Consider the following 57,163-nt stretch of genomic DNA (forward strand, 5'->3'; position numbering starts at 1 on the left):
AAGGATCGCGCCGTCCATTTGAGCAGCACCAGTAATCATGTTTTTAACATAATCGGCGTGGCCCGGGCAGTCTACGTGTGCGTAGTGACGAATAACTGAGTCATATTCTACGTGTGAAGTATTAATTGTAATACCACGTGCTTTTTCTTCAGGTGCAGAGTCGATTGCAGCGTAATCTTTCGCTTCGCCACCGAATTGTTTTGCACATACAGTTGCAATTGCAGCTGTTAAAGTTGTTTTACCATGGTCAACGTGACCGATTGTGCCCACGTTTACGTGTGGCTTATTACGTTCAAACTTAGCCTTAGCCATGTTTATTTTCCTCGTTTACGTCGAACACAGTTACAAACAACTCAGTATCGACACATCGTGTAAAAAAATCAGACACCAAATACTTGAAAAGCAGACTAATAAGCCTGCTTTTTAAAAACTTTGTAGATAATCTACTAAACTGTAATCTGGAGCTCTTATCGAGATTTGAACTCGAGACCTCTCCCTTACCAAGGGAGTGCTCTACCACTGAGCTATAAGAGCAAATATAAGAACTTAGAATGGAGCGGGAGACGAGGGTCGAACTCGCGACATGCAGCTTGGAAGGCTGCCGCTCTACCAACTGAGCTACTCCCGCACGATGTTGGCACAATCCACTTCTAGAAGTCTTAAAATTGGTGGTGAGGGAAGGATTCGAACCTTCGAAACTTTCGTAGCGGAGTTACAGTCCGCCCCCTTTGACCGCTCGGGAACCTCACCATTTTACACTTACTTCAGTGCTGTCCTTTACTTTAACGACTCAAACTTCTAAGATGGTGCCGGCACACGGATTCGAACTGTGGACCTACTGATTACAAGTCAGTTGCTCTACCAACTGAGCTATGCCGGCGTTTCTTAGTGTTTCGTACGTTTCGTATCGGAACGGTGTGCAGTTTAGCAAAACTCAGAATCCTTGCAAGTGTTTTTTTTTAAAAAACCGTCAAAAACTCATAAAATCAATCCGTTTGATGATAATTCAACCGCTTTGATCACTGCGCGAGCTTTTATTTGGGTTTCATTCCACTCTGATTCAGGGTTTGAGTCATAAACAACCCCTGCTCCCGCCTGAACATAGACTTTATTTTCGCGGATTACGCAGGTTCTGATGGCAATAGACATATCCATTTCACCATGCCAGCCTAAATAACCGACAGCGCCGCCAAAAATTCCGCGTTTTACAGGTTCAACCTCGTCAATAATTTCCATGGCGCGGATTTTTGGCGCCCCAGAAAGCGTGCCTGCAGGGAATGTTGCTCTAAAAACATCCAAGGCATCCACATCATCACGCACTTCACCCTGCACATTCGACACAATATGCATGACATGTGAATAGCGCTCGATCACCATTTGATCAGTCACTTGAACTTTACCGATTTTAGAAACACGCCCCACATCGTTTCGGCCCAAATCAATCAGCATTAAATGCTCTGCAATTTCCTTTTCATCAGACAGCAAGTCTTTTTCTAATGCCAAATCTTCTTCTTTGGTTTTACCGCGTGGGCGTGTGCCTGCCAGCGGACGCACCGTAGCAACACCATTTTCCAAACGCGATAAAATTTCTGGCGAAGAGCCGACTATATGAAAGGGCTGATCGTTCTCTAAAGTCTGTCCTTGCACAAGGAATAAGTATGGAGAAGGATTCAAATGGCGCAGCGCGCGGTAAACCTGCAGCGGATCTCCATCGAAATCAGAGACCATGCGGTGTCCTGGCACCACCTGCATCACATCACCCGCTTTTATGTATTCTTTGACTTTCGCAATAGATGCAATAAATTCGTCATGCCCTGTCAGCGATTCAAAATGCGGCGCGGTATGCTTCTGCGCTTTCAGGCTCACGGGTGTAGCCAGCAGCTCTTCCAGTACATCCAGCTGCTGCTGCGCCTTGGCATAGGCATCACCATCCTGAACATCCGCATGCACAATTAAAAACAGCGTATCCTTTAAGTTATCAAAAACAATCACTGTTTTAGACAGCATCATCCAGATATCCGGCAAGCCAACTGGATCAGCTTCAGGCACGTTATTTAAGCGCGGTTCGATATAGCGCACAGCGTCATAACCAAAGTAACCCACTAAACCGCCAGTGAAGCTCGGCAATGCAGGCAAATCCTGCTGCGTCGGCACGCGGTACTGCGCTTGAAAATCACGGATATATTGAAAAGGATCTGTACATGGCTGCTGACTGGCGCTGCCGTCTGCATGCTGTACCGTCAGCACACCTGCATTGCATGAAAATACAGTGGACTCACCTAAACCAATAATGGAATAGCGCGCCCAGTTTTCTCCACCCTCTACAGACTCAAATAGATAAGCCTGTTTATGCGCTCTTAAGCGAGCAAAGACTGACAGTGGTGTTTCGGTATCCGCCAAACGCTGACGGTATACAGGAATTAAGTTATAGCCTTGCGCTTTTAAATCATTGAATTGGTTTTGCGTGGTCATACGGTTTCTCTATTTCTGTAGGCTTTATTCAGTTCTGTTCAATTGCTGGACTGAGTTTCGCCATCGAAAAACCATTCTGCTGCTCATGTTTATTCCTTCAATGCACTGTATTACGCAAGCAATTCCCGAAGATCATCAACCACCCATTGCGGCTGGCAATCCAGGATATTTTCACCATGATTATAGCCATAGCTGACCACAATACAATCAATACCCGCACGGCGCGCAGCCTCAACATCATTCGATGAGTCGCCCACCATCAAAATTTGCGCTTTTTCTGACTGATAATGCTCAGCGCAGTGTAGCAACTGGCGCGGATGCGGCTTACGCTCTTCAAAACGGTCTCCGCCAATCACATCTGCAAAATAGCTGCTCAGACCGAGCGCATCGACAATAGTACGTGCGGGCAGTTCGGGTTTATTGGTCACGCAAATCAGCGTCTTGCCTTGCGCCCTACCCCAATCCAAAAACTCCTGAATCCCTGTAAATAGCTGCGTATCCACACAAGGATCTGCATTATAAATTTTCAAGAATGTGTCCAGCAAATGCTGATGCTGCGCTGCATCCACCACACCTGTAATGTGCTGCAATACACTATGGCAAAAAATAGAAGTGCCTTTACCCACCCAAACCCGCACCTGCGCTTCAGTGACCAGCGGAAGCTGCAAAGCATTCAAGCTCATGTTCATTGCGCGGTATAAATCTGCAGCAGAGTCCACCAGTGTGCCGTCCAGATCAAATAATATCAGCTGTTTTTCTGCAAGATTCAGATTTGACATAGATTCCTCTTTTTCACTTATCTTTCATATTTTAATGGCGTTAAAACGGCAAAGGCATGCGATTGCATGCCCTTCATTGCAGTCCGTACAGGGCTTATTTCATCAATAGCCACGCAATAACCGCTAAAACAATAATTACAATCAGACTAATGAGACCAATAGAGGCATTTTTTTGCGTTTCTTTTTCCTGCACAGCGCAATCGGCTGGCACTTCATTGAGGTCTGCCGTGCAGGCAGCAGGCGCATGCACATCCACACCTTCCGGAATTGGCGCCGGCTTCGGCACACTTACATTTTGCGGCATGCCGTCACGGCTCAGCTGCATTCCGGCATGACGCTCCGCCAGCTCAGGTATGCCCTGATCATTCATACGCTGTGCAACGCTTTCCACTGGCGCTTCTGCCTGAGCTGTCTCAGAGACTGCAACGGCTTCTGAAGGCTGTACTACCACTTCTGCTTGTGGTGCAGGTGCGGACGTTTGTTCTTCCGCATATTGTGCAGCCTGCGCTGGCTGCAATACTGAAAATTTAAGACTGGCAAATTGCACAATGTCGCCTTCTTTCAATAAAGCTTCATTTTCAACACGCACATCATTTACAAAAGTGCCGTTTGAAGAGGTCAAATCCTGCACCCACAAAGCCTGCTCTCTTAAATGAAATGCTGCATGCTTGCGCGAAATTTCAGCCTGCGGCAATACGATATCTGCACTCTGATGACGGCCCACCAGCATATCTCGATCGATACTGATTTCCTGTCCAGTGTGTTCACCCGTAATTGCTTGTAATTTCCAAGTCATAGCAGCTAGCCCTATTGCGATTTTTGATTATCATAGCATATTGAATATCCTGAACCATTATCACAGCTGGCAGCTTTTTTACTGCTCGCAGCTGCGCCAAAATAATCCTGAATATTGTCTGGCGTTAAGCGAATAATTTCATAAGGCTTAGAAGGCAAAGCCAGCGCTTGCGCTTTGACCGCTGCAGGCGCTTTAGCCGCAGCTGCTTTTTTCGGTGCTGGCGCAGACGCTTTAACAGTAACAGCAGGCTTTACAGGAGCCGCTTTCGCAGCTGCAGGCTGAACTGGCGCAACTTGTGCAGGTACTGCAGCTGTATTTGCTTCCGCTTTTGGCGCAGCTTGCGATTCTGACCGCACTGGCGCTGTTTGGCGCTGCACCGGCGGTTCTATTGCAGTTGGCGTTGTGACTGCAGGCTGAGGCTGCACACCGCCTGAGGGCACAGACTGGTAAACAGGCTTAGGAGCATCCGCTGGCGTTTTTGATACCGGCACACGCTGCTGATAAATATCTTCTACATTTTCTGGCAGCTTGGCAAAATTACCATCTTCATCTAAAGCCAATTGCAGGCTATACAGCTGGCTGTAGCGCTGCTGTGACAGTTTACGCACATCTTTTGAATCACCGACAATGGTCGGGTGAATAAAGATCAATAAATTGCGTTTCACGTTAGATTTGCCGTCTGAGCGGAATAAGCGGCCAATCCCAGGAATGGCGCCTAGACCCGGCACAGATTGGCGCGTATAGGCCGTATCGTCTGAAATCAAGCCGCCCAGCACAATAATTTGACCATGCTCAGCCAAAATGGAAGTTTTAATGGCGCGCTTGCTGGTCACCAAATCAGATGCTTGACCTTTATTGGCCTTAACATCAGAAACTTCCTGCTCCACCTCTAAACGCACCGAGCCGCCTTCACCAATATGCGGCACTACCTTCAAGGTCACACCCACATCTTTACGCTCAATAGTCGTATAGGGATTGGCTGTGCCTGAAGAGCTGGTCGAAACCGAACCTGTAACAAAAGGCACGTTCTCGCCCACCACAATATAGGCTTCTTCATTATCCATGGTCAGAATAGACGGCGTAGACAACAGATTGGATTTGGTTTTTTCTTTTAAGGCTTGAATCATGGCGCCGTAGAGCTGGCGCGAACCATCGGCATTTTCTTTATAGTCGCCCAATACAATAGATGTACCAGCACCCAGCGCACTACCCGCACCCGCTGCGCCGCCTGTCAAGAACCCAGCCGCAAGGCTTTTTAGACTTGAACCGATATTATCAAAGTTGATCAGGCCAATACCGCTGCTTAAATCACCCAGCGCCCACTGCACGCCAAGCTGATCTGCATCACTGCCTTCGACCTCAATAATTGCCGCTTCAATTAACACTTGCTGGCGGCGTATATCCAGCTGCTGAATTGCCACCTCAATTTCGCGCATCAATTGCGGATCCGCTTTGACCAGCAACGAGTTTTGCGTGGTGTCTGCGATAATGCTGACGCCGTTGCCGCTAAAACTGCTGATGCTGTTTTGATTCGAGTTGTTCGAACCTGAATTTAAATTAATGCCGGAAGATGTCCCAGATGATGATGAGTTATTGGAATTAGAGCCATTCAGCAAATTGCTGATCGCATTATTATTGTTATTGGAATTGGATGAATTGGAATTATTTGAAGACGTGCTGACAGCTTGGCCGGTGACCAAGCCCTGTAAAATTTCTGCCAGATTTTTAGCGCTGGCATACTTTAAGCGAAACACTTTTAAACCGCCTAAACGATTCGCAGATGGCACATCCAGCATTTCGATGGTTTGACGGATACGCTTGCGCGTATGGGTATCACCCTTAATTAAAATTCGATTGGTTCGATTGTCTGCAATAATGCGCACACGCGAGCCTTTTAAATCTTTAGCTGCACCTGTAGAGGTCATGGACTCCAGCAGGCTGATCATTTCTTCTGCTTGACTGGACTGCAGATTGACCGCCTCAATATCATTTTGACCCGTACCATCCAAATTACGGATGATGGTTTCCAGCTGGTAAATATTGCTGGCGCGGTCTGAGACAATCAGCGCATTGGTGCCGCCCACGGCGGACAGATGCGCGAACTGCGGCATCAGCGGACGCAATGCTGGAATTAAATCATTGGCATTGGTATTTTCCAGCCAAATCACCCTTGTGACAATTTGATCGCCGGTTGCGCGGCTGCGCGCATCATAAGGAATGCCCGAGCTCTTTACATTGCTGTCTGGCACCAGCCGAATGGTATTGCCTGAGGGAATCGCCACGACACCGTTGACATTTAAAACCCCTAAAAACAGGTCATAAACTTCGCTTTTATTCAGCGCTTTATTGGAAATGACGGTGACATTGCCGCGAACTCGCGGATCAACAGCAAAATTTTTGCCAGTAATATCGGCTACTTCATTAATAAACGCGGTTAAATCAGCATCCCGCAAATTGATTTTCCAAGTTTGCGCATAGCTTGCAGTACTAACCATTGCAACCAACGGCGCTAAGGCATATGCGGCGAATATAGGACGATTATTATTTAATAAAGCCATGAACTCTTATGCTTCCTAACCTGCTAGGTGATGACTCATCACTTGAAATCCTGTTGTACGGTCATCACTTGATCACCACGTTTTATTTCCAGCTTCACCTGCCCTTCGCGGCGAGCTTGTTCTAATAATTGCACCTCTGTCAAGCCTGCACCGACACTTTGACCATTCATCGATACGATCTTGTCTCCAGGCTGCAAACCCAGCTTATTTCTTAATGCAGCCGGTGTGCGCGCTGTGACCTCAAAACCGCCGCCAGAAGAAGAGCTCACACCCATTTCCTGCATATACTGATCACGGTTTTCCTGCATGCGCTGCACGGCTTGCCCTAAGGCATTCTGTGTTTGATTGCCGCTGGAGTCACTGGGCTGCACAGAGCTGTTCATTGATGGCGCTGAGGGCGCACCTGTGGGAACAATCGGCTGATTCAGCCCATTTTCAATGCCTTTAAAAGCCAGTTCGCGCACCGCGCCATTTGCGCTGCGCAAAAATACTTTATCCCAATACACTTCGCTCAGTGTATAGGAAGAGCCTTCTACTGTCTCACCTACACGGTAACGTTCCGCAGTCTCATTGACTTTAATCACAGCCGATGAGAACTGATTCGGATAGCCAACCACGACCCCTTGCAGCATCATATTCAGATTTTCATCTGCGCTTGAAGCGCGTCCAACTTCCTGAAATAAGGCAAATGAGCTGATATTCGGCACTTGCGGCTGCTGTGACCCCAATTCGACGCGGTCCATTTGCATCACCTGAGGCGGCGCAACCAGCAGCCAAAGCATAGACGCCACTTTCCAGCACAGACAAATGATCAGTACAGTGAGGGCAATTGGCGCCAGACGGTCTGTCGATTTCCAATTGTACTGTTTCAGCTTTTCTATCCAGTCATTCATTATGAACCGCCTTTCAGCAAGGGCTGACGGCTGCTGATCACATAAGTGTCCAAACCTGCTTTTCCATCATAAGACGGGATATTCATTAATAAACGCTGCGTCAGCTGCACATCCAGCATCAGTTCTGCATCGAGCTGCAAATTTATCATTTTCTGTTCCCGCGCATCACGGACATCAATCTGCAGTTTGCCTTGATCATCGGTCAGCTTGCCGACCAGTGAAGGGACATTCATGCGGTCTTGACGCTGAGCAAAGGTATACAGCAATTCGCCGCCAGCCCATTGCAGCTGGCCATCCATTTTGCTGAAGCCTTGCTGCGGCTTATATTTGAGAGAAATATCTTTCAGCTGAATCGCGTTGCTTGGCCATTGCCAATCTGCCATTGCTTTTAACGTTTCTGGCGCAATTTGACCATTAAATGATTTGATCACTACAGTTTTACCTAAACCATAGCCAATAATGCCTTCCAGCTGCGTATTGCCGCTATGGATTTCCACATCTGCACCTGCGCGCAGCAGCAGCAAATCTAAAGGCCGTGTTTTCCAGCTGATTGAACCTTTCAGCTGGCCTTTATTCCAGTCCGCTTGCCCGCGCCAAATATTCCCGCTGACATTTTGCAGGCTTTGATTATTTTTATAAAATTTTGAAATCAGCCATGCCGCCGGCACCTGCAGCATAACGAAAATAAAAAATATGATGACCGCGAATAACAGCCATTTTACTTGTTTTGGCTTATCGCTCATCCAACCCCAACCAATCTTTCAATTTTTTGCCCAATGACTCTATTTTCTTTTATAGACACATTATGCACACTTTTTCCGCACAGCCAATTCAAAGAGATAAAAAAACCAAGCAGTATTGCTTGGTTTTCATAACTTAGACTGCCAATGTGACAGCCTAATGACACCGTATTAGATTAGGAAGCTTTCTAATTTAGCGCCTTTTTCCAGCTCAGCAACTAACCAGCGAGGCTGTTTGCCGCGGCCAGTCCAAGTATCTTCTGGGTTTGCCTTGCTGCGGTAGCGAGGCTCTACAGATTTACGCGTTGTTTTCTTACGCTTAGTTGCGCCAAATTCTAAAATTTGGTCAATGCTTAGACCTACATTTTCTGCAATTGCAGAAATTTGATTATAAGCATCTTCAATTGCTTGATCTTTTTTAGATGCAATTAAAGCTTCCGCTTCTACTTGCAGCTTTTTAAGTTCTTCAACGGAAAGATTACTGATATCTGGCACGATATTAACTCCTAAAAAATTTGTTTTATTTTGTGTTTTAAACTCGCTCATCATATTTATATTAATATAAACATTCAATATCCATTTAAGGATTTAAAACAATATTTCTACAGTTTTAACAAATTATTTTTTCAGTTATATTAAATTAAATTTTATGCTGTACCCGCATTTCTATTTGTTTTATTTTTTCCCGTATAATTTCCGGCATTGCAGTTTTCTGCATATTTACTTTATCTACGCAAACTATTACAGCTTCACCAATAGCAGCAGCTTTTTGCAGCTGCGTGCTCCATATTAAATAACTCATCCGTACTGCGCTATTTCTCAGCTCTTCAACACGTACACCTATTTTCAAATGATCTGGATAAAATATTGGATTTAAATATTTACACTGGCTGGATGCCACTACAGTCAAAACATCCTGATCTAAAATACCCAGTTCATCAAAATAGCAAATTCGGGCGCTTTCAATATAGCGGTAATATTGTACGTTATTTACATGGCCAAATGCATCCATGTCACCCCATGCAACATTTTGTTCATAAACCAATGGATAATCGTTTAGTTCAATCATTATATTTTAATTTCTACAAAATTTGCGTTATTTTCAAAAATTAAATTTAACTGTTGAATCAAATTTTCCTGATCTGACAGATTCGTTTTAATTCTTAAATAACTCATTAATACATCATCAGGATATTGTTTCAGCAATAATTCCGCTTCATGTTCACGGCCCGTCGCGCGGTACACATGCCATTTTGCAAAGCTGAATACTGGCAGCGCCGGATACTGATTTTCCCAAGTATTAATACGCTCTTCGATTAATTCATAATGAGGGTTTTGTTTCAGCAGCTGCTGCTGGAACCACAAATAGAAGACTTCCTGACTAAACTGCACTGACAGCAAATGCACGGCCAGCTGTTCATGCTGTTCGCTCATTTCCGGCATACGCGCCAAAACCTTCAGCCACAGCACTTTAATATGAAACGTCCGCTCAAAAATTTGATCATTCAGCGCATCATAACGCTCTTTTAGCAGCTGCAGCCCATCACTGTCCGCTTGATCAAACGCCGCTAACAGCTGCTCCAGCCACGCCTGCTTCATATTTTCATCTAAATGGCCGTACTTGGTCGAGCGCAGATACATCCAAGGGAATTGCAGGGCGAACTGCCCCCAAAGCGCCGTTAAACGCTGATCATAGGCTGTGCTGACATTCTGCAGCCAAGGAGAAAGCTCATGCTGATTGAGAAACTCCAAATGCGTTAAAGCTTTTTCCCCATCCTGCTGCGATAAATACACTTCAATGCGCTGTATTTCTGCCAATTCAAACGCCATCGGGCTGGTATCATTCAAAGCATTCAGCGCTTGATCATATTCCGCGCGCATCCAATATAGCCGTGCATCCATTATGCCTTTTAATAAGCCTGATTCAGAAAATGCCTGCTGAATAAATGCACGCTGATCCTGCGCTGCATTTAGGGTCCAAATGACCGCCAATTGTTCATAAGGATGCAATTGATTAAAGCTGAATACATTTTCACACTTGCGCTGCTCACGGCTTAAATAGCGTTTCAAGCCTAGCCAGATCAATTGACCCGCTAAACTTAATACAGCCAATAGAATCAAAAAGAACCAAATATTGGTTTGAACCTGCCAGTCGCGCCAATAAATATAGACATAGCCTGCGCCATAACCAAAACTTAATACACTGATTAAGGCAACGGCCAATAAACTGAAAAATAAATAAGCGAGTAAAATCTGTTTCATCTGTATTTACCCAATTAAAGCGCGCGTATTTAAGCTTGGCGCAGCATGAGCGGGGATTTTCTGCAATTCATTTAAGCGCTGAATATATTGTTTTGACTTTGCATCAGGCAGCTGTTTTAGCGTTTGAATAGCGAGGGTGATTTCTTGCTGGAACGCAATATATTGACCTTTTTGCAGCAGCTGCTGCGCCAACAACAAACGCAGCTGCGTTTCTTTTAAAATCATGCTGCGCTGCATTAATGCATTATTGGGCTGCTGCACAGATTCAATCTGAATCCAGCGCTGCCAAAATGATTTTTCTTTTTTCGGTTCAGTTTGCTGATATTGCGCTTGAATTTCACGCCCTATTTCGCGGTCCAGCACATCCAATACCGCCTTCATTTTATTTTGCTGTTCCGCTTCTGTATTCACCAGCTGAAGAATCATTTGCCGGTCTTTTTCAATCAGCTGATGCAAACTGGCTTGCAATGCTGGCGCCAAAGGATAAGCCGTCAGATTATGATTCAACTCATTGAGCTTTTCTAAAGCCACAGCATATTGCCGCTGCTGCAATGCAAATTCCACCAAGTCCAGCTGCTGCTCTATCAGCGCTGCAGGCTGCAAAGCAGCGGATGCCGGTTCTTGTGCATCTTCTGCGGCAGGATCATGCGCTGCAGGCTGGACTTTACCCAGCTGGCGGTTTAAGGCGGCCAATTGATCATTCAAGCTGGCATTGCGCTGCTCCAATTCATTTTGCTGTACCTGCATCGCCCCTTGGCCAGCGCTAAGCTGATACAGATCAAGTGTAATTTTGACCATCCAAAGGATAGCCAGAACAGCGACAAGAATAAGCAGTTTTTTCATGAATTTCCTTGCACCAGCGCAATGTGTTCTAAAATAGATTCTTTTCGCAAATCGGGCAGCTGCGAGATCGAAAAAGTAAAATGATGCCTGAGTCTGTCCTGCGCCAACAGCTGACATAAACGCTCACCCAAAACCAGAAAATGCGCACGGTTCAGCAGATCAATATGCTCAGCCATCAGCTTGCGCCAGTTAAGCCAGCTGGCCTCGCTGCTGACGAGCATACAATAGCGCTGCTGCAATTGCAGGCGTGAAATATTTTTTTCAATTATTTTAGGTGCTTGTTCAGGACATTGCCGCTGATACAGGATGAAGTTCAGCAGTTTGACACCCTTGGCCTGCAAGGAATCCATCATAAACTGACGCCCGCCTTCACCGCGCCAAAAAGCCACGCTGGACGATTCAGGCAGCTGCTGCAGCACAGGCAAATTCAGCATGCCTTCGGAAGTTTCCACTTCAGGCACTTGGCTGTGAATGCCATACTGGAGCAACGCTTTTGCTGTAGCTTCCCCCACAGCAATCCAAGTGAGATGTGAGAGATGTTCCAGAGACAGTCCTGCCTGCGCCAGCCCCTGCATGCCATATTGCACAGCCGAAGGGCTCACGGCCACAACCACATGCGCCGAGGGCAAAGCTGCATATAAATGCGCTAGATGATCCGACCACGGCATAGGCGCCAATTCCAGCAAAGGCAAATCCAAAACTTCAATATCCTGCGCCTGCAGAAATTCAGTCAGTGGAATTGCCCGATCAGCTGGTCTGGTATTCAGAAAAAGCATAAAACTTAATACAGCGCTTTCAGCAGCTCGCCCGCACCTTGCGCAAGCAGGTCTTTTGCTAGCGCAACCCCGAGTTGCTCTGCGTCCGCAGCTGCGCCGGTTTGCACCGCTTGCAGCAAAGTTGCGCCATCAACACTCCCCACACGGCCTTCCAAATAAATTTGGCCCTGCTGTAGAGTTGCATAACCTGCGATCGGCACTTGGCAGCCGCCTTCCAAATAAGCATTGAACGCGCGCTCTGCACGCACACAGAAATTAGTCTCGGCATGCATCAGCGGCATAATCAGCTCTAAAACAGCCTGATCTGCTTCACGGCATTCTAGACCTAAAGCGCCCTGACCAACTGCAGGCAAGCTTGCTTCTGGCGCCAAAGTATGGCGGATACGCTCTGCCAAGCCTAAACGTTTAAGGCCTGCGCTGGCTAAAATAATCGCATCATAATTGCCCGCATCGAGCTTAGATAAACGCGTGCCGACATTGCCGCGCAGATCAATGATCTCTAGATCCGGACGCTGTTTTAAAATTTGGCATTTACGGCGCAGGCTGGAGGTGCCCACTTTGGCGCCTTGAGGCAGATCATCAAAATGCGCATAGGTATTTGATACAAAAGCATCCAAAGGATCTTCGCGTTCGCAGATTACCGCTAAAGTGAGTCCTTCAGGCAAAGCCATCGGCACATCTTTCATGGAATGCACGGCCAAATCGGCACGGCCATCCAGCAAAGCCGCTTCCAGCTCTTTCACAAATAGGCCCTTGCCGCCAATTTTAGCCAACGGCGTATCCAAAATTTTGTCGCCCTGAGTGACAAATGTCACCAACTCCACCGTCAAGCCTGCATGCAGCGCTTCTAAACGGGCTTTAATATGCTCTGCCTGCCATAATGCAAGAGGGCTTTGACGAGTTGCAATTTTCAGGGTCTTCATAAATTTTAAACAGCTGTAAGAATAAACATTATTCTAAACTTATCTTGCTCATATGAAAATGCAAGTAAATTTACTAAAGATGACAACGCTTATTCTGCTGCAGGCGGCTTTACAGCTTGTGAATCCGTTCACGCAAATTTGGCAAATGCCTGCGGCTGACCGCCAAGCGTTCTTCCAATTCACGGCAGCGGACTTGGTACTGGCCAGAGCTGACCACTTCCAGCCCATCCAGATAATGCACTGAAACCAGCGCATTGCGGTGAATGCGGATAAACTGATCGCCAAACTCTGTTTCTAAATCCTTTAGCGTCTCATCAATTAAAACACTGCCATTTTTATGGCGCACAGTCACGTATTTTTGATCCGCCAGAAAATAATAGACATTTTCCAGAGGCACCAATTCTACGCCGCGATAGGTCTTGGCCGCGATTTGATGGCGGCTGATTTTAAGTTCTTCCATAATTTCTTTTTGTTTTATGCTGCTCATTTGAGCTTGGGTTAATTTTGTTAAATGATCTAAAACCTGCTGCAGTTCCTGCTGCATCACGGGTTTGAGCAAATATCCTTCTGCGTTTGATTTAAATGCATCCAATGCATGATGATCATAAGCGGTACAAAATATAATCGCGGGCATTGGCTCAAGCTGACGTAAATACTGAGCGCAAACCAAACCGTCCATTTCCGGCATTTGAATATCTAATAATACGACATCTGGTTCAAGACTTTTAGCCAGCTCAAGTGCCTGCTGCCCATGCGCCGCTGTTCCCGCCACATAGTGCCCCAATTGAGTAACTAAGCGTGACAACCGCTCTAATGCTAGAGGCTCATCATCACAAATCAGGATGTCCATTTCTCCTCCTTAACGCAGTAACCATCATTTTTTTTATAGGATCACTGTGCTGTTTTTTACTTATATCGATATTGCACTACAGTGGTAAACATTCCCTCTCCTGCAAAGCTTTGAAATGACGCAGATGAGCCATAATACGCTTTCAGCCGCTGCTGCACATTTTCAACTGCAATACCATGTCCTTGACGTAATGTTATTTTATCCTGATTGTAAGGGTTAGTAATGACTATATTGACTTGATTTTGCAATATTTCAATCAATATGCTTATCGTACTCTTTGTTAGAATTTTTTCAACTCCATGAAAAATACTATTTTCCACCAAGGGTTGTAAAGTTAGCAGCGGAATTTGTACGCGCGAGTACAATTCCGGATTGACCAATTTCCATTCCACCTGCAGGCGCTCCCCCAGCCGAATCTGCTCAATGGCCAGATAACGTTTGCTCAGTTCAATTTCTTCCTGCAGGCTCACCAATTTCAATTCCTGAAAACTGGCGCGAAACAGGCGCGATAAATTCAGCAGCATCTCTTCGGCTTTATGAGGATCAATACTGATTAAACTGATCGCGCTATTTAGGCTGTTAAATAAAAAATGCGGATGAATGCGTGCCTGCATGGCTTGAATCCGCGCATTCAGTTCACTGGTCTGCTGCAGGTTCCATTGTTCGCGCATATATAAATAGCGGAAGCAAAATGCGCCCAATAAAACGCCAAAGCTGAGATTCATGCCCGAATGATGAAATACCTCATGGGCAGTTAAGCCAGAAAAACTGAGCTGTTGCCCAAAATACAGCAGGACATTCATGCTCAGCGTTGTAAACAGCACAATCACCTGCAGCAGCAGAAAGCCCAGCAGCAGGGTGAATTTCAAATTTAAAGGTGATAGGCGCTGGTCAAAATATTCCACAATGGCAGCAAAAGACAGCAGCACCCAATTGATGAATAAAATAAATTGCATTAAGCTGCCAAAACTTAAATTTGACCATGACTGCGCTTGCGCCAAAGCCAGCACCAGCGCCAAAATGTTGCCCGCTATAAACAATTCGGACAGATATTGCCAGCGGTCAAACCTGCTGAAAATCAACGAAACGCCCATTTGTCCTCACTGTAAAAAAGATTGATGAACTTGCACTTCGGCAACTGGGTCCGAATTTGCTATACTCTTGTCCAGTTCTACTGCTTTTTATCCTATTGAGCCGACATGACCACATCATCTAATTCCTCAAATCCGTCACAAGCCCAAACTTCGGGTATGTGGGGCGGCCGTTTCTCTGAAGCAACTGACGCCTTTGTTGCTGAATTTACAGCATCTGTGCAATTTGACCAACGCTTTTATAAACAAGATATTGCAGGTTCAATTGCGCATGCAACCATGCTTGCTAAAGTGGGCGTTTTAACCGAGCAGGAACGTGATGACATCGTTAACGGCTTAAATACAATTAAAGCTGAAATTGAAGCGGGCAATTTTGAATGGCGCATCGATTTAGAAGATGTGCATATGAATATTGAGTCTCGCCTGACTCAGCGCATTGGCATTGCAGGCAAAAAATTGCACACTGGACGCAGCCGCAATGACCAAGTGGCTACAGACATCCGTCTTTATGTACGTGATGAAATTGATGCAATTTTAGCGTTATTGCAAAAATTGCAAAAAGGCATCTTGGGCTTAGCCGCGAAAAACACCAATACCATTATGCCGGGCTTCACACACCTGCAGACTGCACAGCCTGTGACTTTTGGCCACCATTTAATGGCCTGGTTTGAAATGCTGGTGCGTGATTCTGAACGCCTGATTGACTGCCGCAAGCGTACAAACCGCATGCCTTTAGGTTCAGCCGCTTTAGCGGGCACAACCTACCCGATTGACCGTGCATATACTGCAGAGCTGCTCGGTTTTGAAGCTGTTGCTGAAAACTCACTGGATGCAGTTTCTGACCGCGATTTCGGCATCGAATTCAATGCTGCAGCATCTCTCATTATGATGCACTTGTCGCGCATGTCAGAAGAAATGATTCTATGGACTTCTGCACAATTTAAATTTGTGAATATTCCTGACCGTTTCTGCACTGGCTCTTCAATTATGCCGCAAAAGAAAAACCCGGATGTTCCTGAGTTGATTCGCGGTAAAACAGGCCGTGTATATGGCGACTTGATGAGCTTGCTGACATTGATGAAAGGCCAGCCATTGGCTTATAACAAAGACAACCAAGAAGACAAAGAGCCGCTGTTTGATGCAATCGATACCGTGCGCGGTTCATTGATGGCTTTTGCAGACATGATTCCAGCATTGGTTCCAAACATTGAAATCATGCGTGAAGCAGCGCTGCGCGGCTTCTCAACAGCAACTGACCTTGCAGACTATCTGGTAAAAAATGGCGTGGCATTCCGTGATGCGCATGAGATTGTCGGTAAAGCTGTTGCGCTTGGCGTGCAAGAATCTAAAGATTTATCTGAACTGACGCTGGAACAGCTGCAGCAGTTCTCTGACCTGATTCAAGCCGATGTCTTTGAAAAAGCGTTGACGCTTGAAGCCTCTGTAAATGCCCGCAACCACATTGGCGGCACTGCGCCAGCACAAGTGGAAGCAGCGATTGAACGCGCGCACGCACGTTTGGAAAAACTCTACGCTTAAAGGATTGATACCATGACTCGACAAGTATTTTGCCGTAAGTATCAAAAAGAGATGGACGGTCTAGATTTCGCACCTTTCCCAGGTGCTAAAGGCCAGGAAATGTTTGAAACCGTGTCTAAAGAAGCTTGGCAAGCTTGGTTAAAGCATCAGACCACGCTGATCAATGAAAAGCGCCTCAATGTGTTTGAACCAGAAGCCAAAAAGTTTTTGGAAGAGCAGCGTGAAAAATTCCTCAGCAATGACGAATCTTTAGAAAAAGCGGAAGGCCTAACGCCTGAGTAATTTTTAGAGCGTTGCTCTAAAAATTACTCAAGACAAGCGAAGCGCGTAGTTTCAAATGTCATGAAGGAGTCCAAAGGGGCTCCTTTTTTCATGCTCCGCCACGCCGCAAGACGAGAAGCTATACTTCGAGTGGAAAAAATAAGTCACAGCCTTATTTTTCTGCAAGACAAATACCGAAGGTATGCGTAGGTTTTAATACAAAAAAATCTCCCATTTGTGGGGGATTTTTTTATGCACGGCCTTATTTTTCTTCTAGACAAGCAGCTCTGCTGCACGCAGGCAGACTGCTAAAATTGAGTGACACAAAAAACACTGCTGTGAGCAAGATGCTTATTTTCCCAGACTCAGGACACCTATCCATTGCATGCAGTTTCAGCCTTCAACACAGGCTGATATCCTGCTTTTTATTCATAAAAAACTCTTTTTCAGCGGACTCTTAGACTAAAGAGAACTGCCTTATTTGTATCAAATTAATGAACTGTAATTGTGTGATACATTTCTCAATAAATTGCAGCATTACACTACAAGAACCTACATGAATTAAATTTTCAGTTTTCCTATAATAATTTCCAAGGAGATGGCAACATCTCTAGAATAATAGTGATGAATCCCCGATTTTCTTCCCAGATTTCCCCCAAAATCTGGGAATTTTTTTGTCCGCATCTTTCATATAAAACGCATATTCAAACGTCCATCAACAGATATAGCGCAATAAAAAAGCCCCTTCTGAAAAGGAGCTTTTTTATTGCTGGACACAGATTTAAGGCTGTTTCAAATAAGGCCATGCCGCTTTTAAATAAATAAACATCGACCACAGCGTCAAGATGACGGCAGTATAAAGCAGTGCATAAGCCAGCATTTCCAAAGGCTGCCAATTCAGTAAAAATACAGAAATCGCAATCATTTGAAAGGCTGTTTTATATTTGCCTACAGTAGATACCGCCACACTGGTGCGGGCGCCGAGTTCGGCCATCCATTCGCGCAGCGCGGATACAGTAATTTCACGTGAAATAATCACAATGGCAGCAAAGGCCATAGAAATGGTTGGCTGCCATTGCACCAGCACAATTAATGCTGTCGCCACCATCAGTTTGTCGGCCACAGGGTCTAAAAAACGCCCAAATGCCGAAGTCTGATTTAAAGTGCGCGCCAAATAGCCGTCAAACCAATCTGTGACAGCCGCAACGACAAAAATTCCTGTCAGTAAAATATGCCTGCTCATACTGGCATTATGGCCTTCCACACCCATAACCGGCGGCCAATAGGCCACAAGTAGAAATACAGGAATTAAAGCGATACGCGCTAAAGTTAGAATGTTAGGAATATTCAGGATTCGACCTGCAGTCATAGACACCGCCAATGTTTCCCCTTTATGCACGATGCAAATGCACAATTTATGGAGGATTTACCCTTCGTTAATTCAGTTCACTTTATACGAAATGCCCCAAAGTGTCACTAGGCAAACACTGTAACTGTCTGACGCGAGGTTGCAATTAACCGTCCCTGAGCATCCCAAAGATGCGCATATTCTGTTGAATAGCCGTCACCTGCATAATCCGTCACCACTTTATATTTCAGCCAGTCATGCAGCTGATTCTGCAGCGGATGCACACAAGTTAAATGCCATGTCAGTGAACTGGCCGGCGCCATGGTTTTAAACATTGGCAGTACACCCGGCGGCCACATGTCAAAAGCCGCCATTAAATCTGCAGCATTCATTTCGCGGTTTTCATGCAAAACAGGATCGAAACGGAACCAGCCGCCAAAGTCTGGCACAGCACTGCCCGTACATGGATATTGCCCTTCCGCCCAAGCCATTTGCATCTGCTTAAAACACTCTGGCGCTAGAGGATGATGCTGCGCAATCTTCAAGCTCTCTACCGGCGGATAATCTGGTGCTTCAGCTTCACGATTGACTTGAATGGATGATTCGCGCTGTGCGCCAAAACTGGCCAGCAAAATACTTTGCACGGCTCCATCCTGCCAAAGGCGCACTTCAACCGTGGTCACTGACTTGCCTTCACGCAAAACCTCTGCTGTTAACTTGACTGCGCTGAGCTGCACAGGACCGACAAACGTTACACTGGCGCTCAGCAATGATTTGCGGGAATCCGCCACGGTCTGCTGCGCTTTCTGCATCAGCATAGCAGCCACCAAGCCGCCATAAATTGTACGCCCCTGCAGCCAGCCTTCAGGAATATCCACTGTGTCTGACTGCTGAATCTGCGCATACAATGGTGCTAATGACATGGTTCATCCCTGCTGTCGTTTTTATTGAGCTATCTTTGGCTGATTCTCTGCTGATGTAAATGTTCAGTGACCCAAGCGTCATTGAGCATTTTGGTCAATGACGCTGCAGCATGATCCGCTATCTACTCATGCAAAATTTTATAAATGGTGCGCGCCATGACATCCCCTAAACCCGGCACGACTTTTAAATCATTCTCTGACGCTTTCAGCACCCCTTGAATGCCGCCAAAATGGGTCAGCAAATCACGGCGGCGTTTAGGTCCTAAGCCCGGAATCACTTCCAGCACGGATGAACCGCGCTTTTTATCCCGTTTGGCGCGGTGCTTGGTAATGGCAAAGCGGTGCGCTTCATCACGCACCTGCTGAATCAAATGCAGCGCTTTGTGATCTTCAGGCAACTGAATTTTTGTGCCATCAGTAAAATGCAGTGTTTCCAGCCCCGGCTTACGCCCCTCACCTTTAGACACCCCAACCATAAAAGCATCCAGCTCTAATTCCTGCATCACATCCATAGCCATATGCAGCTGGCCTTTACCGCCGTCAATCAGCAGCAAATCGGGCAGCATATGCTTTTTATATCGCCGCGTCAGCGCTTGGCGCATAGCCGCATAGTCATCGCCTGCGGTAATGTCATTAATGGAGAACTGGCGGTAATCGCGTTTACGCGCACCGCCCGCATCAAAGACCACACAGGATGCGATGGTGGCTTCACCCATGGTATGCGAAATATCAAAGCATTCAATGCTGTCTATAGGACGGTCTACCACCTGCTCCAGCTGATGGAAGCGTTCATTCAGCTCAAAATGATTGGCCAGCTTGCCTTTAATGGCATGCTGCACATTCATCTGCGCCAGCTCTTGCCATTCGGCCCGGGTTTCCCGCACTTTACTCTTGATCTGAATCTTTTTGTCAAAATGCTGCTGCAGCGCATCTTCCAACTCTTTACGGTTGGCTGGCTCAACATTGACGATGAGCTCAGCGGGCACTTCATCCGCCACTTGAAAATAAAAGTTGGCAATAAAATCGGACAGCATTTGCGCCAGATCATCACCCAGCATGTCTGGGAAATAACTCTTGCCGCCCAGCATTTTACCGTTGCGCACATGCATGATCTGCACGCAGGTCACCCCGGCATGGTAGGCAATGGCAATAATATCCGCCTCACCCTTCACTTTATAAATGGCCTGCTGCGACTGCACATCGCGCAGCAATGCCATACGGTCACGGTAAAACACCGCTTTTTCAAACTCTAAGGCCTCAGCTGCCGCTTCCATCTTGGCAATCAATTCCTGATTCAGCTCTTTGGTATCGCCCTGCAAAAAACGGATCGAGTTTTTCACATCTTCATTATAGTCTTCAGGCGAAATCAGCCCGACACACGGCCCAGAGCAGCGTTTAATTTGATACTGCAAACACGGACGCTTGCGCTGTGAAAAATAGCTATTTTCGCATTGGCGCACATTAAACAGCTTTTGCAGCACCACCAACGTATCGCGGGCATTATAGGCGCTTGGATAGGGGCCAAAAAACTTGCCCGCCTGATGCTTGCCCTTGCCGCGGCCCGATGCAATACGCGGATAAGGTTTGTCTGCCGAAATAAAAATATATACATAAGATTTATCATCGCGCAGCATGATGTTATACGGCGGACGATGCAGCTTAATCAGGTTCTGTTCCAGCAGCAGTGCTTCTGTTTCCGAACGCACCACCAGCGTTTCTATGTCGTAAATACGCGCCACCAGCGCCTGCGTTTTCGGATGCTCAATGGTTTTAACAAAATAGCTGGATACGCGGTTTTTTAAATTCTTGGCCTTGCCGACATACAGCAACTCGCCATCCTTGCCCAGCATGCGGTACACGCCCGGCAAAGTGGTCATATTGGCTAAGATTTTTTCGATATTGTCACGCGCGTTTTCGTTCACTGGCGGCCTGTCTGCTGGTCATTCGATAAATATTGCATCTGTACTGCTTTATGATGTGATGGTTTAGGGCGCATTTTCAAGCTGGTAAGCCCGCATTTCTGCATGATTTCAGCAATAACTTGATTGCTAAAAGCTATTATTGAAAAAACCGAAGTTTGCTATGCTCAATGTCTGCCAAAATATTGCCCAATTCAACGGTTTTGACCTTTGACTGTACTCCAAGGAATACACAGAATGACCAACGCCAATCCAGCTGTTCATGTCATCAAGCCATCGACCTCAACACACAGCGCATCAGAAAAAAACCGCTTGATTGGCAAGCCGCGTTTTCATTTTGAACCCGCTGCCGTGATGCAGGCTTTAAAACAGCGGATTATTGGGCAGGATGCGGCGCTGAATGAAATTGAAAAAATGCTGCATGTGGTCAAGGCCGATTTTTCCAGCCCTGAGCGCCCGCTTTCAGTTACCCTGATGCTTGGCCCAACGGGTGTGGGCAAGACTGAAACCGTGCGCCTGATTGCCGAAGCCATTTACGGACGCGCTGATGCTTTTTGCCGTATTGATATGAACACGCTGGCGCAAGAGCATTATGCCGCAGCCATTACCGGTGCGCCCCCAGGCTATGTCGGCTCCAAAGAAGGCCATAGCCTGTTTGATGAAACCGCCATTGCTGGCAGCCATACCCGCCCCGGCATTGTGCTGTTTGATGAATTGGAAAAAGCTTCCATTGAAGTGCTGCGCGGCCTGATGAATGTACTGGATACCGGCAAACTGACCTTAACTGCAGGCACCAAAACCATTGATTTTCGCAACTGCATGATTTTTATGACCAGCAATGTGGGCGCACAGGCGGCACAGCAGTATTTAGACAAACTGCATTTTCTGCCGCAGAAAATGCAGAGTCTTTGCTTAAAGCGGCTGCCAACCCAGCGCATTATTGAAAAAGTCATGCAGCGCAAATTTGATCCAGAATTTCTCAACCGCATCGACCGCACGCTGCATTACCAGCCTGTGCAGAATGATGCCTTGCCAAGACTGGTCGACATTGAACTGGAAAAACTGAATCAGCGCCTGCAGCATCAAAAGCGCAGTGTGTCTTTAACCGACAGCGCCAAAGCGCATTTTTGCCAAGGCCATGACATCCGCTACGGCGCGCGGCATCTGGCGCGTAAAATGCGCACAGAGCTGGAACCAATTCTAGCACTTGCCTGCCTGCATCTTCCAGAACAGGCGCACTTTACTATTGAGCTGCGCAGCGGCCAGCTGAGCCTGCAATAACAGCATCAAATTCCGAGCTACAGGGTCTTGGCATAATCCTGCAGCTGGTCAATCATTATATTCCAGCCGCTATAAAAGCCCATGTCTTCATGCTTCTGGCGGATTTCTGCTGATCTGTGCCGCGCAATGGCGGTCAATTTGGTTTTGCCTGCCCCAGCATCCTCCATCAGTATAATCGCGGTCATGAACGGATCTGCCGCGGGCTTCCAGCCTTCAGTATAGGTATCGCCAAAGACCAGCTTTTCGCCATCCACCACTTCTAAAAAGATGCCTTGGTTTTCGATCTGATTGCCGTCAATGTCAAATACGGTATTAAAGCGTCCGCCGGTTTTCAGATTGATTTCACAGGCGGTGATGCGGTGCGGTTTGGGAATAAAAAAGTGTGGAATGTGCTGCGGCTGCGTCCAGCAGGCCCATATTTTCTCACGCGGCACATCTAAAATACGCTCGATTTTTAAATCGGTTTCAGGGTCCAACTCCATGTTCGCAGCTCCTCTTTTTCTTGATTTTTTAAATGCAGAGTGCACTTAAGGCACATGCCTTGCCCGCAGGTACATCCATTTTATTTTGGAGGATTCAGCACGGCAGCAATGTTATTTTTTGCGTTCAATTTTACAGGCAATACCCGCATTTCCCTCCTGCAGCGCTTGGCAGAATTTGGATTTATTTTTGGGTGAAATCAATACCGCTTTGGCTTGACCATTCTGCTCATACTCAATTTTTAAGCGGTCTAAAGACAATGCCGGTGAAGCGATTGAATGATCAGTTGCAGCAACCTTTTGAATCTGCTGCAAAGGAATGCGCCATTTAAACAGCATGCTTTGCACCAGCAGCGTGTCTGCATCAATCTTATAGCGGGTGCTGAAAATTGGCCACCACACCAATGCCGCAGTTAGCACATATACAGCCGCATGCACAGGATACTGTTCCAGTGTGCCTTTGGCCTGCATAGTCAGCAGCAGCTGCAGCAGCAATCCCGTTAAAGAAATGAAAAAACCCAGCACCCACCAATCGATTTTTGAACGGAAAATTTGCATGTGTATTTGCCTAGCCTCAATGATGTTCTGCACAATGACTTCCTAAACTAGGATTTCTTGCACTCTGCATAGAGTCTAAATTAATCCCATATTTTTTTCATGGATTTATTTTAATTTTGCAGTGCGGCGCATCCATGGCCCAAATTCACAGAAATCTTATTACTGGTTTAAACACTTGCTGGCATATATATGTTTACTTGGTCTGATCCGCACTTTCTTTAATCCGCTTTTTGCAGGAATACATTTGCGCATCTGCGCCGTTGACCAAGGTCATGGCATCCAAATAGCCATTGATATGATCGGTTTGCTGCACGCCAATGCTGAGGGTGATGTTCAGCCCCTCTTCCAGCAAGCACTCTAAAAGCCGCGGCACCACACTTTCCTGCACCTGAATTTCTGTACAGTGCGGCAGAACCAAACAGAATTCATCTCCGCCATAGCGGAAGCAGTGATCATCAATACGCGCGACTTTTTTGATTGCCTCCGCCACCACCTGCAGCACTTTATCCCCAAAAGGATGGCCTTGCTGGTCGTTAATGGTTTTAAAGTCATTAATATCAATAAAGACTACGGTCACAGGCTCTAATGCCCGCTGCGCAGCGTACAGCACACTGTTTAAAATACTGGAAAAATGCCGCACATTCAGCAGCCCTGTCAGCGGATCGCGCTGCGATAGCTCTTCCATTTCCTGCGCGCGGTATTCAAGCGCATGTGCATACTGCTCTATTTTTTCTTTGGAGCTTTTAATTTCATTGACCAAGCTCCAGACATAGGTTTCAACCACCAATGTGGTATCAAACATAAATAGCTTTTCTAAGGTTACCGCGATTGCTTCATAATGATCTGCATCGGGCAGCAGGTGTTTCAGCAGCTTCATCAGCATGGTTTTTAAAGTTTGCACCGCAGACAAATACAGCTTCGGCTCAACCCCAATGCGTTTATGCACCATGCCTATGCGCAGGCGGTTATTCACATAGTCGCTGTCATAATTGCCAGAAAAGAGATCCAGCAAATACTGATGCTGAGCGCGCTGCAAACGTTTTAAGGTATCTAAATCGCCAATTAAGGTAGAAATTTCTGGAATAGATGTCTGGTTGTCATAAAAATCTTCAACCATAGAATCCAAGCGCGGCGCAACAAGGCCGCCTATAGCTGCTAATTCGTCCAGCTCTTGATTGGTTAAGCCCAGCAGCTGTTTTCGACGTTCAACATCCTGCATCGAAATATGCATTTGGTGCATTAAAGTTTGTTTTGCCGCCTTCATGACAAGTTGCCATCCCCCGAAAAAACTGCAGATACGTCTCGCAGATTCGATTTAACTGAAGCAAAAAATCCAACGGGCCTAAATCAGGCCTGATTAAAACAAGTTTGTATGGGTTATTGAGTGTGACGCTGCCATTGCTTTTTAACGCAAGCTTACTTATGGGCAGCCGCTATTGATATATGCCAAATGTCTTATATATTGATGAATCGGCATTTTTTTCTTCATTTTGCATAAAATATAACCTACAAAATTTCAAATGTCAGTGAAAATTTTAGGTGACCCTAGCGTCACGGCTTGATACAACTTGTTATGTCCTTTTTAGATATAGTTATCGTAAGATTGGCGAAGCATAAATGTGCGCGGGAAATGCGTACATGCTTCACAACATCAACTTAGAAGTCCTCCAAAATAAAGGAGATCAGGCATGATCCACGCTGGCAATGCCATTACCGTCCAAATGCTTTCGGACGGAATTGCAGAATTCCGCTTTGACTTACAAGGTGAGTCGGTCAACAAATTTAACCGTGCAACGATTGAAGATTTTAAAGCAGCCATTGAAGCTGTGAAGGCGAATAGCGAAGTTAAAGGCTTAATCGTTACTTCGGCAAAATCTACCTTCATCGTTGGCGCAGACATCACTGAGTTTGGTGAAAACTTTGCTCAAGGCGAAAGCGCTATTGTTGAGTGGGCTATGCCTGTTCACGACATCTTCAATTCATTTGAAGATTTAGAGATTCCTAAAGTGGCTGCTATTAATGGCATGGCTTTGGGCGGCGGTTTTGAAATGTGCTTAGTCTGCGACTACCGCGTGATGTCAGAAGCGGCTCAAGTGGGCTTGCCTGAAATCAAACTGGGCATCTACCCAGGCTTTGGCGGCACAGTGCGTTTAAGCCGTGTGATCGGTATTGATAATGCCGTTGAATGGATGGCAATGGCTGCGCCTAAAAAGCCTGCTGCTGCGCTAAAAGACGGTGCTGTAGATGCTGTGGTTGCTGCTGACAAACTGCAAGACGCTGCAATTGATTTGGTAAAACAAGCGCTTGCTGGCCGTGTAGACTGGAAAGCGAAACGCCAAGAAAAAATTGATCCTGTTAAATTGAACCCGCTTGAACAAATGATGGCGTTCAATACAGCAAAAGGCGCAGTGCTTGCAAAAGCAAACCCAGCGCAATACCCAGCGCCAAAACTGCTTCTTGACTCTTTACAAGCAGGCGCAAGCTTGCCGCGTAACGAAGCGTTAAAAATTGAAGCTGAAGGTTTTGCTAAAGCTGCAATCACCCCGCAAGCAGGTGCACTGATCGGTTTGTTCATTAACGACCAGATCGTGAAGAAAACCTCTAAGCGCTACGAAAAAGGCGCACACCCTGTAAATCAGGCAGCTGTGCTTGGCGCGGGTATCATGGGCGGCGGTATTGCTTACCAAGCAGCCAGCAAAGGCACGCCAATCATCATGAAAGACATTGGCAACCCGCAGCTTGCTTTGGGTATGAAAGAAGCGAATGGCCTTCTGACTAAACAAGTTGAACGCAAGAAAATGACCCCAGCAAAAATGGGCGAAACACTTGCACGCATCCGCCCTACTTTAAGCTATGACGAATTCAAAGAAGTCGACATCGTGATTGAAGCGGTAACGGAAAACCCGAAAGTGAAGGGTATCGTACTGGCTGAAACTGAGAAAAATGTTCGTGAAAACACGATCATTGCTTCAAACACCTCTACGATTTCAATCACGCGCTTGGCTGAAAACCTGCAGCGCCCTGAAAACTTCGTCGGCATGCACTTCTTTAACCCAGTTCACATGATGCCATTGGTCGAAGTGATCCGCGGTGAGAAGACTTCTGCAGAAGCGATTGCTACAACTGTCGTTCTTGCTCAGAAAATGGGTAAAACGCCTATCGTTGTGAATGACTGCCCGGGCTTCCTTGTGAACCGTGTATTGTTCCCTTACTTCGGCGCGTTCGACCTTCTACTTAAAGATGGCGCTGACTTCCAGCAAATCGACAAAGTGATGGAAAAATTCGGCTGGCCTATGGGCCCTGCTTACTTGATGGACGTTGTCGGCATCGACACTGGCGTTCACGGTGCAGAAGTGATGGCTGAAGGTTTCCCTGACCGTATGAAGCCTGACTATAAAGGTTCTGTACAAGTAATGTACGAAAACAAGCGTTTGGGTCAAAAGAACGACGTTGGTTTCTACAAGTACGAACTTGACCGTAAAGGCAAAAAAGCCAAAGTGGTTGATCCAACTGCGTATGAGCTGGTTGCTACTGTTGCAACTGCGGAAAAACGTGAGTTTGACGCTCAAGAAATCATTGACCGCATGATGCTGGCATTCTGCAACGAAACTGTTCGCTGCTTAGAAGACAACATCGTAGCGACTGCTTCTGAAGCTGATATGGCGATGATTATGGGTGTAGGCTTCCCTCCATTCCGCGGCGGCCCATGCCGTTACATCGACCAAACAGGTGTTGCTGAATACGTTGCGCTTTGCGACAAATACGCGCACTTAGGTAAAGCTTATGAAGCGCCGCAATCACTGCGCGACATGGCTGCTAACAACAAAAAATTCTACGGTTAAGGAGCAACGTGAATGGCTACTTTAAATCCGCGTGACGTTGTCATCGTTGATGGCGTACGTTCTGCAATGGGTAAAACCAAAAACGGTATGTTCCGCAATGTGCGTGCAGACAGCTTATCTGCTGAACTTGTACGCGCTTTAGTTGCCCGTAACCAGTTTGATGTAAACGAAGTTGAAGATGTAATCTGGGGCTGCGTTAACCAAACTTTAGAACAAGGCATGAACATTGGCCGCAACATCGCGTTATTGGCTGATCTTCCTAAGACTGTTGCAGGTCAAACTGTAAACCGTCTGTGCGGTTCGTCTATGCAGGCAATCCACACAGCTGCAGGTCAAATTGCGACGAATCAAGGTGATATCTTCATCATCGGCGGTGTTGAGCACATGGGCCACGTTGGCATGATGCACGGCATTGACTTGAACCCTGAAGCGTCTAAGCACTATGCAAAAGCGTCTAACATGATGGGCTTAACCGCTGAAATGTTAGGCCGCATGAACGGCATTACACGTGAAGAGCAAGATGCGTTTGGTGTGGAATCTCACCGCCGCGCTTGGGCTGCGACACAAGAAGGCCGTTTCAAAAATGAAATCGTAGGTATTGAAGGTCATGACCAAAATGGCTTCAAAATCCTATGCGACATTGACGAAGTGATCCGTCCAGATGCAAACATTGAAGCGTTCCGTTCATTGCGCCCTGTATTTGATCCGAAAGGCGGCTCTGTAACTGCTGCAACATCTTCAGCTTTGTCTGATGGTGCTTCTGCAATGTTATTGATGTCTGCTGAACGTGCTCAAGCGCTAGGTCTTAAGCCGCGTGCTGTAATCCGCTCTATGGCTGTTGCAGGCTGTGATGCTGCGATCATGGGTTACGGTCCAGTTCCAGCAACTCAAAAAGCGTTGAAACGTGCTGGCTTGTCAATTTCTGACATTCAAACCTTTGAATTGAACGAAGCGTTCGCTGCACAAGGCTTGTCTGTTCTTAAAGGCTTAGGTGTTTATGACAAACAAGACATCGTGAACCATAACGGCGGCGCGATTGCTCTGGGTCACCCATTGGGCTGCTCAGGCGCTCGTATCACGACGACTTTGCTGAACGTTATGGAACAGCAAGATACGCAAATCGGTCTTGCGACCATGTGTATCGGCCTTGGCCAAGGTATCGCGACAATTATCGAACGTGTTTAATTTTTAGTTAAATACTGAGATATAAAGAACCCCGCGCAAGCGGGGTTCTTTATATCCATTTGTAGAAATACAGCATATAGACACATAACAGCACTAGCCCTATTACACCGATCCACCGATCAGTATCAAAATTAATTTGATACCCACCCTTTTTCATTTTTAGTAATGCTTCTAAACGAATATAACCATTAAGTAAGTAAAAAATACCACTTATAAATAATAGTGAAGGGAAGCTGTACTGGAGAAAAAATAACACCCAAAAAATTATCAGCATAAACCATGCTAATAATGTAGTAATATGAGTAAAATAATAAAGGTATTCTTTACGATTGACTTTAAATCGCACAAAAAGATTTAGTATAAAAAAATGAAAAAAACTAAGACAGGTTAAGAACCATTTTTCGGATTGGGCTTTAAATACATTATTTTTATTTATATACTCTAAAATATCAATATTCTGACCAACCGCTCCAAATTTTTTAAAGGTGTATGCACGACTTATTATATTTAACTGATTTGAAAAGTAAGCCAATAAAAAATCATCAAGATATTCAAATTTATATTCGTAATAAGGATGTTCCCTAGGATCTGGTGAATACTCTATTATCTCAATATTTGTGCCATCAATAAGAATGTGCTTTGCAGTCTGCCTACCTTTCAAATACTCATAATTTTTCTTCTCAAATACTTTTATATTTTCGATCGTTTTAAACCCAAGTTTTTTTTGGACTTGCAGTAAAATTCTTTCTAATATTTTTGCTTTCATTTTACGGGGTGTATTATTTTTAATAAGAATATTACATTTAAAATTATTTAACAACAATATCTAAATTTAAAAATCACAAATTGTGTGTAATTTAGGAAAATATATATCAGTAGAAATTTGGTCAGGAAAACTATTTCCTTATATAGACCTGACTTATATAAAAGAGGTCCAAAGAACCTCTTTTTATTTCTTAGATTGTTCACATATTAATGCAAATTATTCCACTGTAATTTTCTGCGCCAACAACGTCGCAAAATGCTGCTTAATCTGCTTGCCCTGCTCATCGACCCGATGCAGCTCCCCTACATTTTCATTGTATTTCACAATTTTCCAGCCATCGTACAGCGCACTTAATTCCCCTACTTTAAAGCTAAATGGAAAGTCAGGCCAAATAATAAAATCTATCACTCCACTGCATTGATCAACATACAGAAATTTATTACTTCAAAATTTGAGTTTGACGACTTTTTGAGCGTTTTAATGGTAGGCTTAAAGCCAATAAAAAATTCAGCTTAACTATATTTCAAATGAGTCGGAGTCTATCGATGTTTGCATCCACTTTAAAAACCATCATTTGCTTAGGCCTCATGGGAACTTTATTTACAGGCTGCGCCACTAAAACCCTGATGACTAAAGACAATAAAACCTATACCCGTACCAATAACGTGACCTTAATCGAAGACCAAGTCGTAGCTTTTGGCCAACCCGCTCAGCCTCTGCCAAATTTACCTGCACATAGTTTAGTGATTGCAGGCAAACAAAACAGTTATATCCTGACCCAAGGCGGGCCTCAATTTGTCAGCTTAATTGGGAAACTGGACCCGAAAAATATTCAAGTGACCCGAGACCTGCGTTTCAATTCAGAAAAGAACGATGGTCATTTCACAGGCACGCTGCCATTGTCTTATGTGAAGCTTAAAGAAGACATCACTAAGAAAGATCGGGAATTTTTTATTGAAAATGGCGCTAAGGAATGCTCAAGCTCCAGTGATGACCGCATGGCTGCACAGCGCTTCTGTTTCGAGATTAAACTGGCAGGTGTGGTCTATCCTGCAGCGAACAATTTAGCGTCTTTAAAAGCCTTGAGTAAGCCTTATCAGGTGAGTATTTATACCCAGCAACAGGAAAGTTATAAATCCAAATCGGGCATGAATCCTCTTGAAAAATTAGTACTGCTGCCTTTTGCCGTCGCGATCGATGTCGTGAGCCTCCCTTTCCAAGCAGCCAATAAAATTTTTGACTAACCGTCAAATCTTCATTTTTATTAAAACTTAGATTCTCAAAAAGCCCCTCAACATTAGGGGCTTTGATATTTGGCGCTGAACAAGATCAAATAACTAATTTCTAAATACCTATTTAAAAATAGAAAGCCAAAATGTAACCGATCCGAAACATCATGTTATCACTCTGTAAATATGGTTGAATAATCACACAACTTTAGCTTACAACACGATCAACTCCAAAAAAAACAATCATTTAAGCATTAACATAGTGTCCTCTTTCAACCCAATCACAAAATTCAGGATGCTACCCATGAATGCGATTAAAACTGCTATGGCTATTGCTCTAGTTGCAGGTACAACTTCAGCTATGGCTGCAGAAGCAACTCCAGCTGTAAACCCACTTGCACAAGTAAAAGCTGATGCAGTAGATGCTGCAGCTGCTGTTAAAACAAGCACTGTTGCTACTAAAGACGCTACTGTTGCTAAAACTGTAGAAGTTAAAGATGCTGCTGTTGCTAAAACTGTAGCTGCTAAAGATGCCACTGTTGCTAAAACTGTAGCTGCTAAAGATGCTACTGTTGCTAAAACTGTAGCTGCTAAAGACGCTGCTGTAGCTCAAACTGTAGAAACTAAAGACGCTGCTGTTGCTAAAACTGTAGCTGCTAAAGACGCTGCTGTAGCTCAAACTGTAGAAACTAAAGACGCTGCTGTTGCTAAAACTGTGGCTGCTAAAGACGCTACTGTTGCTAAAACTGTAGAAGTTAAAGACGCTGCTGTAGCTAAAACTACAGAGGTTAAAGACGCCGCTGCGACTGCAACGATGAGTGCTGAAGCGAAAAAAGCATGTGCAGAAAAATGCGCAGAGAAAAAAGCTGAAGCTGCAAAAGCTCAAACTGAAGAGAAAAAAGGTTTCTTCTCTTGGTTCAAGAAAAAAGCGGCTTAATTCTGATTAAGTGACAAAAAAAAGATGCCTCAATAGGCATCTTTTTTTTGCATATCGCCTTCATCGCTCAATTGGGGTAAGGGTATTCTTTAAACTGGTATTGATTTTTTCCCAGCGCCTTAGCAAGATATAAGCATTGATCGACATGCTGCAGCATGCTGGAATAATTTGAAATATCCAGCTGTTTAAAAGCCGTCATTCCCATACTAAACGATAGATTTAAGCTTAGATCGCCATGATGAAATGGCGTAGCCGCGCAGCGGTCCAAAATTGATTTGCACAGCGCGCGCCCCGTGTCGGCAGTACAGTCAGCGGTGACAATTAAAAACTCCTCCCCGCCCCATCGGCTAATAAAACTCTCTGGCGGACAGCTTTTTTTCAAAATCTGCGCCAAGTGAATTAAAACCAAATCTCCGACATGATGCCCATATTGGTCATTCACACTTTTAAAATCATCGACATCCAGCAAAATCACGCAGCCTTGCTTCACAGCGTTCTTTGCAAAGACTTGCTCTTTCAATGAATGCCGGTTTTTCAATCCCGTTAATTCATCATTAAACGTAACACGCTGCAAACGCAGGTACAGACGCTGATTGCGCATGTACAATTCACAAATAAACAGGAAAAGAATTAAATAAATCCCCAGCGCCAAACGGTAAGCACTAATGCGTGAAAGCATATGGATTTGCGCATCCGACCAGTATTCGCCAGCCAGCGGCATTGCCGCATAGCAGCCGCAGATTAGCGTCATCAGGCCAATCAGCCAGCAAAAGGCCTTAACCTTGTATTTCACCGCGAAATAGCACATGAGCAGCGGCAAAACCATGCAGGCATAAAAAATCTGATCATGCGAAATCACATACTGAATCAGCAGCGCCGCAGCCAAATAAAAATAATCAATCAGCGGAATGGATGACCATTGTTTTGCGCCATACAGCAGGCAAATCACACTTAAACCCGTGGCAGCCTGCTCTAAAAAATAATCGATAAACTCAAGATAATTACGCCCAACCTGAAAAATAGCCGCAAACAATAGACTGCCGGCGAAAGCGCTTAAAATAATGGGCAGCGTTAGAATGATGGTGTGCTTAAAGCGCAGGCCTTTAATCCGGCTCAGCGCCAAATGCAGTTTAATAAACAGCCAAATCTGCAGCGCAGAAATTCCGCACAGTAAAAATCTTTGCTCCACTGTTTTCACTTGATCGCTGAGCAAAGAGGCTGTAAAAATTGCACTGAAGGCATACAGCAGAATCAATAGATCATGGCTTAATTGTTTACGCAGCCGGATTAAAAAAAATGCTGCAAAGGCATTAATCACCCAGATCGGGCTGATTAAAAAATCTTGGGTATAGCCAATAGTCACCCAAGCCAATGTAAAAATGGCCAGCCACAGCAATATTAATGGTTTCATTCTTTAAAAGCAGTCATGGGGATATTACGCGGTATGTCAAAAATTGAGCAGCGGCAATATTAGCAAATCGTCTGCCGCTTACGCAGAGTGATAATGTAAGCGGCAAAAACAAGGTCCTTCTGTTTAAAAATACACTTTTTGCGGTTTTAACAGGCATCATGCAAATAACGATCAGCCCAATAAATACGCATCACAGCTTCTCTGCAATCTGCTCCTGATTCTCTGCTGTCACCTGCCTCATTTGCTGGTTCAGCGCAGAAATTTCTTTATACAGCGCATTAAATTGCGCCAAAGGGGCATCTTCATAAAACATGAAAGTCTTGCCTTTCTTCTCCCATTTATTATTTTTCAGCACCAGAAATATCGCATCTGCTTTGGCTAAGCTTTGCTGCTCCAGTGCATACAGCGCTTGGCTATCATCACTTTGCTGACTCTCCCGCAAGCTCTGGATCAGCTGATGGCGGTATCGGCTTTCAATTGGCAAATTTTTTGCCTGTTCCAAGCTGTTTTGCTCAAATTGCTGCATCTTCTGCGCATAGCTTTCTACAGCAGCATGCACATTTTTCAGCATATCCGCAGTAGCTTTATAGTCCTGTTTTTTATCTGCCGCCAAGCGGTCAATATCTAAAAACCGATCCCAGTCCAGCGCTTTTAATTGCCGGATATACGCATTGCGCGCTTCGGCATTTTGGATCATCTGGCTCAGCACAAAATTGGCCATCACCTGATAATCGCCCTGCAGGCGCGGGTCAGTCACATTGACCTGTATCGGCTGATCTGCATCTTGAGCCTGCTTAAAAATCAGCTCAGTTTTTTCCAGCAGCACAGTTTGATACAGCTGCAGCTGATCCGCTTCTTTTTGCTGCTCACGGTATTGATAGAACATGCCGCCAAAAATCAGCACGGTTGCAGCAGTGAGAATAATCAAGATACGCGGCATAAAAATACTCCGAATCCCATTTCTTTCAGTGTAATTCCGAAATAGGGAAAGTGATGAATAAATATGCAATTTCTGGCGATATTTTTAAATTCAAAGGCAGTTTTCCACAATTTTCACTTTGAATTTAAAAAAACTCGATCTTAAAAATTTGAATTCAAAATGGAGACGCTGTTTTAAATTCAAAAGTTTTGATGCAAAAAATAAAAAAATCCGCAGTACAGTCTGCGGATTTTTATTTTTGAATTTAAAAAATTTCAGTGTTATGGATTAGTCATGCCATTCAGCAATGAACGGTCAATTGTTCCCAAATTCATCTGCTCACGGCTGATTTGAACATTGGCGGCATCGCGGTCAATGCCGAAAGGCTGCAGCATGGTATAGATGCCATTTCTCGGATCTGATGATTGCAGCCCGCTGGCAATATTCAGCACATGCTGCTGTAAAGCAGGAGACAAGCTGGACATATCCACCTGAGGCACAGGCAATACATCCAGATTGGCCACTATGGTCGGATCTACAGTAAAGGACTGCGTATCACCTTCTAATTGCATAACACGGTGCTGCAAAGCTTTACGGCGTCCTGTTTCCTGCTGGTACGGCTCTACTGCGGTTTCTTCACGCATTTCACGCTCAGCCATCACCGTCAGTACTGGCAAGTGCACAACATTCTTTGCGGCATGCTCTTTATCTTTGGCTTTGTCTGCAGCCACTGCAGATAAAGAAACTGTACTGGCCAGCAGGATGGCAATATATGAAAACTGTATAGGGAGATTCATGGTTTACACTCAATTTCAAATTTAGTTATGCCAATTGCACATAGGCAAAACTGGCACTTTGTTTTGAACTTCATCTAAAATGTACAATAAACCGCCATATTTTTATGTTGCAGTCAGATAAACGGCAGTACTGCAGGATAGTGAAAAATGTCTTTTTCACATTTTTTAAAAGTATCAATTTACTGTACCGACCCGCAGCAGTACGGGAAACTTTACTGCATACTGCGCTGCATTTTGCTGCTTTAAATACGCATCTATTGCTTCTAACGGGTTTAGCCCCTGCCGCTTCACATAGTGCTTTAAGCCCGACCAGGTATTGAAATAATTCAGCAGCTGCTCAGCGCTCCAGCTGTAATTCAATGACAGTTCTGGAACCGCCTGCTCTAAAAATGGGAAAGGAATGGTTTTATACAGCGCATCAACATAACGGCGCTCTGCATCCCAATAGCCTTGCAGCGTGTCTGCATACAGTGATTGAATCAGCCGATTCAGCTCCAGATCTTCCGCTGTAATGAGGCCATAGCCAATCACCGCCAAACAGCCGCTCGGTTTCAGCACACGCCGCACTTCGCGGTAAAAATCATCAAAATTAAACCAGTGAATGGCCTGCGCGACCGTGATCAAATCTGCGCTGTGATCTGGCAGACCCGACTGCTCAGCAGGCGCTGCGCGGTAAGCCACATTGGCCAATGCTTGCGCCTGCGCCAATTGAGCAGCGCTCAAATCTGTTGCCAAAACCTGCTGAAAATACGGCGCCAGCCATTGCGTAAACTGCCCCGAACCTGCACCGCAGTCCCAAGCCAGCTGGCGTTCAGGCACATATTTTAAAACCGCTTCTAAAATAGAGTCAGAATAATCTGGACGCGCCTGCTGATAGAGCTGACTGTTGTCTGAAAATAAGTCTTTCATGGCAGGGATTCATGGGCCTGATTTTTAATCACTATACCCCAGTTATTGGCAGCCGATGTACTATTCAGCTTGAGATGAAACGAGGTGCGCAGAAAAATGTTCCGCATTTCAATTTTGCACAATGACCTGCTGTATGTAAAAGCTGGTTTGCGCAATGGGCTGCATTTGGTCATTCATTTGGTAATACTTCACATCATAATGCCCAGCTTTCCAGCCCGAAACCGGATAAAAGCTGACCCAATTCTGCTGATTTTCACTAACTTTACGCGGTGTAAACAGCAAAATTTCGCCGCTGTCGCGCTGAGTCCAGCGCACCATGACCTGTGCATTCGGCGGCACTTTGCCTAAGGTATCAAAATGCGCATATAGTGGTTGTTTGGCATAGATTTCTCTGGGCAAGACATGCTGTGAATCCAGCACCTGCTGATCTGTCACATAAGCCTGTCCAGCCAGCTGCTGCTGCGGGTCATTCTTCGCCTGCACAAACTCATTCAGCATCTGCTGCGCAAACTGCTGCTTATTTTTAATCTGATCAAAACTGTAATCTGGAAAGGCCTGCTGCAAATAATGCGCCAGCTGCTGTTCAGAAGCCTGCTGAATCAAACTTTGGACTTGCTGATATTGGCTTTTAAGATGACGCTGAGCCTCTGCGGAAGGCATTGATTTCATAGTGTCAATCGCCAAGCCAGAAACAGGATTGCCACCCGAAGTGACATCATTTATTGATGGCGCTGGCAACACTGCAATATCTGTTCTGAAAGATGCAACGGCATAGCCCAATGCAAAACACAGCGCCCCAACAGCGCTGTATTGAATAAAAGACCTATGCATTGAATTGAGTCGAATCAAGAACTGCTGCAGCGTAAAGTTTCAGATGTAATCGCTGAATTAAACTCACCTGATGGATGTGCCGTACCATTGATGCTGAGCTGGTTCAAGGTATAGCCTAATCCAGCTAAAACTTTAAGAGTGCCTGCAGCGCAATAAACGCTGTTTTTGCTTCCGCTTTTCATCGCGGCAACACAGCCTGCATTGGTCACAGCATAAATCGTCTGTCCAGCATCCACACTGCTCGAACAGGCTGCTGTAATCACTTTATCCTGAGAGGATTCGCAGGATGAGCAATTGCCGTTTTCACACAGTTTGGCTGCATTTTCACTTTTGCATTCATAAGTGATCCCTGCTTTTACAATGGTTTTTGAGTATGAGGAATTGACATTGTCACCGCTGCCTCCGCCTCCGCATGCTGAAAGCAGAGCACTGAGTGCAATTGTCAAAGGAAGCAAGATTATTTTCATATTCATATCTGTATCCATTCATTTTTAATGTTTATTTTTTAATGTTCACTGATGCCCAGCGGGCAAATTCTTTTCAAATGGATTGTAGCATCTAAATTGGTTAAATCATCATCAGCAGTAAATGCCAGCCATAAAAAAAGCCCCAAACAATGTTTGAGGCTTTTTGAATATGGTGGCGAGACCCAGGATCGAACTGGGGACACACGGATTTTCAATCCGTTGCTCTACCTACTGAGCTATCACGCCGATGCGGTGTATTAAGCCGTAATTGATGGCATTAGTCAATCAAAATCATCAATATTTTTTACTGAGTGCTTTTTTTTTAAACAAAAAAAATCCCTGATGGGATCAGGGATTGAAACTTTAAATAAGTTTTGAATATGGTGGCGAGACCCAGGATCGAACTGGGGACACACGGATTTTCAATCCGTTGCTCTACCTACTGAGCTATCACGCCGATGCCGCGTATTAAACAATTTAAGCGCCATGCCGTCAAGCGTCGAATTTGCTTTTTTCGCCATTTGTTTACTTTTACACCAAATAAAAGCTTAATTGCTTATTTTTTGTTTAAATCTCAATACATTATTCGACTTTATAGCGCTTTGCATTCTATTTCTGCACCTAAAAAAGCAGCCCGCAGGCTGCCTGAATATTGATAAAACCACGCTTTAAGACATTTTGTCTAAATGCGCCAAACAGCGGTGAATCGCGCCGCAGCCCGGCACAAAAGCTTTCACGCCTTTTTCTTCCTCTATGCGGCAAACTTCGCTGACCAGCCTTTCCGCGACGCCTCTGCCCCTGTTTGCCGGATGCACCACAATATATTCTAAGGTTTTACTTTCACCCTGACCGCTGCACCAAATTGCACCTATCAGTTTCGTATTAAATTCTGCGGTATAAAGTAAGGTATACTGAGAGAGGTTTTGCTCAAGCTGTTCAATCGCATCTGCACCGTCGCTGAATTCTGGGCTGGTGTCATACAGTCGCTCAAGCTGGCTGCGCACTTCATCATTTTCCAAAGAAGTATAGGCATGTACGGTAATAGGCATTGATAAACCCTCCTGAGCAATCTAATATGCGGTGACTTTTCGTCACAGCGAAAAACATTTTTACATCAATCATTTTGACGTATTTGAGGAACGTGTCTATGACCGATCGTATCAGTGAAGTGGTAAGAAACACTAACGAAACCAAAATTCGAGTTCGCGTGAATCTTGATGGCTCCGGTCAAGGCACTTTAAACACTGGTGTTCCATTTTTAGATCATATGATTGATCAAATCAAGCGCCACGGCTTATTTGATATTGATATTCATTGTGACGGCGATTTGGAAATTGACGACCATCATACCGTTGAAGACTGCGGCATCACGCTCGGTCAGGCTTTTGCTCAAGCGCTGGGCGATAAAAAAGGCCTGAAACGCTACGGTCATTTCTATGCGCCTTTAGACGAGTCTTTAAGCCGCGTTGTGGTGGATTTGTCTGGCCGTCCGGGCTTATTTATGGATATTCCATTTACACGTTCAATGATTGGCCGTTTTGACGTGGATTTATTCTCTGAATTTTTCCAAGGTTTTGTGAATCATTCACTCATGACGCTGCACATCGACAACCTGAAAGGCAAAAACAGCCATCACCAGATTGAAAGCGTGTTCAAGGCCTTCGCCCGCGCGCTGCGCATGGCGTGTGAAGTTGATCCTCGCGCTGCCAACACAGTTGCGTCAACCAAAGGCAGCCTGTAATGACCCGTATTGCCCTTCTTGATTATGGCATGGGAAATCTGCACTCCGCAGCCAAAGCCTTAGAACACGTTGGTGCACAGGTTGATGTGACCAATGACCCGAAATTGATTGCGAAAGCGGACAAAATTGTGTTCCCTGGTGTCGGCGCAATGCGTGACTGCATGCAGGGCATGCATGAAGCAGGCATTGATGAAGTCGTCCGCAAAGCGGCATTTAATAAGCCGGTTCTGGCGATCTGTGTCGGCATGCAGGCGCTGATGCAGCGCTCTGAAGAGAATGGCGGCGCAGAAGCCTTAGGTATTTTTGAAGGTGAAGTAAAGCGTTTTCCAGATATGGAAGGCATTAAAGTACCGCATATGGGCTGGAACCAAGTGCATCAGGCAGATCCAAGCCACCCAATGTGGAAAAACATTGAGCAGGATGCGCGCTTCTACTTTGTGCACAGCTACTATGTCGAACCGAAGGATGCCGCTATTGTGGCAGCGACTTGTGATTACGGCTTAGCGTTCTGTACGGCCATCCATAAAGAAAATCTGTTTGCGACGCAGTTTCACCCAGAAAAAAGCCATACAGCTGGCCTGCAATTACTGAAAAATTTTGTGGAATGGGATATTTAACCCCTGCCCATTTAAAAAGCCCGCATCATGCGGGCTTTTTATTTATTTGATATTTATGCTTTTATATCTGAAAGAAACCTTTTATGCTTTGACAGCACATTAAACATACTAATTAAAAGTCAGAGGTCTATAACAATGAACAATTATTCGAATGATTCAGCCCTTAGCGCAGCCGGACGCTTTGGACGCTTTTCTTATTTAGCGTGGAACTGCTTAATTGCAATTGTTGCAATGCTGATTGGCGTCGGATTAGCGGCTATGTTTCCCAACCTGCTCATCAATATGGAAACTGGAAATTTCGGCTCTGGCGCTCTAATTTTCGGCATCCTTTATCTTGCTGTGCTGTATTTTACGTTTATTTTCGCGATTCGCCGCTTGCATGACCGCAATCACTCTGGCTGGCTGTCTTTATTATTTTTAGTGCCTTTGGCCAATATCCTGATTGGACTTTATTTAGTATTTGCCCCTGGCGATGCGCAAAGCAATAGCTACGGCGCGCCAAGGCCTACTGCTGGATGGGAAAGTGTCCTCGCTTGGATTTATATTATTTTAATTATCTTGGCGATTGTCGGCGGCGGATTTGCGGCTATTAGCCTGAATCAATAATCTATTCCGGCAAGATCATAAAACCTGCGCATAGCAGGTTTTATTTTGCCTTTAAAATTAAAAAGCGCTAGTCTGCTCAAAAGGCATCTCAAATATTCGCATGAATAATCTCAGCAACGCAGCCACGCTTCCCAGTAAAGAACAAATACAAAGCTTCCCGCGCTTTCCTAACCTATGCGCCAGCAATATTCACGTCATTCAAAATCTTGCTCAATGCCATGCCATTGAATCTGAATTGAAACATGCAGTGGTGCTTGGCTTTGATACAGAATCCAAGCCCACATTCAATAAAGGCGAAGTTGCCACAGGGCCACATCTGATTCAGCTGGCCACGCTTGAGCAGGCCTATTTATTTCAGGTCAGTGATGAGATTTTAGAGTTTTTAAAACCTGTATTGGCAAACCGCGCTCAAATTAAGACTGGTTTTGGCCTCAAAAATGATGCGCATCTGTTCCGTAAAAAAGGCATTGAACTGAACAGTGTGATTGAACTGTCAAAATGCTTTAAAACCTTCGGCCTGAATAATCCCGTGGGCTTGAAAAATGCAGTTGCGCTGCTGTTTCAGCAGAATTTTCCAAAAAGCAAAAGTGTCAGCACCTCAAATTGGTCTAAAAAGCAGTTAAGCCCTCAACAGATTGCCTATGCCGCCGCAGATGCTCACGCCCCGGTCTTGATTTTTGAAGAATTGCTGCGCCTCGGCTTATTGCCTAAAGATATCCCCAATACCTCACTCAAACTGAGAATTCGGCCATCTCATCAAAAATAAATACCTATATTTTATATGGGTTTGTCTCAAATTCTTTATTGTAAAAAGTCTGTAACTTGCAGAAGCACAATTGAAGTGCAGGATATAAAACTCATAATTAATTGACTAAAAAACTTAAACTTAAGCTATTTTTTAAATGTAACTTTAAATTTCAATGCAATACACTTGTGCATAAAGTGCGAGTATCCGTTGCATTAATGCACCAATAAATTACATATAAGCCATTGTTTTCAATATTTTATTTACATTAATACACATTATTCTGCATCTCATAAATAACCCTTTGTAATTCTTTATGTTTATTGATTTTTTACATGACTTTTCACTATCTATCTATTTTTTCATAATTTGTGATCTATTCATAACTTTGCTAAAAAAACTGTGCTGCAGCAGATACAACAAAATATAGTTCATCCAAAAACATTACATTTTAAATATATGGAGAAATTCCACATGTTCGGTTTATTTACTGGAAAACTTAGCGGCGTACTTAGCTTGGCTTTGCAAGGCATCACACAGACGGTTGGTTCAGTGCTGAATACACTCTTAAACACTGCCGAAACAGTACTGGACACCGTGAGTAGCATTACAGCGCCTGTTACAGATATTCTCACAAGCTTACCGCTGGTCGGCGAAACCGTATCCAAAGTTTTGGATATTAAAACTGGCCTGCTCGACACACTTACTGACACGCTGCAGGACACTACAGGTCAATTAGCTCAAGGCAATGTACTGGGTGCAGTCGATTCAGTATTGGATGGCGCAACAGATTTAGCTGGTCAAGTGATTGGCAATGTTGCGGGCTTGGCGGATACCGCTTTAGATTTAGCTGCACCTTTGCTTGACCCTTTGGCAAATGTTCCAGTATTGGGCGGATTACTGGATGCAGTTACAGATACAGCAGGTAATTTAGTCGGTTTTGTCGGCGAAACTGCAGATACGGTTTCAAATCTTGATCCACTCGAATTAATTGGCAGTGTGCTTGATAACCCGCTCGGCGCCGTGGGCGGCACTTTGCAGGATGTATCTGGCTCAGTGGATGCGCTGCTGGCAGATTTAGCGCCAATTACAGATATTGCTGCATCTTTACCGCTGGCTGGCGGAGTTGTCTCTGTAGCGGGTGATGCCGCAGCGGCATTAACGCAAGGCTTGTATGACGCGGGCGCTGCTTTGCAAGCCATCAATCTTGATTTGCTGAATGCTCCAGCGGCATATGTTTGAGAAACTTAAAAAAAATCTTCTGAAAGCCAGATAAAAACAATAACTAACGATAAATCAAAATCTGCTCGCCTGACTCCTGTCAGGCTTTTTTTCAGCTCAAATGAATTAGCGTTTAGTGAATTGCTGTTTATTTGTTAAGATATGCCCCAAATCAATTCTTTATGAGATTAGGCAAGGAGCGAAAGCATGCTGATCATCCCTGCAATTGACCTGAAAGATGGCAAGTGTGTCCGTTTAAAACAAGGCCGTATGGAAGACGATACCGTATTTTCTGACGACCCTGTGGCAACAGCACAGCATTGGGTAAATGAAGGCGCGCGCCGCTTGCATTTGGTCGACTTAAACGGCGCTTTCGCAGGCACGCCAATCCATAAGCCAGTGGTTGAAGCCATTGCTAAGGCACAGCCTGAATTGCCAATTCAAATTGGCGGCGGCATCCGTTCATTAGAAACCATCGAGCATTATTTAGATGCAGGTGTTTCTTTTGTGATTATTGGCACTAAAGCTGTTCAGAACCCTGAATTTGTAGAAGAAGCCTGCAAAAAATTCGCGGGCCGCATCATTGTCGGCATTGATGCCATGAACGGCATGGTTGCAACAGACGGCTGGGCAAATGTCACTGATGTGAAAGCCACTGATCTTGCCAAACGTTTTGCCGATGCTGGCGTATCCAGCATTGTCTACACAGACATTGCGCGTGACGGCATGATGCAGGGCGTAAACGTTGAACAAACGGTTAATCTTGCAACATATTCAGGCTTGCCAGTGATCGCTTCTGGCGGTGTGACCAACTTGGATGATGTACGCAACTTGAAAGGCCAGCCGGGCATTTTAGGCGCCATTACGGGCCGCGCAATTTATGAAGGCACTTTAAACCTTCGTGAAGCGCAGTTGCTGCTGGACCAGCAAGCACTGTAAAGCTGCCTACTGTTCTTTAAAAGAGGTCTGCGGGCCTCTTTTTTTATTTGTTGAAATTGATCAATCATGAATTCTCCTACATGGCTGCAAACCAAAGCGCCGCAAATCTCCCTCATCTTAATTACAGTCATTTGGGGCGGCAGCTTTTTGACCGTAAAATATGGCCTGAACTACAGTACACCTGTCATGTTAGTCGGCTTGCGTTTTGCTGCAGCGGCCCTTGCGGTCAGCCTGCTGTCTCTCAAATATTTAAAAGGCTTTAATGCCTACGAAGTCTTTGCAGGCTTTTGTATTGGTGCGGCCATTGCTCTTGGTTATGGCACGCAAACGATTGGCCTGCAAAGCATCAGCAGCAGTGAATCGGCGTTCTTGACTGCCCTGTATGTGCCGCTGGTGCCCATTTTTATGTGGCTGTGCTTTAAAAGCCGCCCGCATATCATGACGTGGCTTGGCGTATGCTTTGCTTTTGCAGGCTTAGTCTTTTTAACGGGCAATGGCTTTGGCACGATTCAGCTGAGTTTTGGACAGCTGATTACCATTTTAGGGTCGATTGCGATTGCCTTTGAAATAATCCTCATCAGTTATTTTGCCAGCAAAGTGAATCTGCGCAGAGTCACCGTACTGCAGCTGGCTTTTGCTTCACTGCTGTGTTTTATCATTGCCCCATTGAATGGCGAAACCCATCTCCCTTCTTTTGAATGGCCTTTGCTGGCAGTGCTGTTCGCACTGGGATGCGCCAGCGCAGTCATTCAGCTGGTCATGAACTGGGCGCAGCGCATGGTCGAGCCTTCACAAGCTGCTATTATTTATGCAGGAGAACCAGTTTGGGCTGCGCTGATTGGACGTATTGCCGGTGAGCGTTTGCCAGCGCTAGCGCTGCTGGGCGGTTGCATGGTGGTATTGGGTGTGATCATCAGCGAATGGCGGCCGAAGTTTCTCAAAAAACGGCGCATGCACAGCAGCCAAGAATAAAAAAAAGCAGCCTCGGCTGCTTTTTTTATTTAGAATTGCGCCATAAATTACTGATACATGGCGGCATTGTCATTGACGCGGATCAAGCCTTTAATTGCGCGGTAAACGATCCAAATCCAAGACAGGCCTATGACCGCCACACAAAATGCCGAGGCGCCGAATGCTACGCCAGCAAAAGCATTCGGGTTTTCACCGGTAAAAAATAAAAAGAAAAACGGCACGAATGCCATGATGTTCCAAAACAGATACCACCAGAAGGTGCGGATTTGCCAAGTGAAATGACTCTCAAAAATGGAGCCCTGCACAGCGCTGCGCTTGACGTAGTTAATGACCAGCGCGACAACAGCCAATAACCCTGCAGAAAAAATTGCAACGATATAAAGCACATACAGCGCAATGGTTAAACTGCGGTTCGGATCTTTATCAATGGAATAATTCATGCGCCCTCTCTATTTTTATGCGTCTATTAACTTTGAAAAGGATTGAATGGCGAAATCAGCCATAAAATCAATAATATGTTAAAAGCTATAGTACAAAAATAAATTTGGCGGAACGGTTGTTTTTGTGTTTTATGACGCAGGCGCTGCTGCGCCAGCCATGCCGCCGGCCAGCCGCCCAAAAAGGATAATATATGCAGGGTATTTTCCGGCACACGGCGGTTGCCGAGCTGCGCCGCTTCCTTATCCTGAGCATAGAACCAATAGGTTGCCGCATTCACCAAACTGATCGCCAGCAGCGCCATGCCATTCAGCAAACCCACTGCACTCAAGATGACCAGCGCCAAAATATAGGCAATGCATAAAATCTGCATTGGCGAGACTTTTTTCGGCATGCGCACCACATTGTCTTTGGCCTTTTTAGGTTTGGCCTTGACTTGCGCTGCTTTTAAATAGGTGACCTGCTGCGCGCGGTAACGTCCGCGCTCATCCAAAATAATCAGATATTCCAGCGCACAGCCCACGATAGGCCGCGGGCCTGGGCGGGCAAAATCCTTAATATGCAAAAATACGCGGTCTTTGGCGCTGTCATTGGGCTGAATGAAGCCGTAGCCTTTATCATCAAACCATTCAATTAAGCGGCCTTGATCGCGCATATATTTTCCTTTTCATTTATTCAATTAAGCGGTGACAAACTTCAGTCGTTCGATCAGCATATTACGCATTTCTGCTGGGTTTTTCTGCAAAATGTCGCCGCCTGTCCGGCCTTCCGCCGCATTTTTCTGTGCAACCTGCAGACGCATCATCCAGAACCGCCCTGCCGCCATGGCCAAATACAGCTCCAAGCAGGCTTTTTCATCCGCAGTCAGCGGACGCACCGTTTCATAAGCATTCAAAAATGCCACGGCGCGCGCTTCATTCAAAGTCACATCAGGGTATTCAGTACAGAAGTCATTTAAGGTAATCGCAATATCAAACAGCAGCTCGTCTTTATTCAGCTCATAAAAATCTAAAATGCCTTTTAGCGTATCACCTTCAAACAACGTATTGTCGCGGAACAAATCTGAATGGATAAAGCCTTTCGGACGGTTCGGATACATCGCAGTCAGCGCATCATACAAACCCAGCAGACTGTTCAGCAGCATGGTGTCCGCTTCATTCAAGTTTGGCTTGACCTCACGCGATACTTGGCGCCAATAGGCATGATCACGGTAAAACGCGCGCTCTAAAGGAAAGTCCTGCAGCGCCACGTGCATTTTAGCCTGTGCGATGGCAATGGCTTCGGCCTGCGCCAGTGTCGCTGGCATGGGATGCTCTCCCTGCATGCGCGGCGCGATCTGTGCAGGTTTATTTTTGAGCGTGTGAATCGCTTTACCCTGATAGGATAATGGCACAGGCACCGCCAGCCCCGCTTGGCCCAAATGTTCCAGCACAGGCACCAGTTCGCCGGCACCTTGCTCATCCATCTCTTCAAAAATGGTCAAAACATACTGCTGGCGGTTTTCACAGACGATAAAATAGTTGGTATTTTGAATTCCGCCTTGAATTGGAATCAGGTCAATCACCTGCAATCCATAGGGCGCTGCGAAATCCTGAACTTCCTTTAAAGTCAAAGTGGTATAAACCGACATACAAAACCTGCGAAAAATCTTACATAAGTTTGATAGAATACCCGCTGAATCTGCCAAGGTGTAGCGCTTGAGCAGGTGAGTTTCATAATCGGCTGTAATTATTGGAAAAAATTATGCTTGCTAAACGTATTATTCCTTGCCTCGACGTCGACAACGGCCGAGTAGTGAAAGGTGTTCAATTTCTTGACATCCGTGATGCAGGCGATCCAGTAGAAGTAGCGCGCCGTTATAATGAGCAAGGCGCCGATGAAATCACCTTCTTAGACATCACAGCAACCTCAAGCGGCCGCGATACCACTTACCGCACCGTTGAACGCATGGCGGAATCGGTTTTTGTCCCGCTGACTGTGGGCGGCGGCGTGCGTAAAGTCGAAGATATCCGCTTATTGCTGAATGCAGGCGCAGATAAGGTCAGCATTAACTCGGCAGCGATTTATAATCCTGAATTTGTTCAGGAAGCGTCACAGCGTTTTGGCGCGCAGTGCATTGTGGTCGCGATTGATGCGAAAAAAACCGGCGACAACAAATGGGAAATCTTCACCCATGGCGGCCGCAAAGAAACAGGGATTGACGCCATTGAATGGGCCGTCAAAATGGCGGAATTTGGCGCAGGCGAATTGCTGGTCACATCTATGGATGCTGACGGCACCAAAGCGGGCTATGACCTTGAGCTGATGCGCAACATCAATGACCGCGTAACCATCCCGACCATTGCCTCTGGCGGCGTAGGCAACTTACAGCATTTGGCAGACGGCATTTTAAAAGGCGGCGCAGATGCGGTTCTGGCGGCGTCTATTTTCCACTTTGGCCAATACACCATTCCAGAAGCAAAAAAATATCTTGCAGACCAAGGTATTGAAATGCGCCTGTAAATGGCAGTAGCATTAAAAAATTGATTACCAAGAGCGCTTCGGCGCTCTTTTTTGATTTTAGGGCAAAATAATATTCAGCAAAGTCAACATATAATAAGACCAATAAAATGCATATTTTAAGAGTCCAAATGCCGCTCTCTTCAAAAAAAATATTCGAATTTGTCATTCTTGCCGTCATGGGGACTGCACTTTATATTGGAGTCACTTTGTACCGTGACTCCAATTATGAAAAAGCCGTACAGTCTCCAAATCAAATTCATCATTGCGGCAAATTTCTTGAGCGCACCAAAGTCGTACATGAGCTTTTTGGTGGTTCGGATCAAGTTGAATATCTTTATACCTTTGCAGATGAACTCGGTGTTTCATACAGCTTTACGGGGAGCAGACAAGTCATTAAACACCTTCCACGATTAACGAGCTTGCAGCCCAAACAGCCTATTTGTTTTCAATACACGCCTACTGCTCAAGATCGAAATGGACTATTCGCTACACTGACTAAAATTGAATAGAACATGTATTTAGACACCGCGTTATTTGTCATCGCCTTCTGTAGCCTAATCGTATTTGGCCTGCTGGCTTATGTATTAAAAATCAAGCAAGAAACGCAGGGCATCATGGTCATAATGATGTTTTTTGGCTATCTGTATGCTTATCTCTTCGGGCTGAATCTATATCGTGAAATGCGCTATCAAAAAGCGCTGGATTCACATCAGCAGCAGAGCCAATGTGCTAAATTCATTAGGCATGTTCAATTTAATCACGGCAGGAAAGGATCCTATGAAACTGCCTATCAATTTCAAACCGGCCAATCCCAATTTATTGAATTTAATGGCGGCTTGCCTGCATTAAATCATGTTCCGCAAATCACGCAGCTAAAGCAAAACCAACGCTACTGTTTGCGCTATGCAGCAGATATTACAGACTGGAATGGGCGCTGGATGATAACAGCCCTTCAAGCAGAGTCATAAAACTCATTCGGACAATACTGAACAAATGCAGCAGGCAAAAAAAAGGAGTCCGCAGGACTCCTATAAACCAAGAAATTACAGCGCTCGGTTATTTTTAAATGACCAGTGAAATATACAGCAGTTTATCGAAAGCCATTGGGCAGCTTCGATACTCACAGCATAAACAATGCGTTCTGTAAAATATTGACAATCGAATAACGAATTATTGACAATACACGACAAAACAGCAGCAAAAAAAATGCCTAAGCCATTACATTTTCTATATTTTTCACTTTATTTTCAACCCAATTTGCGGGACGGAAACGATTGACTGCGCTATTCAAAATATCGGATAAAACAGGCGGCAAAGCAATGCCGAGCGGATTGCGCTCTTGAAGTTCTGGCGATGAAATCACCCGCGTGCCCATCACATAATCAAACCAAGGCTTGGTCACACACCAGTTGGCATCCTGATTGGAATTCATATGATGATCGTAGTGCCAAGGAATTTTTTTGCGTGCCCACTCTGGCTCTAAATGCGCGCGGCGGTGAATATAATAATAGTTGCCCGCTGCATAAAACACCGCCAAGCTCATGCCTTTGGAAACCGGATAAAACAGCGGCGCAAAGACACCGACAGCCACAGCCAAAGACAATACTTCATTTTGCGTACGCCAGTTTTTTAGACCTTCCACATAGCCGAAATCTTCAAAATTGGTTTTGCGCACCTCACGGTGATGCTCCCAATGCGATTTCATATTGCTGGGCGATGGACTCCAGCGCGACTTTCCTGCCCGATGCGTGCCATGCAGAATATACTTATGCGCCACCCATTCAAATGCATTGGCAACCACTAAGCCTGCAATAAAACCCTTTAACATGCGATTTTCTCCCTCTATTAAGGGCACTATAGAGAATGTAAAAGACTAGATATTGACCGATTTTTTAAATATCATTGACAAATTACGACAATACTCAAAAAACAAAAAATGCAGCAGTTAAAGAATTACACTGGATCCGTCTATGGCGGGCTGGGCCATTTGCTCTATGCTTTTTATACGGCTCAAGGACTAGCGATCCCTGAACAGCTGGAACGCATTCAAAATTTAGAGCGCTTTGATTACATCATTTGGCGCAACCTTTTAATGACCTTAGATAACCAGCTGCAGCGCCCAGCGCTGGGTTTAGAAATTGCAGAATATGTCCAGCCTAAACATCTTGGCATTATTGCCTATATTGCCATGTCCTGTGAAAATTTAGGCGAGGCGCTGCACCGCTATCACGATTTTCATCGGCTGGTATATGACGGCTCGCCTTTGCAGGTCCATGCACAAGATGATGTGCTGTGCATCCGCTGGTCAGACCTGCCAAAAAATATGGCCACACAGCTGACGGATGAAGTTGCCATAGCCATTATGGTGGGTTTTTTAAAGCATTTTATGGACTTTAGAGACATTAGCCTGCATGAAGTGCATTTTCAAAATCCAGCACCCAAGCATGTCGCGCTGTATGAACAATACTTCCGCTGCAAAGTACGTTTTTCCCAGCCCTGTTCGCAAGTGCTGATGCCCATTCAAGAGCTGTCTAAACCTTTTTTGCAAGGCGATCAGACCTTGCAGATGCTGCTGACCCAGCAGGCCAATTCGCTCTTGGAAAAACTGCCCAACACCACACAAACCGATCAGCGCCTGCAACAGGCGATTTTATCGGGTTTGCAGAAAAACTTATTTCAAATTGAACATGTTGCCAGCCAGCTGAATATTTCTGTACGGCAGCTGCAGCGTCATTTGCAGCAGCAAGGCACGTCTTATCAGCAGCGTATGCAGGAAATCCGCTGCATGATGGCGGAAGAATATTTGCGCGACCCGCATCTGAGCCTGCATGAAATTTCGCTGCTGCTGGGCTATTCAGAACAAAGCGCTTTTCAGCGCGCCTTTAAACAATGGCAGCAGCAGACCCCGCAGCAATGGCGGCAGCGCAATCTGCAGTCGGGTTAACTTTATTTACTATAATGCTCTTGTTTTGAACAATTATTCATCATAAAAGTTTAAAAGTTAATTTTCTTACCTAAAACAACAGCTAAAAATAACATTACTGGAGCATTTATGAATAAATACATTGCAGAACTTATCGGTACATTTTGGCTCGTCTTTGGCGGCTGCGGCAGCGCAGTACTGGCGGCGGCTTTTCCTGAACTCGGCATTGGTTTTGCGGGCGTATCGCTGGCTTTCGGTTTAACGGTACTTACTGGAGCTTATGCGCTGGGCCATATTTCAGGCGGACATTTCAACCCTGCTGTCAGCATTGGCTTATGGGCAGGCGGACGCTTCGGCAGCAAAGACCTCGTTCCTTATATTATTTCCCAAGTGATTGGCGCGACACTGGCCGCTTGGGTGCTGTATTTAATTTTCAGCGGACAGGCAGGTTTCAGCGGTACGGGCGGTTTTGCCACAAACGGCTTTGCAGAACTATCTCCGGGCAAGTATTCCATGATGTCTGCATTGATTATTGAGGTCGTGCTGACCGCCATGTTCCTCATCATCATTATGGGCGCGACAGATAAACGGGCGCCTGCGGGCTTTGCGCCAATCGCCATTGGTTTGGCTTTAACCTTGATCCACTTAATCAGTATTCCAGTGACCAATACCTCTGTAAACCCTGCGCGAAGCACAGGTGTAGCCTTCTTTGCAGAAACGGCTGCGCTAAGCCAATTGTGGCTGTTCTGGGTTGCGCCAATTGTTGGTGCAGTCATTGGTGCTGTGATTTATAAATTTACCGCCAAAGAAGAATAAGCATACCTTCAGACGCATTGCATTCATGCACTGAACAATAAAAAAAAGCGCCATGGATTGCGCTTTTTTTTTATTGACTCATCACGGGCTTTAAACACCGTTCAAAGAAACGGGTTTTCAACTTCGCCGCTTTGCTCACGCTCTACCGCTTCGGGCAAGTCCGCAGTATTTTCTAAAGCTGTCACCACATCATTGAGCAAAGCCTGCAGCGCTTTCGCCGCTTTTAAACCCGCCTGATCTTTGGTCAGCTGTAAATTGCCAGACAGACTGACGCAGTCCGTGTCATTTTCTACGGTTAAATCATGGATGGCATGTGATTCCGTGCCGTTTTCATAAGGCTTAAACATGGTTTTCTCTGGTCTTGTTGTTATCAAATGAGGGGGTCCCCTCATCCTAATGCATGCACATTATTTCAACAACTGTAAAATATACTGCAGCAGCGCCTCAATCAGCTGTTTCACAATCGCATCTTGTGTTGCTGTATCTACGCCAGAAGCATTGCCTTGTGTTTGAGATGCCGAGCTGCCGTTTGGCTTAAACTCTTTTTGCATCGCCTGCAGCGCGCTGTTGTCGACATCTTCCGCGCATTGGCTTTCTGCATCCCAATGTGAATATTCAATAGGTTTGGCCGCTTTCACTGCAGTGGCTTTCAAAGGCAAATTATAGGTATTGCGCTTTTGCTCTTCCGTCAGCTGCGGAAATAGGTTGATGCCCAGCTGCTCTTCCAGATAGCAGACGCTCACCACTTTCACCTGCAGTGAATTATTATTGGGCGCGTAATAAGCGCCGATTGCGCCCGTTTTCGGCATATAGACCGCTTTATAGGTTGCTGTCGGCACAATCACGCCTTTACCAATGGTCTTCAGCTTTTTACCGCTGAAAACAGGCCCTGTCACGACATATACATCCTGCTTCTGCTTGGTCACCAGCGCACGGGTGGCCTCTTCAAGCTCACGCCAAACCTGCTGATTGTTCTTTGGCGCTTGCGGCACCATATTGGCCAATGAAAAACTGTCAAACTGAGCAGCAGTATTCGGCATATCCGCATTTGGCGCCATATGGCCGCGGTCATAGCCTGAAGCGCGGTAATCCGACAGCATGGCGCGGTGCGCACTGTCTACACGGCTTTCTTCATGAAAGTTGTCTTCACGCGGAATTTTCTGGCTGAGCCGCTCTGGGGTTAAGGCTTCCGCCACCCACAGCGGGGTTTTCGAGACCCCAGAATACATTACATTAAAGCCATTAAAACACAGCGGATAACTGTGCTTATTCAGGCTGTCTTTCATTAAATATGGAGGAACATCGCGGTAAAACTGATCGAGGCAAGCCGTATTGGACGGTGCGGCTTTCGCGACAAATTGCTGAATTTTTTCCTGCCCAAAAGCAAAGGCAAAACTTCCGGCGGCCACCAAGCCTAACAGCATTTTGACACCATTTTGATTCATTAACTGGGTCAAAATATTCCCTGAACTGCTTTTCTTTTTGGCCATCACTTACAACATTAGTATTTAAAAAGAACTATTTTTCACGAGCTTAGCAAGCACTTGATATGAAGTATATGGATTTTCTATTGCGTTGATTAACAAATACACAGAAGTTGTCCAACAATACAGCAGTCGGTGTAACAAATTGTCGCGCATGTGCGCCCTTTTCTGTGTGCAATTGGAGCCTTTGCGTATGTTTCGTTGAAAACAGCAAAATAACTATGACAAGGTAAGGTCACACAAACAGCTAAAAATATTAAGATTTAGGAGCCACTATGCCTTTTCAAGCTAAAGTTCTCGCTTTGGGTTTTATCAGCAGCCTCATGAGTGCAGCCGCAATGGCGGAGCCGCCCCTTCAGCTAGGTGATACCTTAGAAAGCCTGTCTCAAGTGAAAGTATCAACGACAGTCAATGGTCAGCCAGGCTCTATTGAGGAACTGGCTGCCAGCGGTCAAATTCGAGTGGTTCAGGTGCAGGCGCCTGCTGCAGGCAGTGAAGCCGCTTCTGCTGACCCAAATGCGCTGGCTGCTGAACAGCCAAATGCAGACTTGGCTGCGCAGCAGGCAGGAGCAGATTCTGAAAATTTAGCCGCAGCGCAAGATGCCCAAAACACCCTGAATCAAGAACAAACAGCGGCCCAAGCTCAAGCGCCTGCCATTGAAAATGGCAATGTAGCAACGCTGAGCGCACCATCCCTCGCTTCATCTGCGGATGCACCCGTCAATGCTGATGTACCTGCAGCAACTGAAGCGGCATTAAGCGCTGCGCCTGAAGCGCCAGCTGCGGACAGTGAAATTCAAGCATCTCCAGAAGCCCCAGAAGCTTCGGCTGATCCAGCGGCACAATAACAGCCATTGAAGCTGATATTAAACATACCTAACCCAACACAAGACAAAAAAAACCAGAGATCAACTCTGGTTTTTTTATTTGCTCAGCCTAGATGAAACAGCTGTTCAAGCAATGCATATTTGCCTGCCGAACAGCTGCCTCAGCCAGCGCTTTAAATTTCAATCTGACTGCCCAGCTCCACCACACGGTTGGTTGGGATCTGATAAAAGTCACTCACAGGACTGGTATTTCGCTGCATGGAAATAAACAATTTTTCACGCCACGGCGCCATGCCCTCCCCCAAGGTATGAATGATGCGGTCACGCGAAATAAAGAAACTGATTTGCATTAAGTCATAATCGAAACCCAGTTCGGCATAGGCTTTTTCCAAAGCGGCTGGAATATTCGGCTGGTCTTTGAAACCATAATCCAGCGTAATGCGGTAAAAGCGCTCATCCAGTTTTTCGACACGGCAGCGCTCGGCATCAGACACATAGGGGATGTCGCGTGTCATGACCGTGACCATAATATTGCGCTCATGCAGCACTTTATTGTGCTTAATATTATGCAGCATGGCATGCGGCACAATATTAGGCGTCCCTGTGAGGAATACAGCATCGCCTGGCACAAATTTGGTTTCATTGCTGAAGCCAATACTCTTGATGAACAGATCAATCGGCAATGAATCTTTTTCCAAACGGTTAAACACCAGCGCCCGACCATCTTTCCAGGTCATTAAGATGGTAAACAGCGCCGCGCCGATTAAAATTGGCACCCATCCGCCTGAAAGGATTTTCAGAGAAGTCGAAGCGACAAAAATGAAATCCAGCAGCAAGAATGGCGCAGCGAAAATCGCGACTTTCCATAGCGGCCAGCGCCATAAGCCATAGGCCAATACTGAAATCAGAATCGTGCCGCACAGCATGGTCATTGTTACGGCAACACCATAAGCGCTGGCTAAGTTTTCGCTGTTTTCAAACAGCAGAATTAAAATCAGCACAGAGATGTACAGCGTCCAGTTAATGAACGGCAAATAGATTTGGCCGCGCTCTACATCTGAGGTATGGCGCACAGCCAAACGCGGCAAATAGCGCAGCTGAATCGCCTGATTGACCATAGAAAATACACCGGTAATCACCGCTTGCGAGGCAATGACTGCGGCAGCTGTTGCTAAGCCAATCATTGGATACAGCGCCCATTCAGGAATCTGCATATAAAATGGGTTCGCCAGTGCATCCGGGTTGCGCAGCAGCAATGCGCCCTGTCCCGCATAGCTCAGCAGCAGGCACGGCAGCACCACTATAAACCACGCTAAACGGATGGGCAGGCGGCCAAAATGGCCCATATCCGCATATAAAGCTTCACCGCCAGTCATGGTCAGAATCACCGCGCCCATAGTCAAAAAGGCCACATAAGGCTGATTGACCACGAAGCTGAAGGCCCAATACGGATTAACCATCAGCAGCACATGCGGCGTCTGCAGAATGCTCCATAAGCCAAAAAAGCCGATCGATAAAAACCACAGCATGGTGATTGGGCCAAAGAATTTTCCCATGGTGCCTGTACCGTGGCGCTGCACTAAGAACAGCCCTGTCAAAATACCAATCGACAAAGGTTCCAGCCACTGGTTAAAGATAGGCGTCGCAATGCTTAAGCCTTCGATGGCCGACAGTACGGAAATGGCGGGAGTAATGATGCCGTCACCAAAGAACAGCGACGCGCCGATAAAGCCCAATGCAATTAAATAGACTTTTTTCTTGTCACTGATCAGGGTGGTCCGCAGATTTAATGCCAGCAGCGACATAATGCCGCCTTCACCATTGTTGTCTGCGCGCATGATAATCGTGACGTATTTGAAACTGATGGACAGCATCATGCACCAGAAAATCAGTGACAGGATCCCCAGCACCGACGCTTCTGATATGGCTAGATGCGCCGTGAGGAAGCATTGACGCAGCGCATATAATGGACTGGTGCCAATGTCTCCGAATACCACACCTAAGGCTGCTAAGGTGATAGCAGGAAGTGCGGCTTTTTGTGCAGTGCTTTGCATATTATTGTCTTCAATTTTAGACAGTATTTTTGCAAATCATATCACCACCTTAAAAGTTTTTCTCTAAATCAATTGTTTCAGCTTGGCAGTCTGTTTTTTTTTGGGTATTATCCACCGCGCAATATGGTGAGGTGTCCGAGTGGCTTAAGGAGCACGCCTGGAAAGTGTGTATACGTTTGCGCGTATCGAGGGTTCGAATCCCTCTCTCACCGCCAGCATTCATTCCAAAGATGTCCAGTGGAATACGAAAAAGCTTAAATCCAAAGGGTTTAGGCTTTTTTTGTTATTCCAAGGAATCCTACCGTATCCATTGCAATCCCTCATATGCTGGGGGATAATTGGGGGACGAATTTTCTATGCTGTTTTTCGTCCCCCAAATTTGCACGGATACCATTTAAAATGCTTACTGATGCTCAAGTTAGAAAAATAAAGCCACTTGATAAAAAAAAACGCTATTCTGACGAAAAAGGACTATATCTGGAGGTTACACCTTCAGGTGGAAAATTTTGGCGTTTAAAATATAGATTTAATGGTCGTGAAAGTACCCTAACTATTGGTAGCTATCCTGAAATTACGCTTGCTCAGGCTCGCCGTTCGCGTGATGAAGCACGTATTCAGCTTTACAGCAATATTGATCCTAATGCTATAAAAAATGAACGCTTACAACAAATTGATGAAAGTATTCTTTTTAAATCCCTCGCTATGGAATGGATGGACGACCGAAAAGCGGTTATTAAAGAAAATACCTATTTACGTGATTTATCTGTATTTGAAAAGGATTTGTTCCCAGCTTTAGGTAATATGCCTATTGATCAAATCAAGGGTAAAGATGTGCTCGCCTGCGCCAAAAAAATTGAAGCTCGCGGCGCATTAGAAATGGCTAAGCGGTCTATTCCTCTTGCTGGCCGTATTTTTCGTTTTGCCATCCGTAAAGGACTTATTGAGAACGATCCTACACCGCACTTAGGCGAAGCCTTAAAACCGCGAAAAACAAAGCATATGGCTCGCTTGGATATTTCTGAATTTCCGCCTTTCCTTGAGCGTATGGACCGCTATCACGGTAATCCAATGATTAAGACAGCCATACAGCTTATGACTTTAACTTTTGTACGTACAGCTGAACTCAGAATGATGGAATGGGATGAAATTGATTTTGATAATTATTTATGGAGAATTCCGGCAGAGAAAATGAAAATGGCACAGCCTCATATTGTTCCATTATCTAGACAGGCTATAGAACTCATTGAAGGGCTACGCCCTCTTACAGGCAATAAACAATATGTTTTTTATAATCACAGTACAGCCAAACCGATGAGCAGCAATGCTCTGCTATGTGTAATTCGTACAATGGGTTATAACGGTAAAATGACCGGACATGGTTTCCGTGGGCTTGCCTCTACAACACTACATGAACAAGGTTACATGCATGATGCCATTGAGATTCAGCTCGCTCATAGGGTTGGAAATGCTGTATCACAGGCTTATAACCATGCACAGCATTTGGAATACAGAACAAAGATGATGCAGGACTGGTCAGACTATATTGATAGCTTAAGAGATAAAATAATTCCTTTTCCAAAACAAAAATTTGGATAAGGGCTCCACTCAACTAAGTGAATGAGCTTTACTAATTTTCATTTGAAAAAACTTTCTCGATAAAATACCCCCAACGTAACAACTCAATACAGTTCGAAAAATGACCACAACTCAGTGGATATTGATTGATAAATAGTTTTTATTTTCATCCTTTAAGCTTGAATTTTCTTTTTTTATTTATTTTTAAATATTACAATCAATAACTTAAAATATAAAACCTGAGAATCCAATGAGAACAAATATTTTTAAAATTTCAGTAATTCTTTTTTCTCTAACTTCTTTAACGGCTTGCTCTAAACAAAGTGATCAACCGTCGAATCAAGTTGAGGCTTCCTCAGCTACTGTTATTGAAAAGGCTGCGGCTTCTGAAACCATTACCCCCGTATCAGAACCTATGGAGAATCAAAAAGTAAAAAGTGAAGACGCTACTAAACAAGCATTAGCTTCATACAAAAAAGAAAAAGAAGATTCTAAATATAAAGATTATGCAGCTGCTGTAATTTATTCAATTGATGAACTTAAAAGTTTAGATTACGAGATTAATTCTGCTGCGGAAACTGATGGCTTATTTCAAGTTACAGAAATAGAAGATTTAAAATTTCTTAACAGTAAAGATAAATCAGCCACTTACAATGTTAAAGTCGGTGTTATTAGAGGCGGGCACGTTACCTCTTCTTGTAATGTAAAAGCTACCTACGATGACTCAATTGGTCAAATTGAATGGACAGTACCTACAGCATGTTATGACTTCTAAGTATCTGCTAAATAAAGGGAGAGGCTTATACCTCTCCCTTTATTTGTTACTTAGAACAAGGTACTTTTTTTACAGAATTTATTTGGTCCACTGAGTAATAGCCATCATATTTAATTAATTGATCAGGTGTTGTAATAGAAACACACTCCCCTTTTTTCAAAGAAGTTAAAATTTTTGTGTGTGATAATTTTAGATTAACAGCATAAATGGCCAACTGCCCTTTATCCGTTTTGATTTGAATCGATTCTTCCCCATAGTTATTCGGATTATTCTGCACTACTTTAAAAGTCGTTGTAGCAGCAAAAGCAGAAGCTGAAATAAAACCTAAAAATAACACTGCTATT

Annotated in this window: 57 protein-coding genes, 7 tRNA genes and 3 pseudogenes (1 of these 67 cut by a window edge); 23 read left to right on the forward strand and 44 right to left on the reverse strand. The window is 45.2% G+C overall.

Annotated features, from left to right (window positions below; all coding sequences use genetic code 11):
• From B9T34_RS17180 to B9T34_RS17270, 19 genes and pseudogenes are all read right to left on the reverse strand, one after another.
• Window positions 1-312: GTP-binding protein (locus B9T34_RS17180; RefSeq protein WP_228147478.1), on the reverse strand; the 312-nt coding region annotated here is incomplete at its 3' end.
• Between the two features lie 147 nt (window positions 313-459).
• Window positions 460-534, reverse strand: a tRNA-Thr gene (locus tag B9T34_RS17185).
• Window positions 535-552: 18 nt separating this feature from the next.
• A tRNA-Gly gene (locus tag B9T34_RS17190) sits at window positions 553-628 on the reverse strand.
• Window positions 629-666: 38 nt separating this feature from the next.
• Window positions 667-750, reverse strand: a tRNA-Tyr gene (locus B9T34_RS17195).
• A gap of 54 nt (window positions 751-804) precedes the next feature.
• Window positions 805-880 (reverse strand) — tRNA-Thr (locus B9T34_RS17200).
• Between the two features lie 98 nt (window positions 881-978).
• The gene (gene trpE / locus B9T34_RS17205; protein ID WP_086214357.1) at window positions 979-2,472 is read right to left on the reverse strand and encodes an anthranilate synthase component I; all 1,494 of its coding nucleotides are present in this window, start codon (window positions 2,470-2,472) and stop codon (window positions 979-981) included.
• Between the two features lie 110 nt (window positions 2,473-2,582).
• Window positions 2,583-3,251, reverse strand: coding sequence for a phosphoglycolate phosphatase (locus tag B9T34_RS17210; protein ID WP_086214358.1), 669 nt, complete (start codon window positions 3,249-3,251; stop codon window positions 2,583-2,585).
• Window positions 3,252-3,345: 94 nt separating this feature from the next.
• A complete protein-coding gene (locus tag B9T34_RS17215; RefSeq protein ID WP_086214359.1) occupies window positions 3,346-4,047 on the reverse strand; it encodes an FHA domain-containing protein in 702 nt (233 codons plus the stop codon).
• A gap of 361 nt (window positions 4,048-4,408) precedes the next feature.
• Window positions 4,409-6,605 (reverse strand): annotated as a pseudogene (gspD, locus tag B9T34_RS17220) (type II secretion system secretin GspD); the annotation flags it as partial.
• Between the two features lie 38 nt (window positions 6,606-6,643).
• Window positions 6,644-7,498 (reverse strand): type II secretion system protein N, encoded by an 855-nt coding sequence (locus B9T34_RS17225; RefSeq protein WP_086214360.1) that lies wholly within the window; start codon window positions 7,496-7,498, stop codon window positions 6,644-6,646.
• Window positions 7,498-8,241 (reverse strand): type II secretion system protein N, encoded by a 744-nt coding sequence (gene gspN / locus B9T34_RS17230; RefSeq protein ID WP_086214361.1) that lies wholly within the window; start codon window positions 8,239-8,241, stop codon window positions 7,498-7,500. Before gspN ends, B9T34_RS17225 begins: the two co-directional genes overlap by 1 nt.
• A gap of 168 nt (window positions 8,242-8,409) precedes the next feature.
• Window positions 8,410-8,736, reverse strand: a complete 327-nt coding sequence (locus B9T34_RS17235; protein WP_086214422.1) for an H-NS family nucleoid-associated regulatory protein — start codon at window positions 8,734-8,736, stop codon at window positions 8,410-8,412.
• A 142-nt stretch (window positions 8,737-8,878) separates the two neighbouring features.
• Complete coding sequence (locus B9T34_RS17240; protein WP_086214362.1) at window positions 8,879-9,307, reverse strand: acyl-CoA thioesterase; 429 nt, start codon at window positions 9,305-9,307, stop codon at window positions 8,879-8,881.
• Window positions 9,307-10,500, reverse strand: a complete 1,194-nt coding sequence (locus B9T34_RS17245; RefSeq protein ID WP_086214363.1) for a heme biosynthesis protein HemY — start codon at window positions 10,498-10,500, stop codon at window positions 9,307-9,309. The genes B9T34_RS17240 and B9T34_RS17245 overlap by 1 nt, the downstream gene beginning before the upstream one ends.
• A 6-nt stretch (window positions 10,501-10,506) precedes the next feature.
• Entirely contained in the window at window positions 10,507-11,343 is an 837-nt protein-coding gene (locus B9T34_RS17250) for a hypothetical protein (RefSeq protein WP_086214364.1), read from the reverse strand.
• Window positions 11,340-12,119 (reverse strand): uroporphyrinogen-III synthase, encoded by a 780-nt coding sequence (locus B9T34_RS17255; protein ID WP_086214365.1) that lies wholly within the window; start codon window positions 12,117-12,119, stop codon window positions 11,340-11,342. The genes B9T34_RS17250 and B9T34_RS17255 overlap by 4 nt, the downstream gene beginning before the upstream one ends.
• A 5-nt stretch (window positions 12,120-12,124) precedes the next feature.
• Complete coding sequence (gene hemC / locus B9T34_RS17260) at window positions 12,125-13,042, reverse strand: hydroxymethylbilane synthase (protein WP_086214366.1); 918 nt, start codon at window positions 13,040-13,042, stop codon at window positions 12,125-12,127.
• A 109-nt stretch (window positions 13,043-13,151) separates the two neighbouring features.
• On the reverse strand, window positions 13,152-13,892 hold the full coding sequence (locus tag B9T34_RS17265; protein ID WP_086214367.1) for a LytR/AlgR family response regulator transcription factor: 741 nt from the start codon (window positions 13,890-13,892) through the stop codon (window positions 13,152-13,154).
• 56 nt (window positions 13,893-13,948) lie between these two features.
• Window positions 13,949-15,101 (reverse strand): annotated as a pseudogene (locus B9T34_RS17270) (sensor histidine kinase).
• Between B9T34_RS17270 and argH the strand changes: the two are divergent.
• Window positions 15,092-16,522: an argininosuccinate lyase gene (argH, locus tag B9T34_RS17275; protein WP_171265236.1), complete on the forward strand. Its 1,431-nt coding sequence runs from the start codon at window positions 15,092-15,094 to the stop codon at window positions 16,520-16,522. The pseudogene B9T34_RS17270 and the gene argH sit on opposite strands and share 10 nt — an antisense overlap.
• A 12-nt stretch (window positions 16,523-16,534) precedes the next feature.
• A complete protein-coding gene (locus B9T34_RS17280; protein WP_086214370.1) occupies window positions 16,535-16,804 on the forward strand; it encodes an oxidative damage protection protein in 270 nt (89 codons plus the stop codon).
• Between the two features lie 760 nt (window positions 16,805-17,564).
• Here the strand turns inward: B9T34_RS17280 and pgsA are convergent.
• The 3 genes from pgsA to uvrC all read right to left on the reverse strand — a co-directional run bounded on the left by pgsA (window position 17,565) and on the right by uvrC (window position 20,976).
• Window positions 17,565-18,152: a CDP-diacylglycerol--glycerol-3-phosphate 3-phosphatidyltransferase gene (gene pgsA, locus B9T34_RS17285; protein ID WP_086214371.1), complete on the reverse strand. Its 588-nt coding sequence runs from the start codon at window positions 18,150-18,152 to the stop codon at window positions 17,565-17,567.
• Between the two features lie 107 nt (window positions 18,153-18,259).
• Window positions 18,260-19,054 carry a thioesterase family protein gene (locus B9T34_RS17290; RefSeq protein WP_086214372.1) on the reverse strand — a complete coding sequence of 265 codons (795 nt, stop codon included), beginning with the start codon at window positions 19,052-19,054 and terminating at the stop codon, window positions 18,260-18,262.
• 122 nt (window positions 19,055-19,176) lie between these two features.
• On the reverse strand, window positions 19,177-20,976 hold the full coding sequence (gene uvrC / locus B9T34_RS17295) for an excinuclease ABC subunit UvrC (RefSeq protein ID WP_086214373.1): 1,800 nt from the start codon (window positions 20,974-20,976) through the stop codon (window positions 19,177-19,179).
• 234 nt (window positions 20,977-21,210) lie between these two features.
• Here uvrC and B9T34_RS17300 point away from each other — a divergent pair, with 234 nt between their 5' ends.
• On the forward strand, window positions 21,211-22,254 hold the full coding sequence (locus tag B9T34_RS17300) for an AAA family ATPase (protein ID WP_086214374.1): 1,044 nt from the start codon (window positions 21,211-21,213) through the stop codon (window positions 22,252-22,254).
• Window positions 22,255-22,271: 17 nt separating this feature from the next.
• Here the strand turns inward: B9T34_RS17300 and B9T34_RS17305 are convergent, their stop codons facing one another.
• The 3 genes from B9T34_RS17305 to B9T34_RS17315 all read right to left on the reverse strand — a co-directional run bounded on the left by B9T34_RS17305 (window position 22,272) and on the right by B9T34_RS17315 (window position 24,555).
• The gene (locus tag B9T34_RS17305; RefSeq protein WP_086214375.1) at window positions 22,272-22,736 is read right to left on the reverse strand and encodes an SRPBCC family protein; all 465 of its coding nucleotides are present in this window, start codon (window positions 22,734-22,736) and stop codon (window positions 22,272-22,274) included.
• Window positions 22,737-22,847: 111 nt separating this feature from the next.
• Window positions 22,848-23,291: a PH domain-containing protein gene (locus B9T34_RS17310; RefSeq protein WP_086214376.1), complete on the reverse strand. Its 444-nt coding sequence runs from the start codon at window positions 23,289-23,291 to the stop codon at window positions 22,848-22,850.
• Window positions 23,292-23,484: 193 nt separating this feature from the next.
• A complete protein-coding gene (locus B9T34_RS17315; RefSeq protein WP_086214377.1) occupies window positions 23,485-24,555 on the reverse strand; it encodes a GGDEF domain-containing protein in 1,071 nt (356 codons plus the stop codon).
• 424 nt (window positions 24,556-24,979) lie between these two features.
• Here B9T34_RS17315 and fadB point away from each other — a divergent pair, with 424 nt between their 5' ends.
• Together fadB and fadA are read left to right on the forward strand one after the other, a co-directional pair.
• Complete coding sequence (gene fadB, locus B9T34_RS17320) at window positions 24,980-27,133, forward strand: fatty acid oxidation complex subunit alpha FadB (RefSeq protein WP_086214378.1); 2,154 nt, start codon at window positions 24,980-24,982, stop codon at window positions 27,131-27,133.
• A 12-nt stretch (window positions 27,134-27,145) separates the two neighbouring features.
• Window positions 27,146-28,318 carry an acetyl-CoA C-acyltransferase FadA gene (gene fadA / locus B9T34_RS17325; protein ID WP_086214379.1) on the forward strand — a complete coding sequence of 391 codons (1,173 nt, stop codon included), beginning with the start codon at window positions 27,146-27,148 and terminating at the stop codon, window positions 28,316-28,318.
• A gap of 49 nt (window positions 28,319-28,367) precedes the next feature.
• Here the strand turns inward: fadA and B9T34_RS17330 are convergent, their stop codons facing one another.
• Complete coding sequence (locus tag B9T34_RS17330; protein ID WP_086214380.1) at window positions 28,368-29,084, reverse strand: hypothetical protein; 717 nt, start codon at window positions 29,082-29,084, stop codon at window positions 28,368-28,370.
• Between the two features lie 216 nt (window positions 29,085-29,300).
• Window positions 29,301-29,477: pseudogene (locus B9T34_RS17335) on the reverse strand (tellurite resistance methyltransferase TehB); the annotation flags it as partial.
• A 152-nt stretch (window positions 29,478-29,629) separates the two neighbouring features.
• On the opposite strand from B9T34_RS17335, the gene B9T34_RS17340 reads away from it, so the two are divergent.
• Window positions 29,630-30,328 (forward strand): hypothetical protein, encoded by a 699-nt coding sequence (locus tag B9T34_RS17340; protein ID WP_086214381.1) that lies wholly within the window; start codon window positions 29,630-29,632, stop codon window positions 30,326-30,328.
• Between the two features lie 289 nt (window positions 30,329-30,617).
• The gene (locus B9T34_RS17345) at window positions 30,618-31,250 is read left to right on the forward strand and encodes a hypothetical protein (RefSeq protein WP_086214382.1); all 633 of its coding nucleotides are present in this window, start codon (window positions 30,618-30,620) and stop codon (window positions 31,248-31,250) included.
• 67 nt (window positions 31,251-31,317) lie between these two features.
• Here B9T34_RS17345 and B9T34_RS17350 read toward each other — a convergent pair whose 3' ends face one another.
• From B9T34_RS17350 to B9T34_RS17395, 9 genes are all read right to left on the reverse strand, one after another.
• Entirely contained in the window at window positions 31,318-32,661 is a 1,344-nt protein-coding gene (locus tag B9T34_RS17350; protein ID WP_086214383.1) for a GGDEF domain-containing protein, read from the reverse strand.
• A 190-nt stretch (window positions 32,662-32,851) separates the two neighbouring features.
• Window positions 32,852-33,601 carry a hypothetical protein gene (locus tag B9T34_RS17355; RefSeq protein ID WP_086214384.1) on the reverse strand — a complete coding sequence of 250 codons (750 nt, stop codon included), beginning with the start codon at window positions 33,599-33,601 and terminating at the stop codon, window positions 32,852-32,854.
• Between the two features lie 260 nt (window positions 33,602-33,861).
• The gene (locus B9T34_RS17360; RefSeq protein ID WP_086214385.1) at window positions 33,862-34,377 is read right to left on the reverse strand and encodes a hypothetical protein; all 516 of its coding nucleotides are present in this window, start codon (window positions 34,375-34,377) and stop codon (window positions 33,862-33,864) included.
• A 174-nt stretch (window positions 34,378-34,551) separates the two neighbouring features.
• Window positions 34,552-35,286 carry a class I SAM-dependent methyltransferase gene (locus tag B9T34_RS17365; protein WP_086214386.1) on the reverse strand — a complete coding sequence of 245 codons (735 nt, stop codon included), beginning with the start codon at window positions 35,284-35,286 and terminating at the stop codon, window positions 34,552-34,554.
• 108 nt (window positions 35,287-35,394) lie between these two features.
• On the reverse strand, window positions 35,395-36,117 hold the full coding sequence (locus tag B9T34_RS17370) for a hypothetical protein (RefSeq protein ID WP_086214387.1): 723 nt from the start codon (window positions 36,115-36,117) through the stop codon (window positions 35,395-35,397).
• Window positions 36,118-36,131: 14 nt separating this feature from the next.
• On the reverse strand, window positions 36,132-36,590 hold the full coding sequence (locus B9T34_RS17375; protein ID WP_086214388.1) for a hypothetical protein: 459 nt from the start codon (window positions 36,588-36,590) through the stop codon (window positions 36,132-36,134).
• 164 nt (window positions 36,591-36,754) lie between these two features.
• Window positions 36,755-36,830 (reverse strand) — tRNA-Phe (locus tag B9T34_RS17380).
• Window positions 36,831-36,965: 135 nt separating this feature from the next.
• Window positions 36,966-37,041, reverse strand: a tRNA-Phe gene (locus B9T34_RS17385).
• Between the two features lie 211 nt (window positions 37,042-37,252).
• Window positions 37,253-37,633, reverse strand: coding sequence for a GNAT family N-acetyltransferase (locus B9T34_RS17395; RefSeq protein ID WP_086214390.1), 381 nt, complete (start codon window positions 37,631-37,633; stop codon window positions 37,253-37,255).
• A 98-nt stretch (window positions 37,634-37,731) separates the two neighbouring features.
• Between B9T34_RS17395 and hisB the strand changes: the two genes are divergently transcribed.
• From hisB to B9T34_RS17430, 7 genes are all read left to right on the forward strand, one after another.
• Window positions 37,732-38,325: an imidazoleglycerol-phosphate dehydratase HisB gene (gene hisB / locus B9T34_RS17400; protein ID WP_086214391.1), complete on the forward strand. Its 594-nt coding sequence runs from the start codon at window positions 37,732-37,734 to the stop codon at window positions 38,323-38,325.
• The gene (gene hisH, locus B9T34_RS17405; protein WP_086214392.1) at window positions 38,325-38,942 is read left to right on the forward strand and encodes an imidazole glycerol phosphate synthase subunit HisH; all 618 of its coding nucleotides are present in this window, start codon (window positions 38,325-38,327) and stop codon (window positions 38,940-38,942) included. Before hisB ends, hisH begins: the two co-directional genes overlap by 1 nt.
• A gap of 135 nt (window positions 38,943-39,077) precedes the next feature.
• A complete protein-coding gene (locus B9T34_RS17410) occupies window positions 39,078-39,548 on the forward strand; it encodes a DUF805 domain-containing protein (protein WP_086214393.1) in 471 nt (156 codons plus the stop codon).
• Window positions 39,549-39,648: 100 nt separating this feature from the next.
• Window positions 39,649-40,314 (forward strand): 3'-5' exonuclease, encoded by a 666-nt coding sequence (locus B9T34_RS17415; RefSeq protein WP_086214394.1) that lies wholly within the window; start codon window positions 39,649-39,651, stop codon window positions 40,312-40,314.
• A 453-nt stretch (window positions 40,315-40,767) separates the two neighbouring features.
• The gene (locus B9T34_RS17420; RefSeq protein ID WP_086214395.1) at window positions 40,768-41,535 is read left to right on the forward strand and encodes a hypothetical protein; all 768 of its coding nucleotides are present in this window, start codon (window positions 40,768-40,770) and stop codon (window positions 41,533-41,535) included.
• A gap of 186 nt (window positions 41,536-41,721) precedes the next feature.
• Entirely contained in the window at window positions 41,722-42,453 is a 732-nt protein-coding gene (gene hisA / locus B9T34_RS17425) for a 1-(5-phosphoribosyl)-5-[(5-phosphoribosylamino)methylideneamino]imidazole-4-carboxamide isomerase (RefSeq protein ID WP_086214396.1), read from the forward strand.
• A gap of 66 nt (window positions 42,454-42,519) precedes the next feature.
• The gene (locus B9T34_RS17430; RefSeq protein ID WP_086214397.1) at window positions 42,520-43,425 is read left to right on the forward strand and encodes a DMT family transporter; all 906 of its coding nucleotides are present in this window, start codon (window positions 42,520-42,522) and stop codon (window positions 43,423-43,425) included.
• Window positions 43,426-43,472: 47 nt separating this feature from the next.
• On the opposite strand, the gene B9T34_RS17435 is transcribed toward B9T34_RS17430, so the two are convergent.
• The 3 genes from B9T34_RS17435 to B9T34_RS17445 are packed head-to-tail and all read right to left on the reverse strand — an operon-like array spanning window position 43,473 to window position 45,493.
• Window positions 43,473-43,865: a DUF4870 family protein gene (locus tag B9T34_RS17435; RefSeq protein WP_086214398.1), complete on the reverse strand. Its 393-nt coding sequence runs from the start codon at window positions 43,863-43,865 to the stop codon at window positions 43,473-43,475.
• A gap of 26 nt (window positions 43,866-43,891) precedes the next feature.
• A complete protein-coding gene (locus tag B9T34_RS17440; RefSeq protein WP_086214399.1) occupies window positions 43,892-44,518 on the reverse strand; it encodes a DUF1294 domain-containing protein in 627 nt (208 codons plus the stop codon).
• Between the two features lie 24 nt (window positions 44,519-44,542).
• Window positions 44,543-45,493, reverse strand: coding sequence for a homoserine kinase (locus B9T34_RS17445; RefSeq protein ID WP_086214400.1), 951 nt, complete (start codon window positions 45,491-45,493; stop codon window positions 44,543-44,545).
• A 110-nt stretch (window positions 45,494-45,603) separates the two neighbouring features.
• Here B9T34_RS17445 and hisF point away from each other — a divergent pair, with 110 nt between their 5' ends.
• The 3 genes from hisF (at window position 45,604) to B9T34_RS18955 (ending at window position 47,333) form a co-directional block, all read left to right on the forward strand.
• Window positions 45,604-46,365, forward strand: coding sequence for an imidazole glycerol phosphate synthase subunit HisF (gene hisF / locus B9T34_RS17450; protein ID WP_322853523.1), 762 nt, complete (start codon window positions 45,604-45,606; stop codon window positions 46,363-46,365).
• 128 nt (window positions 46,366-46,493) lie between these two features.
• Complete coding sequence (locus B9T34_RS17455) at window positions 46,494-46,874, forward strand: hypothetical protein (RefSeq protein WP_086214423.1); 381 nt, start codon at window positions 46,494-46,496, stop codon at window positions 46,872-46,874.
• Between the two features lie 3 nt (window positions 46,875-46,877).
• On the forward strand, window positions 46,878-47,333 hold the full coding sequence (locus B9T34_RS18955; protein ID WP_213034170.1) for a hypothetical protein: 456 nt from the start codon (window positions 46,878-46,880) through the stop codon (window positions 47,331-47,333).
• 242 nt (window positions 47,334-47,575) lie between these two features.
• Here the strand turns inward: B9T34_RS18955 and B9T34_RS17465 are convergent, their stop codons facing one another.
• The gene (locus tag B9T34_RS17465) at window positions 47,576-48,193 is read right to left on the reverse strand and encodes a sterol desaturase family protein (protein WP_086214402.1); all 618 of its coding nucleotides are present in this window, start codon (window positions 48,191-48,193) and stop codon (window positions 47,576-47,578) included.
• A gap of 108 nt (window positions 48,194-48,301) precedes the next feature.
• Between B9T34_RS17465 and B9T34_RS17470 the strand changes: the two genes are divergently transcribed.
• Together B9T34_RS17470 and aqpZ are read left to right on the forward strand one after the other, a co-directional pair.
• On the forward strand, window positions 48,302-49,309 hold the full coding sequence (locus tag B9T34_RS17470; RefSeq protein WP_086214403.1) for an AraC family transcriptional regulator: 1,008 nt from the start codon (window positions 48,302-48,304) through the stop codon (window positions 49,307-49,309).
• Window positions 49,310-49,417: 108 nt separating this feature from the next.
• The gene (aqpZ, locus tag B9T34_RS17475) at window positions 49,418-50,104 is read left to right on the forward strand and encodes an aquaporin Z (RefSeq protein WP_086214404.1); all 687 of its coding nucleotides are present in this window, start codon (window positions 49,418-49,420) and stop codon (window positions 50,102-50,104) included.
• Window positions 50,105-50,205: 101 nt separating this feature from the next.
• On the opposite strand, the gene B9T34_RS17480 is transcribed toward aqpZ, so the two are convergent.
• Complete coding sequence (locus tag B9T34_RS17480) at window positions 50,206-50,451, reverse strand: hypothetical protein (RefSeq protein WP_086214405.1); 246 nt, start codon at window positions 50,449-50,451, stop codon at window positions 50,206-50,208.
• A gap of 60 nt (window positions 50,452-50,511) precedes the next feature.
• Complete coding sequence (locus tag B9T34_RS17485; RefSeq protein WP_086214406.1) at window positions 50,512-51,594, reverse strand: DNA/RNA non-specific endonuclease; 1,083 nt, start codon at window positions 51,592-51,594, stop codon at window positions 50,512-50,514.
• Between the two features lie 269 nt (window positions 51,595-51,863).
• Between B9T34_RS17485 and B9T34_RS17490 the strand changes: the two genes are divergently transcribed.
• Window positions 51,864-52,436, forward strand: coding sequence for a hypothetical protein (locus B9T34_RS17490; RefSeq protein WP_086214407.1), 573 nt, complete (start codon window positions 51,864-51,866; stop codon window positions 52,434-52,436).
• 152 nt (window positions 52,437-52,588) lie between these two features.
• Here B9T34_RS17490 and B9T34_RS17495 read toward each other — a convergent pair whose 3' ends face one another.
• Window positions 52,589-54,469, reverse strand: a complete 1,881-nt coding sequence (locus B9T34_RS17495; RefSeq protein ID WP_086214408.1) for a potassium transporter Kup — start codon at window positions 54,467-54,469, stop codon at window positions 52,589-52,591.
• 125 nt (window positions 54,470-54,594) lie between these two features.
• On the opposite strand from B9T34_RS17495, the gene B9T34_RS17500 reads away from it, so the two are divergent.
• The 3 genes from B9T34_RS17500 (at window position 54,595) to B9T34_RS17510 (ending at window position 56,819) form a co-directional block, all read left to right on the forward strand.
• A tRNA-Ser gene (locus B9T34_RS17500) sits at window positions 54,595-54,684 on the forward strand.
• A gap of 184 nt (window positions 54,685-54,868) precedes the next feature.
• Entirely contained in the window at window positions 54,869-56,065 is a 1,197-nt protein-coding gene (locus tag B9T34_RS17505; protein ID WP_086214409.1) for a tyrosine-type recombinase/integrase, read from the forward strand.
• A 229-nt stretch (window positions 56,066-56,294) separates the two neighbouring features.
• The gene (locus B9T34_RS17510; protein ID WP_086214410.1) at window positions 56,295-56,819 is read left to right on the forward strand and encodes a hypothetical protein; all 525 of its coding nucleotides are present in this window, start codon (window positions 56,295-56,297) and stop codon (window positions 56,817-56,819) included.
• 46 nt (window positions 56,820-56,865) lie between these two features.
• Here the strand turns inward: B9T34_RS17510 and B9T34_RS17515 are convergent, their stop codons facing one another.
• Window positions 56,866-57,163, reverse strand: partial view of a hypothetical protein gene (locus B9T34_RS17515; protein ID WP_086214411.1) — the 3' portion only. Its footprint extends 8 nt past the window's final position; the window shows 298 of its 306 coding nt (coding positions 9-306); the start codon falls outside the window, past its right edge — the gene reads right to left on this strand; its stop codon occupies window positions 56,866-56,868.

Source organism: Acinetobacter sp. ANC 3813 (assembly GCF_002135435.1).
Taxonomy (GTDB): domain Bacteria; phylum Pseudomonadota; class Gammaproteobacteria; order Pseudomonadales; family Moraxellaceae; genus Acinetobacter.

Coding starts and splice junctions, on each gene's coding strand:
- B9T34_RS17355 (WP_086214384.1), bottom strand. CDS start 33,601: ATGCCGCGTATCTTGATTATTCTCACTGCTGCAACCGTGCTGATTTTT.
- fadB (WP_086214378.1), top strand. CDS start 24,980: ATGATCCACGCTGGCAATGCCATTACCGTCCAAATGCTTTCGGACGGA.
- hisA (WP_086214396.1), top strand. CDS start 41,722: ATGCTGATCATCCCTGCAATTGACCTGAAAGATGGCAAGTGTGTCCGT.
- argH (WP_171265236.1), top strand. CDS start 15,092: ATGACCACATCATCTAATTCCTCAAATCCGTCACAAGCCCAAACTTCG.
- B9T34_RS17315 (WP_086214377.1), bottom strand. CDS start 24,555: ATGAAGGCGGCAAAACAAACTTTAATGCACCAAATGCATATTTCGATG.
- B9T34_RS17225 (WP_086214360.1), bottom strand. CDS start 7,498: ATGAATGACTGGATAGAAAAGCTGAAACAGTACAATTGGAAATCGACA.
- gspN (WP_086214361.1), bottom strand. CDS start 8,241: ATGAGCGATAAGCCAAAACAAGTAAAATGGCTGTTATTCGCGGTCATC.
- B9T34_RS17430 (WP_086214397.1), top strand. CDS start 42,520: ATGAATTCTCCTACATGGCTGCAAACCAAAGCGCCGCAAATCTCCCTC.
- fadA (WP_086214379.1), top strand. CDS start 27,146: ATGGCTACTTTAAATCCGCGTGACGTTGTCATCGTTGATGGCGTACGT.
- B9T34_RS17465 (WP_086214402.1), bottom strand. CDS start 48,193: ATGTTAAAGGGTTTTATTGCAGGCTTAGTGGTTGCCAATGCATTTGAA.
- B9T34_RS17345 (WP_086214382.1), top strand. CDS start 30,618: ATGAATGCGATTAAAACTGCTATGGCTATTGCTCTAGTTGCAGGTACA.
- B9T34_RS17360 (WP_086214385.1), bottom strand. CDS start 34,377: ATGAATCTCCCTATACAGTTTTCATATATTGCCATCCTGCTGGCCAGT.
- B9T34_RS17495 (WP_086214408.1), bottom strand. CDS start 54,469: ATGCAAAGCACTGCACAAAAAGCCGCACTTCCTGCTATCACCTTAGCA.
- hisH (WP_086214392.1), top strand. CDS start 38,325: ATGACCCGTATTGCCCTTCTTGATTATGGCATGGGAAATCTGCACTCC.
- B9T34_RS17395 (WP_086214390.1), bottom strand. CDS start 37,633: ATGCCTATTACCGTACATGCCTATACTTCTTTGGAAAATGATGAAGTG.
- B9T34_RS17265 (WP_086214367.1), bottom strand. CDS start 13,892: ATGGACATCCTGATTTGTGATGATGAGCCTCTAGCATTAGAGCGGTTG.
- hisB (WP_086214391.1), top strand. CDS start 37,732: ATGACCGATCGTATCAGTGAAGTGGTAAGAAACACTAACGAAACCAAA.
- B9T34_RS17415 (WP_086214394.1), top strand. CDS start 39,649: ATGAATAATCTCAGCAACGCAGCCACGCTTCCCAGTAAAGAACAAATA.
- aqpZ (WP_086214404.1), top strand. CDS start 49,418: ATGAATAAATACATTGCAGAACTTATCGGTACATTTTGGCTCGTCTTT.
- B9T34_RS17340 (WP_086214381.1), top strand. CDS start 29,630: ATGTTTGCATCCACTTTAAAAACCATCATTTGCTTAGGCCTCATGGGA.
- B9T34_RS17510 (WP_086214410.1), top strand. CDS start 56,295: ATGAGAACAAATATTTTTAAAATTTCAGTAATTCTTTTTTCTCTAACT.
- B9T34_RS17245 (WP_086214363.1), bottom strand. CDS start 10,500: ATGAAACAGATTTTACTCGCTTATTTATTTTTCAGTTTATTGGCCGTT.
- trpE (WP_086214357.1), bottom strand. CDS start 2,472: ATGACCACGCAAAACCAATTCAATGATTTAAAAGCGCAAGGCTATAAC.
- B9T34_RS17445 (WP_086214400.1), bottom strand. CDS start 45,493: ATGTCGGTTTATACCACTTTGACTTTAAAGGAAGTTCAGGATTTCGCA.
- B9T34_RS17435 (WP_086214398.1), bottom strand. CDS start 43,865: ATGAATTATTCCATTGATAAAGATCCGAACCGCAGTTTAACCATTGCG.
- B9T34_RS17455 (WP_086214423.1), top strand. CDS start 46,494: ATGCCGCTCTCTTCAAAAAAAATATTCGAATTTGTCATTCTTGCCGTC.
- B9T34_RS17505 (WP_086214409.1), top strand. CDS start 54,869: ATGCTTACTGATGCTCAAGTTAGAAAAATAAAGCCACTTGATAAAAAA.
- B9T34_RS17375 (WP_086214388.1), bottom strand. CDS start 36,590: ATGAATATGAAAATAATCTTGCTTCCTTTGACAATTGCACTCAGTGCT.
- B9T34_RS17480 (WP_086214405.1), bottom strand. CDS start 50,451: ATGTTTAAGCCTTATGAAAACGGCACGGAATCACATGCCATCCATGAT.
- B9T34_RS17305 (WP_086214375.1), bottom strand. CDS start 22,736: ATGGAGTTGGACCCTGAAACCGATTTAAAAATCGAGCGTATTTTAGAT.
- B9T34_RS17350 (WP_086214383.1), bottom strand. CDS start 32,661: ATGAAACCATTAATATTGCTGTGGCTGGCCATTTTTACATTGGCTTGG.
- B9T34_RS17210 (WP_086214358.1), bottom strand. CDS start 3,251: ATGTCAAATCTGAATCTTGCAGAAAAACAGCTGATATTATTTGATCTG.
- B9T34_RS17250 (WP_086214364.1), bottom strand. CDS start 11,343: ATGAAAAAACTGCTTATTCTTGTCGCTGTTCTGGCTATCCTTTGGATG.
- B9T34_RS17410 (WP_086214393.1), top strand. CDS start 39,078: ATGAACAATTATTCGAATGATTCAGCCCTTAGCGCAGCCGGACGCTTT.
- B9T34_RS17290 (WP_086214372.1), bottom strand. CDS start 19,054: ATGTCATTAGCACCATTGTATGCGCAGATTCAGCAGTCAGACACAGTG.
- B9T34_RS17440 (WP_086214399.1), bottom strand. CDS start 44,518: ATGCGCGATCAAGGCCGCTTAATTGAATGGTTTGATGATAAAGGCTAC.
- B9T34_RS17485 (WP_086214406.1), bottom strand. CDS start 51,594: ATGGCCAAAAAGAAAAGCAGTTCAGGGAATATTTTGACCCAGTTAATG.
- B9T34_RS17240 (WP_086214362.1), bottom strand. CDS start 9,307: ATGATTGAACTAAACGATTATCCATTGGTTTATGAACAAAATGTTGCA.
- B9T34_RS17300 (WP_086214374.1), top strand. CDS start 21,211: ATGACCAACGCCAATCCAGCTGTTCATGTCATCAAGCCATCGACCTCA.
- B9T34_RS17310 (WP_086214376.1), bottom strand. CDS start 23,291: ATGCAAATTTTCCGTTCAAAAATCGATTGGTGGGTGCTGGGTTTTTTC.
- B9T34_RS17370 (WP_086214387.1), bottom strand. CDS start 36,117: ATGCATAGGTCTTTTATTCAATACAGCGCTGTTGGGGCGCTGTGTTTT.
- B9T34_RS17255 (WP_086214365.1), bottom strand. CDS start 12,119: ATGCTTTTTCTGAATACCAGACCAGCTGATCGGGCAATTCCACTGACT.
- B9T34_RS17420 (WP_086214395.1), top strand. CDS start 40,768: ATGTTCGGTTTATTTACTGGAAAACTTAGCGGCGTACTTAGCTTGGCT.
- pgsA (WP_086214371.1), bottom strand. CDS start 18,152: ATGACTGCAGGTCGAATCCTGAATATTCCTAACATTCTAACTTTAGCG.
- B9T34_RS18955 (WP_213034170.1), top strand. CDS start 46,878: ATGTATTTAGACACCGCGTTATTTGTCATCGCCTTCTGTAGCCTAATC.
- B9T34_RS17490 (WP_086214407.1), top strand. CDS start 51,864: ATGCCTTTTCAAGCTAAAGTTCTCGCTTTGGGTTTTATCAGCAGCCTC.
- B9T34_RS17280 (WP_086214370.1), top strand. CDS start 16,535: ATGACTCGACAAGTATTTTGCCGTAAGTATCAAAAAGAGATGGACGGT.
- hemC (WP_086214366.1), bottom strand. CDS start 13,042: ATGAAGACCCTGAAAATTGCAACTCGTCAAAGCCCTCTTGCATTATGG.
- B9T34_RS17215 (WP_086214359.1), bottom strand. CDS start 4,047: ATGACTTGGAAATTACAAGCAATTACGGGTGAACACACTGGACAGGAA.
- B9T34_RS17470 (WP_086214403.1), top strand. CDS start 48,302: ATGCAGCAGTTAAAGAATTACACTGGATCCGTCTATGGCGGGCTGGGC.
- B9T34_RS17365 (WP_086214386.1), bottom strand. CDS start 35,286: ATGAAAGACTTATTTTCAGACAACAGTCAGCTCTATCAGCAGGCGCGT.
- B9T34_RS17330 (WP_086214380.1), bottom strand. CDS start 29,084: ATGAAAGCAAAAATATTAGAAAGAATTTTACTGCAAGTCCAAAAAAAA.